Genomic DNA, 53,385 nt, shown 5'->3' on the forward strand with positions numbered 1-53,385 from the left:
GCTGAAGGAGCTCGGTTTCCGCTGGGCCACCCGCAGCGGTGTCACGGTGTCCATCTCCGACGTCCAGACCCCGGCCAACAAGCCGGAGATCCTGGCCGGTTACGAGGAGCGCTCCACCAAGATCGACAAGCAGTGGGAGCGCGGTCTGATCACCGAGGACGAGCGGCGCCAGGAACTCATCGAGATCTGGACCGACGCGACCGCGGTGCTGACCAAGGAGATGGAGGAGAACTTCACCGAGACCAACCCCATCTACATGATGGTGCACTCGGGTGCTCGCGGAAACATGACGCAGATGCGTCAGATCGCCGCGATGCGTGGCCTGGTGGCCAACCCGAAGGGCGACATCATCCCGCGGCCGATCAAGTCCAACTTCCGTGAGGGCCTGACCGTGTTGGAGTACTTCATCTCCACCCACGGTGGCCGTAAGGGCCAGGCCGACACCGCGCTGCGGACCGCCGACTCGGGTTACCTGACCCGTCGTCTGGTGGACGTGTCGCAGGACGTGATCATCCGCGAGGAGGACTGCGGGACCGAGCGCGGCCTGAACAAGGTGATCGCCGAGTGGACCAAGCCCGGTACCGACGCCAACGGTCGTCCGACCCGCGTCCCGGCCGAGCCCTTCGAGGAGGGCGCGACCGTCGCGGCGGCGGAGAACGTCGAGACCGCGGTGTACGCCCGGACGCTGGCCGTCGATGTCACCGACCCGAAGACCGGCGAGGTGCTGGTACCGGCCGGGGTCGACCTGGGCGATGTCAACATCGCGCTGCTGGTCAACTCCGGGGTGACCTCGGTCAAGGTGCGCTCGGTGCTCACCTGCGAGGCGGTCACCGGGACCTGCGCGGCCTGCTACGGCCGGTCGCTGGCCTCCGGCAAGCTCGTCGACGTGGGCGAGGCCGTCGGTATCGTCGCGGCCCAGTCCATCGGCGAGCCCGGTACCCAGCTGACGATGCGTACCTTCCACACCGGTGGTGTGGCCGGTGACGACATCACCCAGGGTCTGCCCCGTGTGGTCGAGCTCTTCGAGGCCCGTACCCCGAAGGGCAAGGCGCCGATCGCCGAGTTCGCCGGCCGGATCCGGATCGAGGAGGGCGAGCGTTCGCGCAAGGTCTTCCTGGTGCCGGACAACGGCGAGGAGGAGCTCGAGGTGCCGGTGGGCCGCCGGGCACGGCTCGAGGTCACCGACGGCGAGCGGGTGACGGTGGGTCAGCAGCTCACGGCCGGTACGCCGGATCCGCAGGACGTGCTGCGCATCCTCGGTGTCCGCAAGGTGCAGGAGCACCTGGTGGCCGAGGTGCAGAAGGTGTACGGCACCCAGGGTGCCGCCATCCACGAGAAGCACATCGAGATCATCATCCGCCAGATGCTGCGGCGGATCACGGTGATCGAGTCCGGTGACACCAACCTGCTGCCGGGCGACTGGGCCGATCGTGGGGCGTACGAGGCGGAGAACCGCAAGGTGGTCGCCGAGGGCGGCCAGCCGGCCTCCGGCCGTCCGGTCCTGATGGGTATCACCAAGGCGTCGCTGGCGACCGAGTCGTGGCTCTCGGCGGCCTCCTTCCAGGAGACCACCAAGGTGCTCACCGACGCGGCCATCCACGGCAAGTCCGACTCCCTGGTCGGTCTGAAGGAGAACGTCATCCTCGGCAAGCTGATCCCGGCCGGTACCGGTCTGGAGCGCTACCGCAACATCCGGGTGGAGCCGACCGCGGAGGCCAAGGCGGCGTCGTACTCGATGAGCTACGACCCGTACGACTACGCCTTCGGTTCGGGTTCGGGTGCCTCGGTGCCGCTGGACGACTTCGATCTCGGCGAATACCGCTGATCGAGTCTCCTACGCCGGCTGAGCGAGTCGAAGCCATCGGTTGAGACAGGGGGAGGGCCCCGGGACTTCGGTCCCGGGGCCCTTTCGCGTCCTCCGGGGGTACGCCAGCTTCACGCACGCTCGTCAGCCTGATGTACGGACGACCCGAACCGGCCGACATGCAACAGGGCCCCGGAACCGGAGTTCCGGGGCCCTGCTCTGTGCCTGGGGATCGGGTAGGGATCAGACGCCGGTGTTGGCCAGGCCGCCGGTGCTCGGCTTCTCGGTCGGCTTCTTGGTGGGCTTCTTCGTCGGGGGCGGGGTCCCCGGCAGCGAACCGCCGATGGTGTAATCGACCGGACCGCCGAGCTCCTCGACACCCTTGGGGGTCTGCAGCGTCACGGTCCCGTTCACCGGGAACCGGTTGATCGTGCAGGTGAAGCTGGTGGTCTTCGACGCCGGCTTCCCGTTCAGGCCGGAGAAGGTCACCGTGGTGGACCCGCTGCCCTGGCAGGTGGCGCCGGTGACCTTGCTGTAGTTCACCACGTAGGCACCGTCGGTGTTGGTGGTGACCTCGACGGTCAGCGTGTAGTTCTCCCCGGCGGCGTAGGACGGCTTGTCCGAGGTCATGTCCGAGATGCCCGCCTCTCCACCGGCGCGCTTGGCCCCGATCCTGTCCTTCGAGATCGGGAGGTTCTGATCCGGGGTCGAGGCGGCGGAGGGCTTCGGCGTGGGCGTCGGGGCGGCCTGGGCGCTGAGGGCGTACGCCCCGGAGAACGCGAGACCGCCGGCCAGGCTGGCGGCGAGAAGTTTGCTGCGGAGCATGGGTGATCCTTCCGGAATGCAGATGATGATGGGAAGAGTGCGATTCCGAGGCCGAACGTAGGCCGGGCCCCCGCCCGCCCGACCTGGCCACTCCGGCAGGAGTTCCAAGCGTGACCGAATCGTTGCAATTGACACTCGGTAGGTCGTGGACACCGGCTTCACCCACCCCGGGGCCGAGTGCCATGGTGGCGGGTGGTGCACATCGACGAGGGAGAAGCAGATGAGCGTGATCGAGGATGCCCGGAGCCAGCAGGACGAACTGCGGCGCTTCCGGCGGGAGCTGCACGGTGAACCCGAACTCGGGCTGGAGCTCCCGCGGACCCAGGAGCGGGTGCTCGCCGAGCTCGACGGCCTGGCCCTGGAGACCACCCTGGGCAGGGAGGTCAGCAGTATCGGCGCGGTGCTCCGCGGCGGAGCCGGTGCTGGTACGCCGGCCGACCGGCGGCCGACGGTGCTGCTGCGCGCCGACATGGACGCGCTCCCGGTCCAGGAGGAGACCGGGGTCGACTACAGCTCGCGCGTCGCGGGCACGATGCACGCCTGCGGGCACGACCTGCACACCGCGATGCTGGTCGGTGCCGCGCGGATCCTCGACGACCGCAGGGATCGGCTGCCCGGTGACGTGGTGCTGATGTTCCAACCGGGCGAGGAGGGCTACGACGGCGCGGCGTACATGGTGCGCGAGGGCATCCTCGACCTGGCCGGTCGCCGCGTGGACGCGGCGTACGGGCTGCACGTGATGTCGGCGATGATGCCGCCAGCGCTGTTCGCCAGCAGGCCCGGCCCGCTGATGTCGGCCTCCGACGTGCTGCACGTGACGGTGCACGGTGCCGGCGGGCACGGTTCGGCCCCGCACCGCGCCAAGGATCCGGTGGTGGTGGCCGCCGAGATCACCACCGCGTTGCAGACCGTGGTCACCCGGCACTTCGACATGTTCGACCCCGTGGTGGTGACGGTCGGCCGACTGGTCGCCGGCACCAAGGCCAACGTGATCCCTGCCAGTGCGGAGATCGAGGCGACCGTGCGCTCCTTCTCCACCGAGAACCAGGAACGGCTGCGGGAGGATCTGCCGCGGCTGGTCACCGGGATCGCGCGGGCGCACGGCTTGGACGCCGAGGTGGAGTACCAGTTTCAGTACCCGCTGACGATCAACGACCGGGCCGAGACCGACTTCCTGGCCCGCACCACCACCGAACTGTTCGGTGAGCAGCGGTTCGTGCCGATGGTGAATCCGGTCGCCGGTTCCGAGGACTTCTCCCGGGTGCTGGACGAGGTGCCGGGGGCCTTCGCCTTCCTTTCCGCGGTCGGTCCGGGCGTGGATCCGGCGACCGCGGCGTACAACCACTCACCGTTCGCGACCTTCGACGACCAGGTGCTCGTCGACGGTGCCGCCCTCTATGCCCAGCTCGCCATCGACCGGCTGGAATCCCTGTCGACGCAGGAAAAGCAATGAGCAGCGCGGCGGTCACGCCGCCGTCCGCACCGCGCCAATCGATCCGCAAGACGCTGCTCGGCACCGGTCTGGGCAACGCCCTGGAGTGGTACGACTGGAACGTCTACACCGCGATGAGCGCCTTCCTGGCCGCGCATCTGTTCGACAGGTCCGATCCCACCTCGGCGGTGCTCAGCACCCTGGCCGTCTTCGCCGTCGGCTTCCTCGCCCGTCCCCTCGGTGGGTTCCTGTTCGGCTGGGTGGGGGACCGCAAGGGGCGCAAATTCTCTTTGATGCTGAGCGTTGCGGCCGCCTCGGTCGGTTCGCTGCTGATCGGTCTGGCGCCGGAGTTCGACACCGTCGGCGTCGTCGCCTCGATCTGGCTGCTCTGTGCCCGCCTGCTGCAGGGTCTCGCGCACGGTGGCGAACTGCCCTCGGCGCAGACCTATCTGGTCGAGGAGGCGCCGCGGGAACGGCGCGGTCTCTGGTCGTCGTGGATCTATGTCTCCGGCACCGCGGGCAACATGATCGCGCTCGCGGTCGGTGCGCTGCTGGCCACCGTGCTCAGCAGGGACCAGATGTCCGGTTTCGGCTGGCGGATCCCGTTCCTGCTCGGCGCGGCATTCGGGTTGTACGCCCTCTACATGCGCAAGGGAATGATCGAATCGGAGACCTTCGTCGCGGACGTGGCGCAGACCGACGAGCCGAAGATCCCACTGCTCAAAGACATTGCGGCGCACTGGCGGCAGGCGCTGCAGGTCATCCTGATGACCAGCGGCGGTACCGTCGCCTACTACGCCTGGGCGGTCAACGCCCCGGCGTACGCCCAGAACCAGCTCAAGATCCCGGCCGCACCGGCACTCTGGGTCGGCGTCGCGGCCAACCTGATCTTCGTCGCGCTGCTGCCGGTCTATGGCTGGCTGTCGGACCGGATCGGGCGCAAGAAGGTGGCGCTGTTCTCGGTGCTCGGTTCCGCGGCGCTGTTCATCCCGATGAATGCGGTGCTGTCCAACACCCCGCTGTCGCTGTTCATCGCGATGGGCACGATGATGATCACGCTGTCGGCCTATTCGGCGATCGCGCCGGCGATGTACGCCGAGATGTTCCCGACCCGGGTCCGGACCGCCGGGGTCGGTGTCCCGTATTCGATCTGCATCGCACTCTTCGGCGGCACCGCCCCGCTGATCCAGCAGGCCCTCGTCGGGCGCTACCCGGACCAGAAGCTGCTCTTCCCGATCTATGCCATCGCGCTGCTGCTGGTCTCGGCCGGCACCATCCTCTCGCTGCGGGAGACCCGCGGCATCGACCTCTCGTCTGACGTCGGCTCGCGCGCGGCGCGCGATGACCCCGCTCTTCGGCCCAGTCGTCGAAGCCCCTCGCGGTGATTCGGTGGATGGTCGGGTGGGGTGACGCGGGGGTCTTCTCCTTGGTGGGCCTGCATCGCGGGGGCGCGCCGCTGGACGCTCGCCTCCCGTGACGTCGGCTCGCGCGCGGCGCGCGATGACCCCGCTCTTCGGCCCAGTCGTCGAAGCCCCTCGCGGTGATTCGGTGGATGGTCGGGTGGGGTGACGCGGGGTCTCAGCCGGGGTTGGCGTCGGTGACGTCGGCGACCTGGGCGTCCAGCACCCGGACCAGGTCGTCGGCGGCCACGGTGGCCGCGACACCGGGCGCACCGCCGCCGATCGAGACGGTGCCGCTGATCCGCTTGTCGGCGATCACCGGCAGCTGCCGCAGCGAACCGAACGGGGTGATCGTGCCACGCACGTAACCGGTCACCTCCCGGGCGGCATCCGCATCGGGCATGGAGATCCGGGACACCCCGAGCAGGTCGCGCAGCTTCGGCCAGGAGATCTGCCGATCACCCGGCACCAGCACGAACAGATGGTCCTCCGCGCCGCGGCGGACCACCATCGTCTTGATGATCTGCCCCGGTTCGACCCCACGCGCCACCGCGGCCTCCGCCAGCGACCGCACCGGCCCGTGCCGGGTGACCGAGTGGTCGATCCCGGCGGCCTCGAGGGCCCGCTTCGCCCGTTCGGCACCGTCCTGGGTGGCTGCGTCCATGGTGGGCATTCTGGCACCGGTTGATTCGCCCCTGAGTGGGGGATAGCCTGATCGACCCGCGTCCACTGTTCGAGACGACCCGAAGGAGGGCCGCCTCATGCCGGCATCCGTTCCTGGTGACCATCTGCGCGACCTGAACCCTGACCCGAACCGGGGAGCGGAGGTCGACCACCGCTCACCCGGCGAGCAGCAGCCTGCCCTCGGCAGCCGCGAGTTCCGGATCCGGATGATCGGTCTGGCGGCCGGCGTACTGCTCGGCCTGGCGGTCTTCTTCCTGATGCCCGGCGAGGTCCCGCGCCCCGCCCGGATCACCGCCGCCACCGCCGTGCTGATGGGCATCTGGTGGATGACCGAGGCGCTCCCGATCCCGGCCACCGCACTGGTTCCGCTGATCGTCTTCCCGACCATCGGCGGCGCGAAGTTCGACACCGTCGGCGGGTCCTACGGCAACAACGTGATCTTCCTGTTCATGGGCGGATTCCTGCTGGCGCTGGCGATGCAGCGCTGGAACCTGCATCGCCGGCTCGCGCTGCTCACCGTGCGCGCGATGGGTACCAGGCCGTCGGCGGTGGTCGCCGGATTCATGATCGCCACCGCCTTCCTCTCGATGTGGGTCTCCAACACCGCCACCGCGGTGATGATGCTGCCGATCGGCGTCTCGGTGCTGATGCTGGTCACCCGCCTCGGTGAGCGGGTCGAGGGCGCCGACCCCGAGTCCGCCGAGGTCAAGGAGGCGGTCGTCCGGTCCAACTTCGGCACCGCGCTGATGCTCGGCATCGCGTACGCCGCCTCGCTCGGTTCGCTCGGCACGATCATCGGTACGCCACCGAACACCCTGCTGGTCGGTTACCTGGCCCGCGAGCACGACATCACCATCGGCTTCGGCCAGTGGATGCTGGTCGGGGTGCCGCTGTCGGTGGTCTTCCTGGTGATCTGCTGGTTCCTGCTCACCAAGGTGCTGTTCAAGGCCGAGATCTCCGAGATCCCCGGCGGACGCAGGCTGATGGACGACGAGCTGGAGAAGCTCGGCAAGGTCTCCTCCGGTGAGATCCGGGTGCTGGTGATGTTCGTGCTGGCCGCGGTCGCCTGGATCGCGGTCCCGCTGATCTTCGGTGACAGCGTGCCGATCAGCGACGCCGGGATCGCGATGACGGTCGGGTTGCTGCTCTTCCTGCTGCCGGCCGGCACCAAGCGGGGCGTACGCCTGCTCGACTGGGAGTCGGCGGTCAAGCTGCCCTGGGGCGTACTGCTGCTGTTCGGCGGCGGCCTCGCGCTGTCGGCGCAATTCTCCTCCTCCGGGCTGACCAAGTGGATCGGTGAGCAGGCCGCCGGGCTCGGCGGCGTACCGGTCGTGCTGCTGGTCGCGATCGCCTCCGCCGGGGTGCTCTTCCTCACCGAGATCACCTCAAACACCGCCACCGCCGCCACCTTCCTGCCGGTCGCCGGCGGGGTGGCGATGGGGATCGGCGCCGATCCGCTGCTGCTCACCATCCCGGTGGCGCTGGCCGCGACCTGTGCGTTCATGCTGCCGGTGGCCACCCCGCCGAACGCGATCGCCTACGGCTCGGGCTATGTGACCATCGGGCAGATGGTCAAGGGCGGCATCTGGCTCAACCTGATCGGCATCGTGCTGATCACCCTGGTCACCATGACCCTGGCGGTGCAGGTCTTCCAGATCACCCTCGGCTGAACCGTCGGCCGATCACCGGGGCCAACTAGGCTGGCCCAATGGCGAATGAGCTGCTGGTCTTCCTGCACGGCCTGGGGCAGACCCCGCAGTCCTGGCAGGAGCAGGTGCAACAGCTGCCCGCCGATCTGCCGGCCGCCGCGCCCTGGCTGCGCGGTACCCGGCCCGGTGGGCAGCAGGACTTCTCCCTCGACGACGCGGTCTCGGAGGTGTCCTCGGTGCTGTTGCAGCACGGCGCGGACCGCGCCTACCTGTGTGGGCACGGACTGGGCGCGCTGGTCGCGCTGCACGCCACCATCGGCGACGACCGGATCGCCGGGTTGGTGCTCAGCGCCCCGCAGGTGAACCCGCCGCGCTGGGCGGTCACCGCGCAACGGCTCGCGGTGCGGGCGATGTCCCGCCGCCGGCTCGCGGCCCGCGGGGTGGACAAGGACGCGATGCTGCGGATGCTGGATCAGCTGGCCGGCAGCGAGGCCGGGCCGCCGCTGCAGCAGATCGGCGTACCCACCCTGGTCGTGGTCGGCAACCGGGACCGCGCCGGTACCGCCGGTGGCCGGTTGGTCGCCGCCGGGGTCGGCGGGGCCCGGTTCGAGCAGGTGGACGCCGCGGGGGAGGCGCCCAGCGATGCCCCGGCCGCGTTCAACGAGCTGCTCTACGGCTTCGTCGGCGGGATCCGCGAACGCCTGCCCTGAGCCCCGCGCCGAGACACCCCTTGAAAGTTACTCGCCGGTAGGCAATGCTGTCCCTCATGCGGTACACACCGACGACCCTCAAGTGGGGGATGCGGATCTGGCCCCCGTTCCTGGGCGCCGGGATCGTGGTGAAGGAGATCGCGCCGGACTGGACCTCGGCCACCGTCGAGCTGCACCCCCGGCGGCTGAACAGCAATATCCACGGCACCGCCTTCGGTGGCTCGCTGCAGTCGATGACCGACGCCTTCCACGCGCTGCTGCTGATCCACCGGCTGGGGCGCGGCTACAACGTCTGGGACGCCGCGGCCGAGACCCGGTTCATCAGGCCGGGCAGGGGAGTCGTCACCGCCCGGATGGAGCTCAGTGACGAGGAACTGGAACGGGTCCGCACGGAGACCGCCGATGGCGGAAAATCCCTGCCCTGGTTCGAATTCCCGATCACCGACCGGCACGGCGAGGTGGTCGCGCAGGTTCGCCGGCAGGTCTATGTGCGCCGCCACCGCGGGGCCTCGGTCCCGGCCGCCGGCTGAGTCGGGCACTCCGGACCCTCGGCGTTGAGGCGCTGCAGCAGCTGGGTCAAGGTGGTGCGTTCGGCCGGCTCGAGCACCGCGAAGTACGCCGCTGTGGCGGCCCCGCGCTCGGCCTCGATCGCCGTCAGTGCCCGCCGACCGGCCGCGGTGCAGTGCAGCAGGCTCGCCCGACGGTCCTCGGGATGCGGGGTCCGCTCCACCAGGCCACTGCCGACCAGCTGATCGATCACATCGGTGGCCGAGCGGGCCTGGATGTGCAACCGCTCCGCCACATCGGAGGGCCGCGGCCGATCGGCCTCGGCGATCACCCGCAGGGCGCGCAGCTGGTGCGGGCTCAGCCCGTACGGCTCGGCGGCGGCCACGGTGATCCGGCGCAGCGCACGCGAGGTCCGGCGTACCAGATCACCCAGCTCACCGGCATCCGACCCATCGTCCATGGGAACAAACCTAGCGGATGCGGTGTTAGCCTCATTGTGAGGTTGCCTCATTAAATGGGAGCGACGCCACGCCCGAATCCCCTGACGAGAGGAGAGCCGGTGAGTCAGCTCGACTCCTCCGGCGGCCGCCGCCGCGGTTCCGAGCGGGAAGAAGCCGCCGACCGCGCCCAGCTCGCCGAATCCCCGGTCAGTGCGCGCCGCGTGCTGGCCCTCTTCCGTGGCCGCTGGCCGGCGGTCACCGCGGTGATGGCGCTGATCATCGCCTCCTCGGTGATCTCGCTCGCGCAGCCATTCCTGGTCCGCTCGGTGATCGACGACGCGCTGCCGCACGGCAACACCCGGCTGCTGCTCTGGCTGGTCGCCGGCATGATCGGCATCGCCGTCGCCACCTCGGTGCTCGGGGTGCTGCAGACCTGGCTGTCCACCAGCATCGGCCAGCAGATCATGCACACCCTGCGTACCCGGGTCTTCGCGCACCTGCAGCGCCAGTCGATGTCCTTCTTCACCCGGGAACGCTCCGGTGAGGTGCAGTCCCGGTTGACCAACGACATCTCCGGGATGCAGAACGTGGTCACCACCACCGCCACCTCGATCGCCTCCAATGTGACCACCGCCGTCGGCACCGCGATCGCGATGGCCGCGCTCAGCTGGCGGCTCTCGCTGCTGTCGCTGGTGGTGCTGCCACCGGCCATCTGGGTGAGCCGCCGGGTCGCGCAGCTGCGCCGCGACAAGACCTCCGCACTCGCCCGCCAGCGAGCCCGGATGCAGTCCCAGATCGAGGAGCGGCTCTCGGTCTCCGGTGCCCTGTTGATCAAGACCCTCGGTGCCACCGACCGCACCGGCTCGGATTTCGACCGGGCCTCCGGCGACATCGCCCGCCTGGAGGTCGCCTCCCAGCTCTCCGGTCGCTGGCGGATGTCGACGATGACCATCGTCTTCGCCACCATCCCGGCGCTCATCTATCTGGCCGCCGGCTTCCCGATCACCTCCGGCGGGATGACCATCGGCACCCTGGTCGCGTTCAGCGCCCTGCAGGCGACGATCTTCCGCCCGGTGCTCGGGCTGTTGTCGGTGGGCGTGCAGTGGGTGAGTTCGATGGCGGTGTTCAGCCGGATCTTCGGCTATCTCGACCTGCCGATCGATGTCGCCGAACCCGAGCGCCCGGTGGCGGTCGACCATGATCGAATCCGCGGCGAGGTGCGCTTCTCCGATGTCTGGTTCCGCTATCCGGACGCCGACTCCGATGCCCTGGCCGGGGTGGACCTGACGGTGCCCGCCGGCAGTGCGCTGGCCCTGGTCGGGGAGACCGGCTCGGGCAAGAGCACCCTCGCCGCGCTGGTCTCCCGGCTGCACGATCCGAGCGCGGGGCGGGTCACCATCGACGGCATCGACCTGCGGGACCTGGCCTTCGCCGACCTCGCCCGGATCGTCGGCGTGGTCAGCCAGGACCCCTATCTGGTGCATGCCAGCATCCGGGAGAACCTGCTGCTCGCCGCCCCGGACGCCGACGAGGACGTCCTCTGGCGGGCGCTGGCCGCCGCCCAGATCGATGAGCTGGTGACCGGTCTGCCCGAGGGGCTGGACACGGTGGTGGGATCCCGCGGCTACCGGTTCTCCGGCGGGGAGAAGCAGCGGCTGGCCGTCGCCCGCACCCTGCTGCGGGACCCGAAGGTGCTGGTCCTCGACGAGGCGACCAGTGCCCTGGACAACGAGACCGAGCGTGAACTGCAGCGCGCCCTCGACGAACTGGTCCAGGGGCGCACCACGATCACCATCGCGCACCGGCTCTCCACGGTCGCGGCAGCCGACCAGATCGTCGTACTCGATCATGGTCGGGTGGCCGAGATCGGTGACCATGATCAACTCAGTACGCGGGGTGGCCGGTACGCCCGGCTGGCCGGGGTGGCGGCCTGAACCCGCTCGCTCCACGGCGCATGGGAGGGTGAAGCCATGGATGTGGCAGCAGTGGTCTTCGACCTGGACGGCACCTTGATCGACACCGAACACCTCTGGGACGAGGTGCGCCGCGGGCTCGCGGCGGCCGATGGCCGGGACTGGCCCGCGGATGCCACGAGCGCGATGCTCGGCATGTCCACCCCGGAGTGGAGCCGCTACCTGGCCGAGACGGTCGGTGTCCGCGGTACGCCCGAGGAGGTCGCGAAGCGCACCATCGACGGGATGCTCGAGCACTACCACCGCGGGTTGCCGGTGCTCCCGGGCGCCGTCGACGCCGTTCGCCGGATGCATGCCGCCACCGGGCTGCTCGGCGCCGCCACCAGCTCACCCAGGGTGCTGCTGGACGCCGCCCTGGCCGAACTCGGCGTCACCGAGCTGTTCTCGGCCACCGTCTCCACCGAGGAGGTCGCCGCCGGCAAACCCGCGCCCGACGGGTACGCCGAATGCTGCCGCCGGCTCGGGGTGGAGCCGCAGCGGGCGGTCGCGGTGGAGGACTCCGCCAATGGGATCCGCTCCGCACTGAACGCCGGGATGGCGGTGGTGGCGATCCCGCCGCACTTCCACCCGCCGCCCGCCGACGTGCTGGCCCGGGCGAGCGCGGTGCTCGACGATCTCGACGGGCTCACCGGCGGGTTGCTCGCGGAACTGCCGACACCGGGTACCGCGGCGTAGGTCGTCGGTCGTAGGTCTCGCTCCTCGCCATCCATCGAACCCCGGGTGCATCCGTCGAGTGCTGCGGGACGCGATGGATGGACGCAAGGATCGATGGATCGCAGCCCTCGGTTCAGACGGCGCCGCGGAAGCCGAACTGGCGCCACACCTCATAGGCCGCGACGCCGGCGCTGGTCGCGAGATTCAGCGACCGGCGCCCGGCCAGCATCGGGATCCGCAGCTGCTCGGTGATCCGCTCGTCGGCGAGCACCTCGGGCGCCAGCCCGGTCGGCTCCGGGCCGAACAGCAACACATCGCCCTCGGCGTAGGTCACCTCGGCGTGGCCGCGCGTCCCACCGGTGGTGAACGCCCACACCCGGGCCGGCAGCAGCGCCTCGTAGGCGGCCTCGATGTCCTTGTGTACAACGAGATGCGCCAGATCGTGGTAGTCCAGGCCGGCCCGCTTCAACCGGGTGTCGTCCAGCTCGAACCCGAGCGGCCCGGCCAGATGCAGTTCGCAACCGGTGGCCGCCGCCAGCCGGATCGTGGCGCCGGTGTTGCCCGGGATCCGGGGCTCGTGGAAGAGCAGCCGGATCGGGCAGCCGCTGAGTCGTGGTTCGCTGTTCATGATCGAGGACAACTATTCCACCGTCGGCCAGTCCAGTGTGCGCTCGCTGACGAAGCGTCGCGGCCGGCCGTCGACCGGGTCGGTGAACTCCAGTTCGGCGGCCAGCAGTTGCAGCGGGGTCGAGAAGTCGTCGATGTCGACGTCCAGCACCTCGGGATAGAGCGGGTCGCCGAGGATCGGCAGGCCGAGCGAGTTCAGGTGCAGCCGCAGTTGATGGGTGCGCCCGGTGCGCGGGGTGAGCCGATAGCGCGCGTACCGACCGCGCACCTCATCCCGTTCGACCAGGGTCTCCGCGTTCGGCTCGAGACCCGGGATCTCCTGTGCCTGCAGGGATCCGCGGCGTTTCACGATGTGCGAGCGGACGGTCCGCGGCAGCGCCAGCCTCGGGTCGTGGTTGGCCAGGGCCAGGTAGCGCTTGCTCACCAGCCGGTGTTCGAAGACCTGCTGGTACGCCGCCCGCCAGCGCGGTTCGGTGGTCAGCAGCACCAGGCCCGCGGTGAGCCGGTCCAATCGGTGCGCCGGCCCGAGCCCGGGCAGGTCGAGCTGCTGCCGGGCCCGGACCACCACCGACTCGGTGACGTGCCGTCCGCGCGGGATCGTGGACAGGAAGTGCGGCTTGTCCACCACCACGATCCGCTCGTCGGCGTACACCACCCGCAACTCGAACGGCACCCGCGGCTCGGCGCGCAGCTCGCGGTGGAACCAGACGAAGGTGTGCGGGGTGTACGCCTCCGCACCGGTCAGCGGCCGGCCGGCGGCATCCACGAACTCGCCCGCGGCAAGCATCCGATCCACCCCGTCGGCACCCAGCGGCCCCAAACGCGCCACCAGGAAGTCCCGCATCGTCGCCCACGCCCCCGGCGGCTCCTTGCCGCGGTCCGGCGTCCGCAGCCAGGCGGCCTGCAGCCCGTGGCGCGGCGGTAATGGCGAGCGTGGTGGCACCCGCCGAGGCTAGCGTGACCGACCATGGACCTCCCCGATGAGCGCACCGACCCCGGCCTGGTGGCGACGGCCGACGAGCGGACCACGGTGCAGGGCTACCTCGACTACTTCCGCGACACCATCGAATGGAAGACCGCCGGCATGGACGATGCCGCACTGCGCTGGCCGCTGGCGCCGTCGACGATGACCCTGGGTGGGCTGCTCAGCCATCTGGCCTTCGTCGAGGACCACTGGCTCACCCATGTCTGGCTCGGTGGGGCCCCGAGCGAGCCGTGGCGCAGCGCCCCCTGGGCCGAGGACGCCGACTGGGACTGGCACCGGGCCGCCCAACTGCCGGGTGACGAGCTGCGGCGGGACTGGCGGGCCGCCGTCGAGCGGAGCGACCGGATCATCGCCGAGGTCGATTCGTTGGACGCCCTGTCGGCCGGCACCCTGCGCGACGGGGAGACCCGGATCAATCTGCGCTGGCTGCTGCACCTGATCGAGGAGTACGGCCGCCACGCCGGCCATGCCGACCTGCTCGCCGAGGCCGCGGACGGGCGTACCGGGGAATAGTCAGACCCGGGCCTGGTCGAGGTTGCCGAGGATGTCGCCGACGGTCTCCTCGGGGGTCTGGCTGGAGGAGTCCAGCCAGTAGCCGATCCGGGCCGTCTCCTGGCGCAGTGCGGTGTCCATCGCACCGGGGGAGAAATAGACCGAGCCCGCCTTGGCGCGCTGCTCCTGCCGCCACTCCAGCGCCGACAGACTGGGGGAGAGCACCACCAGGTAGCGCGACGGGCTGTCGATCAGGTCGATGAACTGGGACAGTTCGGCGCCGATGATCACGTCCTGGACGATCGCGTCGAAGCCGTGGTCGGCGTAGCGGTCGGCGGTCGCGGCGGCCAACGAATAGCGCAGGTGCAGCTGCCGCAGCGCCTCCGGATCGGGATCCGGGGTCATCTCCGCCCGCCCGTTGATCACCATCCGGCGGAACGCGTCACCGCGGATGTGCACCGAGCGCGGGTGCAGCTGTTCGGCGAGCAGCGCCGCCACCGTGGACTTGCCGGCCGCCATCGCGCCGGTGATCACGATGACGCGGCCCCGCTCGGTCGCGGGCGGCGGGTTGAGGTCCCGCCCGGGCTGCTCTTCCGAAATCACGCAGCCATTGTGTGTGCTGCGGATGAATGGGGGGTAACCGGGGGTGGAAAGCTGGGCGAGGTCGAGGACCGAAGGCGTACGCCCGGCACGGGCGCCGCGGCTGTGGCAGGATCGCCCTCGCCCGCCATCCGAGCCAGCTGGAGAACTCATGAAGATCGCCGTCGGTGCCGACCACGCCGGATTCACCCTGAAGAACGAGCTCGCCGAGCACCTGCGTGGGCTCGGGCATGAGGTGATCGACGCCGGCACGCTGAGCGCCGAGCGCACCGACTATCCGATCTGGGGTTCGCGGGCCGCCCACCTGGTCGTCGGCGGTGAGGCCGAGCGCGGGGTCATCGTCTGCGGCTCCGGGATCGGCATCTCGATCGCGGCGAACAAGGTCCCGGGCGCCCGCTGCGTGGTCTGCACCGAGCCGTTCTCCGCGCAGATGGCCCGCCGGCACAACGACGCCAACATGCTCGCGCTGGGGGAGCGGTTCGTCGGGGTGGACATGGCCAAGGCCATCGTCGACGCCTTCCTCGGCGCCGAGTTCGAGGGCGGTCGGCACGCCGACCGGGTCGCGCTGTTCGAGCAGATCGAGTCCGGCGACGAACTCTGAGCCGGGTACGCCGGTCCGCGGGGCTGAGGCGGGCCCGGCCCGGGGCGCTGGCGACAGAACGGCGACGAGACACCAGAACCTGTAACCGGACACCAGTTGCAGCAGGGGTCTGGTGACACTTTCTGGTGTCTCGCCGGAGGGGCTTCGACTCGCTCGTTCCTCGCTCGCTCAGCCGACCCGACGGGGCTCAGGCGACGGTCGGGTCGACGGGGAGGCGTACGTATTCGGGACGCAGGTCGGCGATCCGGGACACCCCGAGCAGCTGCATGGTGCGGGTGATCTCGGAGCGGAAGATCTCCAGCGCCCGGCGTACCCCCAGATGACCACCGGCCATCAGGCCGTAGAGGTAGGCCCGGCCGACCCACACCGAGTCGGCGCCGTGGGCCAGGGCGGCGACCACGTCCGCACCGCTCATCACCCCACCGTCGACGAACACCTCCCGCTCGCCGCCGACCGCTTCGCGCACCTCCGGCAGCACCCGCAACGGCGGGCGGCCCCGGCCGATCTGCCGGCCGCCGTGCTGGGAGATCAGCACCGCATCGACCCCGAGATCGAAGGCGCGGACCGCGTCCTCGGCGCTCTGGATCCCTTTCAGCACGACCTTTCCGGGCCACATGCCGCGCAGCCAGGCCACGTCGTCCCAGGTCACCGAAGGATCGAACATCTTGTTGATCATCTCCGCGACCGTGCCCTCCCAGTTCGACAGGGAGGCGAACTCCAGCGGTTCGGTGGTCAGCAGATTTCCCCACCAACCCGGGTGGGTGGCCATGTCGAGGAAGGTCTTCGGGGTCAGCTTCGGCGGGATCGTCAGCCCGTTGCGGACATCGCGCAACCGGTTGCCGGCGACCGCGGTGTCCACGGTCACCACCAGCGCCGAATAACCGGACTCCCTGGCCCGTTCGATCAGCTCGATCGAGGCCGGCCGGTCCTGCCACAGATAGAGCTGGAACCAGTGCGGGTTGGGGCCCGACACCTCGGCGACCCGCTCCAACGGGGTGGTGCCCATCGTCGAGAGGGAGTACGCCACCTGGGCGCGTCGGGCCTCGTGGGCGACCGCGGTCTCACCCTCGTGGTTCATCATCCGGGTGAAACCCGTCGGCCCCAGCACCAGCGGCATCGACACCTGTTCACCGAGGATCGTGGTGGACAGATCGACCGCGGCGATGTCGTTCAGGACCTGGCCCGCGAACTCCGCCCGGGCGTACAGCTCCCGGCTGCGGGTCAGGCTCGACTCGTCATCGGCCGCCCCGTCGGTGTAGTCGAACACCGAGCGCGGGGTGTGCCGACGGGCCTGATCGCGCAGGTCGTCGATGGTGGCCGCCCGGGCCAGTCGCGCCCGGGTACCGAGCGCGGGCGCCTGGAAACCGAGCAGCGGGCGCAACTGGGACCAACGCGGCAACTGCCGGCGGACCGCCGGCGGGGCATCCGGAACCCGGGGTGTCGTCATGCCCGGACCCTAGCAACCGCGCTATTTTGACCCTTTCGCGGGCCGCGGGTAGTCTTGGTCCTTGTGTTCGGCCTGCCCGAACCTTCGTGCGTGCCCCAGCGTGCCTTCCGGTGACGGGTGCGGCAAGCACAACGCAATGCGCCCCGCGCACTGCACCCCTGACGGAGTCACACCTTGAGGAACTGCCAGTCGGTTCCGACGGGATCGCCATGACGTACTACGGAAAGAGATAGCAGCCGGTGCCCACCATCCAGCAGCTGGTCCGCAAGGGCCGGACCGACAAGGTCAGCAAGAACAAGACGCCCGCGCTCAAGGGTTCGCCCCAGCGCCGCGGTGTCTGCACCCGCGTCTACACCACCACTCCGAAGAAGCCGAACTCGGCGCTGCGCAAGGTGGCCCGCGTGAAGCTGTCCTCCGGTGTCGAGGTGACCGCCTACATCCCCGGCGTCGGTCACAACCTGCAGGAGCACTCGATGGTGCTCGTTCGCGGTGGCCGTGTGAAGGACCTGCCGGGCGTCCGCTACAAGATCATCCGCGGTTCGCTGGACACCCAGGGTGTCAAGAACCGCAAGCAGGCTCGCAGCCTCTACGGCGCGAAGAAGGAGAAGTAATGCCTCGCAAGGGTCCCGCCCCGAAGCGTCCGATGCTGGTCGACCCGGTCTACGGGTCGCCGCTGGTCTCGCAGCTGGTCAGCAAGATCCTGCTCGACGGCAAGAAGACGGTCGCGCAGAACATCGTCTACACCGCCATGGAGGGCGCCCGGGCCAAGACCGGCGTCGATCCGGTGCAGACCCTGAAGCGCGCGTTGGACAACGTCAAGCCGAGCCTCGAGGTCAAGTCCCGCCGCGTCGGCGGTGCGACCTACCAGGTGCCGGTCGAGGTGAAGCCGGGCCGGCAGACCACCCTGGCGATGCGCTGGCTGGTCGCCTTCTCCCGGCAGCGCCGCGAGAAGACGATGGCCGAGCGTCTGATGAACGAGATCCTGGACGCCTCCAACGGCCTGGGTGCCGCGGTGAAGCGCCGCGAGGACACCCACAAGATGGCCGAGGCCAACAAGGCCTTCGCGCACTACCGCTGGTGATCGCAGGCTCGAGGTACGCCGAGGCGTACCTCGGGCTGCTCGCCTTTCCGGCGTACGCCGACCCGGTCGCGGGAGCGCAGCGCAAGCCGCGCACAGACCCCGCGACACCGGCCCTCCACCATCCACATTTCGATCACCCGACTACAGACAAGAGGGAACGTTTCCGTGGCTGTCGACATCAAGACTGACCTGGGCAAGGTCCGCAATATTGGCATCATGGCCCATATCGACGCGGGCAAGACCACCACGACCGAGCGCATCCTGTTCTACACCGGCATCAACCACAAGATCGGTGAGGTCCACGACGGCGGCGCCACGATGGACTGGATGGAGCAGGAGCAGGAGCGCGGCATCACCATCACTTCCGCGGCAACCACCTGCCACTGGAAGGACCATCAGATCAACATCATCGACACCCCCGGGCACGTCGACTTCACCGTCGAGGTGGAGCGTTCGCTCCGGGTGCTCGACGGTGCCGTCGCCGTCTTCGACGGGGTCGCTGGCGTCGAGCCGCAGTCGATGACCGTGTGGCGGCAGGCCGACAAGTACGGCGTGCCCCGGATCTGCTACGTCAACAAGCTGGACCGCACCGGCGCCTCGTTCGACTACTGCGTGCAGACGATCATCGACCGGCTGAAGGCCACCCCGCTGGTCCTGCAGCTGCCGATCGGTGCCGAGTCCGACTTCATCGGCGTCGTCGATCTGGTCACCATGAGGGCGCTGACCTGGCGCGGTGAGACCAAGATCGGTGAGGACTACGAGGTCGAGGAGATCCCCGCCGATCTCAAGGACAAGGCCGAAGAGGCCCACCAGAAGCTGATCGAGCAGCTCGCCGATTTCGACGACGAGCTGGCCGAGAAGTTCCTGATGGAGGAGGAGATCACCGCCGAGGAGATCCAGCACGCCATCCGCGCCGCCGTGCTCTCCACCAAGGTGACCGCGGTCGTCTGCGGCACCTCCTACAAGAACAAGGGTGTGCAGCCGCTGCTGGACGCCGTCATCGCCTACCTCCCGGCTCCGGTCGACGTCCCCGACATCGAGGGCTTCAAGCCGGGCAACGAGGACGAGAAGCTGACCCGGAAGGCCTCCGACAGCGAGCCGCTGTCGGCGCTGGCGTTCAAGATCGCCACCGACCCGCACCTGGGCAAGCTGACCTTCGTCCGCGTCTACTCCGGCAAGCTGGAGGCGGGTTCGCAGGTGCTGAACTCGATCACCGGCCGCAAGGAGCGGATCGGCAAGGTGTATCAGATGCACGCCAACAAGCGTGAGGAGATCGCCTCGGTCGGCGCCGGCCAGATCGTCGCGGTGATGGGCCTGAAGCAGACCACCACCGGTGAGACCCTGTGCGATCCGGCCAACCCGATCGTGCTCGAGTCGATGACCTTCCCGGACCCGGTGATCGAGCAGGCCATCGAGCCGAAGACCAAGTCCGACCAGGAGAAGCTCTCGGTCGCGATCCAGCGGCTCGCCGAGGAGGACCCGACCTTCCGGGTGCACACCGACGAGGAGACCGGCCAGACCATCATCGGTGGCATGGGCGAGCTCCAGCTCGAGGTGATGATCGACCGGATGAAGCGCGAGTTCAAGGTCGAGGCCAACATCGGCAAGCCGCAGGTGGCCTACCGCGAGACCCTGCGTCGCCCGGTCGACAAGGTCGAGTACATCCACAAGAAGCAGTCCGGTGGCTCCGGTCAGTACGCGAAGGTCATCATCGCGATGGAGCCGCAGGAGACCGGTGCGGGTTACGAGTTCGTGAACGCCGTCACCGGTGGCCGCATCCCCAAGGAGTACATCCCCTCGGTGGACCAGGGCATCCAGGAGGCCATGACCACCGGTGTGCTCGCCGGCTACCCGGTCGAGGACATCAAGGTCACCCTGCTGGACGGCGCGTACCACGACGTCGACTCCTCCGAGCTGGCGTTCAAGATCGCTGGTCTGAACGTCTTCAAGGAGGCCGCTCGGCGGGCCGACCCGGCGCTGCTGGAGCCGATGATGAAGGTCGAGGTGACCACGCCCAACGACTACCTGGGCACCGTCATCGGCGACATCAACTCCCGGCGCGGCCAGATGCAGGGCACCCGCGAGGAGCACGGCAACCAGGTCGTGGATGCGCTGGTGCCGCTGTCGGAGATGTTCGGCTACGTCGGTGACCTGCGGTCGAAGACCTCGGGCCAGGCGTCCTACTCGATGGAGTTCGACTCCTACGCCGAGACCCCCCGCAACGTCTCCGAGGAGATCATCCAGAAGGCCCGCGGCGAGTGATCGCCGGGTGCACCCTGGCGGCGGACCAACTGGTTTGACTCCGCCGCCAAGGTGCACAAGACTGGGTCGGGTGGCCACGCGCCCGGCGCGCGCGTACGCCCTCCCGGTCTGGTTGAAAGACTGACGCAAGACCACAAGACGAATCGTGTAAACCATCGATGCCACGCAACCGGCGCGGCATCAACATAGAAGGAGCCCATCAAGTGGCAAAGGCCAAGTTCGAGCGGACCAAGCCGCACGTCAACATCGGCACCATCGGGCATATTGACCACGGCAAGACCACTTTGACCGCGGCGATCTCGAAGGTGCTCCACGACAAGTACCCCGACCTCAACGAGGCGTCGCCGTTCGACTCGATCGACAAGGCTCCCGAGGAGCGTCAGCGCGGTATCACCATCTCCATCGCGCACATCGAGTACCAGACCGAGAAGCGCCACTACGCCCACGTGGACTGCCCGGGCCACGCCGACTACGTGAAGAACATGATCACGGGTGCGGCGCAGATGGACGGCGCGATCCTGGTCGTGGCCGCCACCGACGGCCCGATGCCGCAGACCCGCGAACACGTGCTGCTGGCTCGCCAGGTGGGTGTGCCGGCCATGGTCGTCGCGCTGAACAAGTGCGACATGGTCGACGACGAGGAGCTCATCGAGCTCGTCGAGATGGAAGTCCGCGAGCTGCTCGCTTCGCAGGAGTTCGACGAGGACGCCCCGGTCGTTCGCGTTGCCGCCTTCCCGGCGCTGCAGGGCGATGAGAAGTGGGCCGACTCGATCCTCGAGCTGATGAACGCTGTGGACGACTACATCCCGCAGCCGGAGCGCGAGACCGACAAGCCGTTCCTGATGCCGGTGGAGGATGTCTTCACCATCACCGGTCGTGGCACCGTGATCACCGGCCGGATCGAGCGCGGCATCGTCAAGACCGGCGAGACCGTCGACATCATCGGCATCCGCGAGGCCAAGCAGACCACCACCATCACCGGTGTGGAGATGTTCCGCAAGATCCTCGACGAGGGTCAGGCGGGCGAGAACGTCGGCCTGCTGCTCCGCGGCACCAAGAAGGAGGACGTGGAGCGCGGCATGTGCGTCATCAAGCCGGGTTCGACCACTCCGCACACCGACTTCGAGGCCCGCGTCTACATCCTGAACAAGGACGAGGGTGGCCGGCACAAGCCGTTCTTCTCGAACTACTCGCCGCAGTTCTACTTCCGCACCACCGATGTCACCGGCACCATCCAGCTGCCCGAGGGCACCGAGATGGTCATGCCGGGCGACAACACCGACATGACGGTGCACCTGATCCAGCCGATCGCGATGGAGGAAGAGCTCAAGTTCGCCATCCGTGAGGGCGGCCGCACCGTCGGTGCCGGTCGTGTCACCAAGATCCTCAAGTGAGTCTTCGACTCAACGATCCTCAAGTGATCTGATCTGAACCGAACGAGGCCCCCGGACCGCCAGGTCCGGGGGCCTCGTCGTTCTCCGGTCGGCCTCGCGATCCATCGAATCCTGGTTGTAACCATCGAGTGCTGTGGGGCTCGATGGATCGCCTCAGGATTCGATGGATCGCCCAGGTCGGCCGGTATCGTTGAGGTATGAGCACCCGTGGTCCCGTTGCCTTCTACGACGCCGACTGCGGATTCTGTACGCGCAGCGTCGGCGTCGTCTCCCGGTTGCGGTTGGGGACCCGCTTCGAGGAACTGCAGACCGCCGATCTGGCGGCGTACGGGATCACCATGGATGAGGCGCTCGAGTCGATGGCCTTCGTCGACGCGGCTGGCCGGGTCAGCTTCGGCCACCACGCCTGGGCCGGCATCCTGAAGACCGGCAATCCGCTGCTGCGCACCCTCGGCGTCGTGCTCGACTCCCAGGCGCTGGAACGCCCGGCGGGGTTCATCTACCGCTGGATCGCCGACAATCGCGAACGAATGCCCGGTGGCACCCCCGCCTGCTCCCTCGCCGACCGCATCCCGCACCCCCGCTGACCTCTCCCCGGGTCCCCCCAGATCAATAGGGGTTTGATCCCTGTCGGGCATCAAGGTTTTTCTTGATGCCTACCGAGCATCAAGGTTTTTCTTGATCCCTACAGAGCATCAAGGATTTTCTTGATCCCTCTCGGGCATCAAAGATTTCTTTGATGCTTCGTGGGCATCAGAGCCGCATCAATTTTCGGGCGGCAGGGGAGGGGTGAGCAGATAGGCGCCGCTGGCCACCCCCTCGCGTACCGCGGCAAGCGTCTCGTCCGGGGTCTGGGTGGTGGTGTCGAGCGCGTGGGGCTCCAGCACTCCCAGGTCGGCGAACTGATCCCACAGGGACAGCACGGGGCCCTCGTCGACCAGCGCATCGGGTGCGGTACGCGCCTGGGCCCGCCGCAGGGTCTCGGCTCGGGAGGGGCGCAGCACCAGATAGTGCAACCGCAGACCACCCGGCCCGCCGAGCGGGCGGAAGTGGTCGAGCATCCAGGGGCCGATGATGCCGTCCACCACGGTCGTGAAACCACCACCGGCATAGCCAGCTGCAGCACCCGCGAGCACCGCCAACACGGTCTGGTTCTGCGCATCCGACTCGGGCAGATACGGCGGGATCGCTCCGGCGACGATCCAGTGCCAGAAGTCATCGGTGTGCAGGTGCACGGCCCGCGGGAAACCGGCGGCGAGGGCCCGCGCGGTCGTCGACTTGCCCGACCCGGGCGGCCCGGTCAGCAGGACGACGTCAGCCACCGAAGAAGCCGCGCAGGTAGGCCGCCGCACCGAGGTGCTGGATCACGTCATCGATGAGCGAGACCAGGCGTACGCCGGCGGTCACCGGCGGATCCCAGTTCTCATCGATCACCTTCGCCAACTCGGCGTCGGTCACGCGGGAGCAGTAGTCGACCAGGTCATCGGTCACCACGCGCAGGTACGCCGCCAACTCACCGACCGGTGCGGCCACCTTGGCGGCGTCGGCGGGGGACTGTCCATAACCCATCTCGCCCGACCCGAGCTGGTCGTCGGCCAGCGGGATCCCCAACCGCGGCTTCCATTCGCCCCACCGCTGATCGTCACCGGTCAGCCCGCGCAACTGCAGGTCGATGCCGCGCGCGCTGTGCCACAGCAGCCAGCAGATGGTGTTGCTGCCCTCTGCCGGCACCCGTTCGGCGGTGTCCTGGTCCAGCCCGTCGACGACACCGTCGAGGGTGTCGGTGATCCGGCCGGCCAGGTCGGTGAGCACGGAGTTCAACTCGGTCATGGCCTCATCCTCGCAAGCAGACCCCGCGACCATGAATGGGCCCCCCGGTCGGGTGGGAAACAACCCCAGAGGATCCACGATCCGTTCGACTCCGAGAGGGATGAACCGTGAAAGCAGTCACCTGGCAGGGCAAACACAACGTCGAGGTCACCGAAGTGCCCGACCCGGTCCTCCTCGAGCCCACCGACGCGATCGTGCGGGTCACCTCGACCGCGATCTGCGGCTCCGACCTCCACCTCTACGGGCCGCTGGCGCCCTTCCTGGACCGCGGCGACATCCTCGGCCACGAGGCCCTCGGCATCGTCGAGGAGGTCGGCCCGCAGGCCGGCAACCTGCAGGTCGGCGACCGCGTGGTGGTGCCCTTCACCATCTCCTGCGGCCACTGCTGGATGTGCCAGCGCGGGCTGCAGTCGCAGTGCGAGACCACCCAGGTCACCCAGCAGGACAGCGGCGCCGCCCTGTTCGGCTACACCCGACTCTACGGCTCCGTACCGGGCGGGCAGGCCGAGTACGTCCGCGTCCCGCAGGCCCAGTACGGCCCGGTGGTGCTGCCCACCGACGGCCCGGACGAGCGCTACCTCTACCTCTCCGACATCCTGCCGACCGCCTGGCAGGGAGTGCGGTACGCCGGCGTGGGCGAGGGTGACACGCTGGTCGTCGTCGGGCTCGGCCCGGTCGGCCAGCTCGCCACCCGCTGTGCCCAGGTGCTCGGGGTGGACCGGGTGATCGGGCTGGACCTGGTGCCCGAGCGGTTGGAGACGGCCCGTGCGCACGGCGTCGAGGCGGTCGACATCCGGACCCTGTCCGACCCGGCCGCGGCGATCAAGGACCTCACCCAGGGCCGCGGTGCCGACGGGGTGGTCGACGCCGTCGGGATGGAGGCGCACGGCAGCCCGGTCGCCGAGGGCGTGGTCAAGGCGGTCAGCAGCCTGCCCGGCCCGATCGCCCGCGCAGCCACCGAAAAGGCAGGCATCGACCGGCTCGCCGCCCTGCACCTGGCCCTCGGCGCGGCCCGCCGCGGCGGCACGGTGTCGTTGTCCGGCGTCTACGGCGGCGCGGCCGACCCGATGCCGATGATGCAGATGTTCGACCGGCAGCTGACCATCCGGATGGGACAGGCCAACGTCCGCCGCTGGACCGATGAGCTGATGGAACTGGTCCGGGACGGCAACGCCACCCTCGACGTCGAGACGCTGGCGACCCACCGGCTGCCGCTGGACCAGGCCGCCGAGGCGTACCGGATGTTCCAGACCAAGTCCGACGGCTGCCTCAAGGTCGTGCTGCAACCCTGACCGGCCCGACCGGTCGGCCCGGGTCAACGTTGTCGCCGGGCGTTCATGTCGATGTCACCACCGTTGCATCTGGCCGTGGCAGAACACTGGCGTGGAGCGGCGGCGCACGATCTGGACACTCGGCTGGCTGGGCAGCGCGGCCGGGTTGCTGCTGGTCGGGCATCTCGGCAGCCGGGAACTGCTGCGCCGGCAGGCGGCGATCGCCCGACGGATCATCGGCGACCCCTTCGGCGAGATCGCGCCGGATGCCGACAAGGTCTACAAGAGGAAGCTGCCCGGCGAGCCGATCGAGCTGCTGCTGGTCGGCGACTCGATGGCCGCTGGGCTGGGCGCCGAACGGCCCAAGGACACCCTCGGCGCCCGGCTCGCCAAGGGGCTCGCCAAGCGGGCCCAGCGACCGGTCCGGTTGCGTACCATCGCCCGGATCGGTGCCGAGTCAGGGATGTTGGCCACTCAGCTGGACCGGCTCACCCCCGCCGACCGACCGGACCTGGCGGTGATCGTCGTCGGCGGCAACGACGTCACCCACCGGATCCCGATCGGCGAATCGGTGGCGCACCTGGCGGAGGCGATCGAACGGTTGCAGGCCCGCGGCGCTCAGGTGGTCGTCGGCACCTGCCCCGATCTGGGGACGCTGCGCCCGGTGCCGCAGCCGCTGCGCAGCCTCGGTTCCCGCAAGAGCCGCCAACTCGCCGCCGCCCAGCGCCGGGTCGCGCTGGCCCACGGTGCCCGGGCGGTGTCCCTGGCCCGCGCCGTCGGGCCGTTCTTCATCACCAACCCCGACGAGATGTTCAGCCTGGACCGCTTCCACCCCTCCTCGGCCGGCTACCGGCGTACCGCCAAGGCGATGCTGCCCTCCCTGCTCGCCGCCCTCGGCCTCACCGAACGCGTCCCGCTCGGGCATCACGGCCCGGGGCCGGGTTAGCGGTCAGCCGGCTTCGCGTGCCGAGGTACGCCCCCGCTCGGCCTGCTCGACCCGGGCGGCGTGATCGGGTACCTCGTGCTGGAGATCGCGCTCCAACCGCTGGTACCCGGTCGAGGGCGGCCGCTTCGGCAGCGTCAGCTCGGGCTGTTCGAACGTGGTCCACGGGATCGAATCGAGCAGGTGGGCGATCATGTTGATCCGGGCCCGGCGCTTGTCCTCGGACTCGACCACGTTCCACGGCGCCTCGGCGATGTCGGTGTGCACCAGCATCTCGTCCTTGGCCCGCGAATAGTCCTCCCACCGGGTCAGCGACTCCAGGTCGGTGGGGGAGAGCTTCCAGCGGCGCATCGGATCCTCCAGCCGGGAGCGGAATCGCTTCTCCTGCTCCGAATCCGAGACCGAGAACCAGTACTTGCGCAGCAGGATCCCGTCCTCGACCAGCAGCCGCTCGAAGATCGGGCACTGGTGCAGGAACCGCCGGTACTCCTCGGGTGTGCAGTAACCCATCACCCGCTCCACCCCGGCGCGGTTGTACCAGGAGCGGTCGAACAGCACGATCTCGCCGGCGGCCGGCAGATTCTCCACATAGCGCTGGAAATACCACTGACTGCGCTGCCGCTCCGTCGGCGCCGGCAGGGCGACGATCGAGGCGACCCGTGGGTTGAGATATTCGGTGACCCGTTTGATCGCGCCACCCTTGCCGGCGGCATCACGGCCCTCGAAGACGATCACCACCCGTTGCCCGGTGGCCTTCACCCACTCCTGGAGTTTGACCAGCTCACCCTGCAGCCGGAACAGCTCGGCCTCGTAGAGCGACTTGTCCATCCGCTTGCGACGCCCGGACTTCGACTTACCTGCCATGGGCCGACCCTAGCGACGAATCCGATGGTGGATGAGCCGATCGGCCACTGGGTAACACCCCGGGACGAACTCAACACATGGCGATGGCCGAGAACGAGGAGGGTCGGTGACCGGGATCGACGCGATGGTCGTGGTCGTGCCCGCACACAACGAGGCCGATTGGCTCGCCACCTGTCTGGCCTCGGTGCAGCGGGCCGTCCGCCGGGTCCGGATCCCGGTGCGGGTCCGGGTGGTGCTGGACGCCTGCCAGGACGCGACCGCCGCCCAGGTGCCGCGCTGGGTGCACTCTCTGGAGGTGCAGTACCGCAACGTCGGCGCCGCGCGGGCCGTCGGTTTCGCCGACCTGCTCGAGGCCCCCGAGGTCGAGTCGCCGGGGCGGCGTACTTGGTTGTCCTGCACCGACGCCGACTCGGAGGTACCGGCCGACTGGCTGGTCGCGCAGCTGGACAGCGCCGCCGCCGGGCACGATCTGTTCGTCGGCACGGTCCGGGTGGACGACTGGTCGGGCCGCGCGCCCGGACTGCTCGCCCAGCACGATCTCGGTTACGACCTGCAACCCGGGCACCGGCACGTCCACGGTGCGAACCTCGGGGTACGCCTCGGCGCCTACCGCAGCCTGGGCGGGTTCAAGCCGTTGCGGGTGCATGAGGATGTCGAGCTGGTCCGGGCCGCCGTCGACGCCCAGCTGCCCGTCGACTGGTCCGATGCCGCGCCGGTCCTCACCTCCGCTCGCCGCTCCACCCGCGCGCCGGGCGGGTTCGCCGCCGCCCTGGATGCGCTGGAGGAGCAGCTGCGTTTCGAGGAACGCCACCCGCTCTCCACCGAGGGGGGTGGCCGGTGAGCCTCGCCGACCAGGTGCGGAGCGCGCTGGCCGGTCCGCAGTGGCCGCTGCCCGGCCACGGGCACACCGCCGAGCGGTGGCAGCGGCTGGCCGATCTCGCCCGCACCGACATCGTCGTCGGCCGGCTGGTCGAGGCGCACGCCGACGCGACCGCCATCCTCACCGAGCTCGGCCGCACCGACCTGCTCGCACCGGGGCAGTGGTGGGGGGTCTGGGCGGCCGAACCACCCCGGCCGGTGGTGCGCGCCCAGCCCGACCCGGAGGATCCCGACCGGTTGCTGCTCGACGGCGCCAAGCCCTGGTGCTCCGGTGCCGGCCTCTGCGACCACGCGCTGATCACCGTCCGCGACGCCGCCGATCCCGACCGGCGACTGCTGGCCGCGGTCGAACTCACCGGACCGGGCGTCCGCGTCGAGGAGGCCTGGGCCAACCCCGGAATGACCCGCTCGGCCACCCACACCGTGCACCTGGATCAGGTTCCGGCGACCAGGGTCGGCAGCGGTGCCGACTATCTCGACCGGGCCGGGTTCTGGCACGGCGGGGCCGGCGTCGCCGCCTGCTGGGCCGGCGGGGCCGAGGCCGTCGCCGACACCCTGCGCGGCTCCCGCCGCGACGACCCGATCACCCTGGCCCATCTCGGCGCGGTGGACGCGGCGCTGGCCGGGGCCCGCTGGACCCTGGCCGCGGCCGGCGCCGAGGTGGATGCCGCGCCGGAGGATGCGCCGGCGGCCCGGATCCGGGCGTTGCGGGTGCGGGCGATCGTCGAGGCGGCCGCCGCGCTGACCATCGACCGGGTCGGGCGGGCGCTCGGTGCCGGTCCGCTCTGCCAGGACGCCGAGCACGCTCGTGCTGTCGCGGACCTGAGCATCTATCTGCGGCAGAGCCACGCCGAACGTGACCTGGCCGGCCTCGGCGAACTGGTCCGCCGATGACCGCCGAGCAACCGCACTCGCTGGCCGACGTGCCGCCGGTGACCGAAGCCCACCCGGGCACCCCGGCCGAGTGCTGGCGTGGCTGGCGGGAGAGTCTGCCGGAGTTGTCGTACGCCGACTGGCGGCGGGTGGTGGTGGTCGCGCCGCACCCCGATGACGAGATCCTGGGCGTCGGCGGTCTGCTGCACCTGCTGGCCCGCAGCGGCGTACCGGTCACCGTGCTGGCCGTCACCGACGGCACCGCCGCGCCGGCGCCCGCCGGTTGGTCGGCCCAGGAGCTGGGGGTGCGCCGCAGCGCCGAGTCCGAACGGGCCTGCGCCCTGCTCGGCCTGCCGGCCCCGCTGCGGCTCGGTCTGCAGGACGGCGCCGTCACCGCCGACGAGGCGGTGCTCGTCGAACTGATCGCCGGCCACCTCGATGAGCAGACGATCTGCCTGAGCACCTGGCCGCAGGACGGGCATCCCGATCACGACGCCTGCGGCCGAGCCGCCACCAGGGCCGCGACCGGGGTCGGCGCGCGCCTGCTGTCCTACCCGGTCTGGTGGTGGCACTGGGGCCGGCCCGACGATCCGACCGGTCCACGACCGGCCGCCCGTCGGGTAGCGCTGCCCGCCGACCTGCAGCAGCTCAAGGCCGAGGCGGTGGCCGCGTTCACCAGCCAGCTCGAACCACCCGGACCGGGCCGGGATCCGGTGCTGCCGCGACCGGTGCTGGACCGGCTGGTCACCGCCGAGGAGGTGCTCATCGAATGACTGCCGGCTACTTCGAGACCCAGTACGCCCGGGCCGCCGACCCGTGGGGGTTCACCTCCAAGTGGTACGAGCAGCGCAAGCGCGCGCTCACCGTGGCCGCCCTGCCCAGGCGTCGGTACCGCTCCGGTTACGAACCCGGCTGCTCGATCGGTGTCCTCAGCGAGGCGCTCGCCGAACGCTGCGACCGGTTGCTGTCCACCGATCTGATGCCCGCCGCGGTGGAGCGGGCCCGGGACCGGGTGGCCTCGGACCGCGTCCGGTTCGAGCTGGCCGACGTGCGCGAGCACCGGTTGCCCGACGGGCACGACCTGGTGGTGCTCAGCGAGGTGCTCTACTACCTCACCGAGCCCGAGGTGATCGAGATCGTCGAACGCGTCGGCCGCCGACTGCCCGCCGACGGGCACGTGATCGCGGCGCACTGGCGGCACCCGGTCGCCGAGCACACCCTGGCCGGTGACCGAGCCGATCAGCTGCTGCGTGAGCACAGCGGGCTGCACGTGCTCGGCGGTTACTGCGACGCCGATCTCCGGCTGACCGTGCTCGGCCACGACCCGACCTCCGTGGCCGAAGCCGAAGGTCTCGCCTGACGGTCATCGAGTAGCGGCCCATGCGGAGCCTGCGGAGCAATGGGCTGCGTGTCGAGATGACCTCCCCAGCTCGCGCAGCGAGCGTTCCCTTTCACGGTCCTCGAGTAGCTCGCGCAGCGACCGTTCCCTTTCACGGTCCTCGAGTAGCTCGCGCAGCGAGCGTGTCGAGAGGCCGGCTCGGTTGATCCTGCCGCCGACTCGCCGGGGTGTCGACCACGCACCGCAGCCCGCCAGCATCAGCCCCGCCTTCCCTGGCGATCGTTCCCCACTCTGCGGCTCAACTCTCACTCCGCGGACCGCATGCAGGCCGCAGAGTGAGAGTTGAGCCGCGAAGTGGAGCGAGCCACGAATCAGCCCGATCGAGCCTGGTCGCCGAGCGCCCTGCCCACGCACCTCTCGACACGGTCGCTGCGCGACCTACTCGAGGAGCGTGGGGGACGGTCGCTGCGCGACCTACTCGAGGAGCGTGGGGGACGGTCGCTGCGCGACCTACTCGATGAGCGTCAGCAGGGCCACGGGATAGTGGTGGAAGATGTCGCTGACCGGGGTCCGGCCCTCGTACCGGGAGCCGGTCAGCACATCGACGACGGCGCCCGGAAGTTCAACGGTGGTGTCATTCCAGCCGTGGTCGCTGGCGCTCAGCGCGTACGGGAACCGGGTCGCCAGGCTGATCGCGCCACCCCGGTCGAAGCCCAGCAGGTGGCGCGCCGCCGGGCCCTCGGCGGTGATCGGTCCGTAACCGGTGAACAGATCCGGGCGGGAGCGACGCAACCGCAGCGCATGCCGCACCAACCAGAACTTCGCCCGGCCGGTGTCGTCGACCACCGGTGGCTCGGACAGCTCCAGCAACCCCCGCCGTTCGTCGAAATCGACGCGCCGCCGGTTGTCCGGATCGACCAGGGAGTCATCCCACAATTCCGTGCCCTGATAGACATCCGGGACACCGGCCATCGTCAGCTGCACCAGCTTCTGGCCGAGCGCATTGGACCAGCCGGGCTGTTCGATCTGGCTCAGCAACCGGCGCAGCGCATCGTTCAGATCGGGATCGTCATAGACCCGGTCGACGGCCGTGTGCACGGCCGCCTCGAAGTCGGCGTCCTGGTCGGTCCAACTGGTAGCGGTGGATGCCTCCCGCATCGCCTTCTCCGCGTAGGCATGCATCCGGTCCCGCTCGATCGGCCCCACCCCGGCGAAGGTCTGGCCGAGCAGCGAGGCGAACGACCGATCGGGGAGGTCGGCCGCGTCGATGAAGGTGCGCAACCAGTCCCGGGCCAGCTCACCGACCTCGCTGAGCACCGCCAACCGGGCCCGGACATCCTCACCGCGCTTGGTGTCGTGGGTGGACAGCGCCGTCATCGACTCCGGGGCCGACCGTTGCCGCTCTTCCTGTGCTGCATGGAAATCGTCGAGCCGCAGGCCGAAGCGCCCCGGATCGCCACCCACCTCGTTCAACGCGATGAAACGGCTGTACCGGTAGTAGGCGGTGTCCTCGACGCCCTTGGCCATCACGGCACCGGTGAACTGCTGGAATCTCCTGCACAGTTCGGATTCCGGGTCGGACAGGGTCGGCAGCAGGGCATCCAACACCGGTGCCAGGTCCGGGTCGGCGGTGCGGGCCGCGGTGACCGCTGCATCGAGATGGTCCTGCCCGATGGGCAGATAGGACCGGTAGACGGGGAAGTGTGCGGTGAGTGCGACCAGGGCCCGGCGTACCTGATCGCGGCCCACGTCCGATCCGGGGACCAGCGAGACGAGTCGATCCAGCTCGGCGGTGAGCAGCTGGGTCGCCGCTCTTTCCTTGCCCTGCAGGACATGCGCGGCGAAGTCGCGGGCATCACCGACCACCTCGCGATAGAAGTCGGTGAACCCCGCCTCGGCATCGGGATCGACGAAGACCTGGTTCACCTCGGTCATCGCGTCATAACCGGTGGTGCCGGCGATCGGCCACTCGCGCGGCAACCGTTCCCCGGGTTCCAGGATCTTCTCGGCCACGATCCAGGTGTCCGCTCCGGTGGCCGCGCGCAACCGGGTGAGATAACCACCCGGATCGGTGAGTCCGTCCGGGTGGTCGATGCGCAACCCGGCCACCCCGTCCTCGCTGACCCAGCGCAGCACCCGTTCGTGGGTGGCGTCGAAGACCGCCGGATCCTCCTGGCGTACTCCGGCCAGCGTGGTCACGGTGAAGAACCGGCGATAGTTGAGCCGGTCGTCACCGGTGCGCCAGTGCGCCAGCCGGTAGTGCTGGCGGCCCAGCACCTCGGCCACCTCGTCACCCTCCTGCCAGCTGCCGGGCGCGAGCGGGAACCGGTGCTCGTGGTAGCGCACCTCACCGTCGCGGATCTCGACCGCATCGAGTCCGTCGTCACCGAGGATCGGGACCAGGATCGGCGCCCGCTCCCAGTCGATGTCGAACCAGTTTGCGTACGCCGAATCGCGGCCACGTCGCAGCACGTCCCACCAGGCCGGATTCTCTGCCGGGGCAGAGATTCCCAGATGGTTCGGCACGATGTCGACGACCACCTGCAACCGGTTGGCCCGGCAGGCGCGGAGCAGTTCCCGCCAGCCCTCCTCACCGCCCCGGGCCGGGTCGATGGTCGTCGGGTCGGTGGTGTCGTATCCGTGATCGGACCCCTGCGTGGCGGTCAGGATCGGGGAGAGATAGACCGCATCCACACCGAGCTCAGTGAGATAGTCGGCGAGCCCGGCGGCATCGGCGAGAGTCAACGACGGCCGGACCTGCAGGCGATAGGTCGAGGTCGGGGTGCTCATTCCCCCAACCTACCCAGCCGACGACCGGTTCATGACCCGAGGACCTCGTCGACGAAGCACCAGCGCCAGGACTCACCCGGTTCCACCGAGCGCATCACCGGATGGCCGGTGTCGTGGTGGTGCCGGCTCGCGTGTCGACCCTCGGAGGAATCACAGCAACCGATCTCACCGCAGGCCAGGCACATCCGCAGGTGCACCGGCACCGTTCCCTCCCGCAGACACATCCGGCATTCGATGCCGTGCTCGGCATGCGCGGGCGCGTGGGTGGTCGGCGCCTCCGCGAGATGCCGGCACGGGGCCTCGGGCAGCGCGGGGGACAGCGGGGCGGAGGTGATCGCCTCATCGCGTTCGTCGATCAGCACCAGCATCGACTCCTCCATGTCGAAACCGGCGAGCACCCGGGCCAGCACCTCCTGATCCATCGCGCCGTCGGCCCGCATCGTGAGCACCGCCTCCCGTTCGGCGTGCAGGGCCGTCATCCGCAACCGCCGGTACGCCTCGGAGGGGGTGTCCACCTCCTCGGTGGAACGACCGAGCTGTTCCCAGGCGGCGTTCACCCGGTGCTGGTAGCTCTCCTCGAGTCGGGCGAGGGTGGCGTCGTCACCGGCCCCGGCAGCTGCCCGCGCGGCCGTCATCCCCGCGCCCATCGCGGTCTGCAGGATCGTCGCCTCCTGCAGGGCGTCCTCCCGCGGATCGGGTCCGTGCACACCGAGCCGGCGCGCCAGCCGGGGCAGGGTGAGGCCCTGCAGCAGCAGGGTGCCGATCGTGGTGGTCAGCGCGACCAGCACCAGGGTGGCGCGGACCGGTGCGTCCAGCGGCAGGGTGAGTGCCGCGGCCAGGGTGACCACCCCGCGCATCCCGGCCCAGGAGACCACCGCCGACTCCTGCCAACTGAGCCGCGGCTCCTTGCCGCGCTTGATGGCCGGCCGCAGCCATAGCCGGCTGCCGAAGACCCAGAGCACCCGCAGCAGCATCACCGTGCCGAGCACCGCCGCGCAGATCCCGGCCAACCGCCAACCCGAGGTCTCGGCCGCCCCTTCGGTGACGATCCGGCGGACCTGCAGGCCGACCAGCAGGAAGACCGAGTTCTCCAGCAGGAACTGCACGGTGGCCCAGTTCAACCGCTGCACCAGCCGGCCCTGTGCGGTCATCGTGCGCTGGCTGTGGTGGCCGATGAACAAGCCGGCGACCACCACCGCGAGTACGCCGGAGGCCTTCAGCTCCTCCGCCGGGGCGTACGCCGCGAAGGGGATCACGAAGCTGAGCACCGTGGTCACCACGGGGCTGGTGATCCGGGAGAACACCATCGAACCGAGCTTGGCCACCACCATCCCGACCAGGATCGCCACCCCGACGGCGAGGGTGAAGTCCAGACCGACCTCGGCCACCGTGATCGGCGCGGCCAGGGCCGCCACCGCGGTCCGCAGCGAGACCAGCGCGGTCGCGTCGTTGACCAGCGATTCGCCCTCGAGGATCGTCACCACCCGCCTGGGCAGACCGATCTGGCGGGCCACCGCGGTCGCCGCCACCGCATCCGGCGGGGCCACCACCGCACCGATCGCGAACGCCGCGGCGAACGGGATGTCCAGGATCTGCCAGACCAGCAGGCCGACCCCGGCGGCGGTGAACAGCACCAGCCCCACCGAGAGCCACCCGATCGCCGAGAGGTTCTCGCGGAAGTCGGCCAGCGAGGTGGTGACCGCTGCGGCGTACAGCAGTGGGGGCAGGATGCCGATCAGCACCAGCTCGGGGGAGAGCGTCGGCACGTGCACGAACGGCAGATAGGAGCCGACGATGCCGATCACCAGCAGCATCAGCGGCGGTTGCAGCCGGACCCGGTTGGCGAGCACGGTGCCGGCGAGCACCGTCACCGCGAACAGGGTGAGCTGGATCAGGACCTCCACAGCCGAAGTGTTGCACCACACCGGAAGGTTCCACTGGCCGGTGAACCCCGGATCCGCTGCACTGGTGGGGGACCGGTCGAATCGCTCGACCGGACAGGGAGGCGGGGATGCGCGCGAAGATCGGTGTGCTCACGGCACTGGTGACGGTGGCCGGCGCCTCGCTGGTCGGCGGTTTCGGGCTGGTCGGCGGTGCGGTCGCCGCCGACAAGCAGGGGGCGTGCGTACCGGCGGAGGATCAGATCCGCGCGGTCACCCTCAACGTGCAGGCGCTCCCGCTGATGCCGCGCGACAAGGTGGTCGCCGATGTCGACAAGGCTGCCGGACTGGGCGCCGATGTGCTGATGTGGCAGGAGATCCAGCCCGACTACTACAAGGACGCGGTCCGCGCCGAGAAGCTCAACGACCCCAAGCGGGGGGAGTGGCGGACCTTCCAGCTCGACCTGGCGGTGCCGATCTCGGTACGCCTGGGCGGCGATTCACCCTGGGAGTACGTCTCCGACGGGCGCAAGCTGATGCACGGCGGCCGGGAGAAGGTCAGCCCGAACCGCTACATCTCGTGGGTGGTGCTGAAGGACCGCAGCAGCGGGCGGAAGACGGTCTTCATGAACACCCACATGGTCTCCGGGGCATGGAACGGCAAGGAGAACACCGCCGATCCGTGGCGCAAGGAGATGTGGCTGAAGCACCGGGCCGAGCAGACCCGGGTCATCGACGACTTCAATGCCAAGGGGATGTCCGTCGTCTACGGCGGCGACTTCAACCGGCAGAACGTCGCGCCGTTCTCCGCGCGGGACAAGCAGGTGGTGGACACCGGCATCGACCACCTCGGGGTGGTGCTGGCCCCGGGCGACTCGCTGCCGGCGGTGCAGACGAAGCAGAGTGTCGGCGGGTTCAACTCCGATCATCCGGCCAAGCTGATGAAGGCCACGGTCAGCGGCTGCCGGTCGGGCGCTGGTACGCCGAAGCCGACGACCAGCAGGCCGACGACCGGCAAGCCGACCACGAAGGCACCCACCACGAAGGCCCCGACCGGGCAGCCCACCACGAAGGCACCCACCAAGGCACCCACGACCAAGACACCCACCAAGATGCCGACGACGCAGGCCCCGCCGACCAAGGCGCCGACCACCCAGGCGCCGACCACCCAGGCGCCGCCGACCAAGGCGCCCACGACTCAGGTCCCCACCACGCAGGCTCCGCCCACCACGAAGGCGACGAGCACGCAGGCGCCGACCACGCAGGCCCCACCGGCCGCGGCTCCGACCACCCGGGCCCCGCAGCCGGCACCCGCCGGGGGACCGGACGCCGAGCCCGCGCCGGGCGTACCCGATGTCCCGGCCGACGGTGCCGGCGTACCTGACGCGAAGACCCCGGAACACACCGGCGGGCTGGCCAGCACCGGCCGCTGAGCCGGGTGATTCCGACCCGCTCGCTCAGCGTGGGTGCTTGACTCGGGTCCCGGATTTGGACTCTGCGCCGACATCTGCCAAGATTGTCGGGTTGCTCCGACGGGGTCGCCGGGGTGTGCCATGGCCCAGAAGGGTCCACGGATCATCGTGAATCCCTTCGCGTGAGCCGGGTGCACCGCACCAGGAGGCCTCCCGTCAGGCCGGGCGTACAGCGCCGGGCACTCCACACAGCAGGAAAACTACCTGCGGTGGTGCGCCCGAAGAGCGCGACACACCCGACCGCGGGGGTCGGAGCAGAGGAACGAGACGGAACGCTCAGCAGAGCACCGGACCAGTTGGTACGAGGAGAAGGACGAACTGTGGCGGGACAAAAGATCCGCATCAGGCTCAAGGCCTATGACCACGAGGTCATCGACAGCTCGGCGCGCAAGATCGTCGACACGGTGACGCGTACGGGTGCCAAGGTCGCCGGCCCGGTGCCGCTGCCGACCGAGAAGAACGTGTTCTGCGTGATCCGTTCGCCGCACAAGTACAAGGACAGCCGCGAGCACTTCGAGATGCGCACCCACAAGCGGCTGATCGACATCATCGATCCCACCCCGAAGACCGTCGACTCGCTGATGCGGCTCGACCTGCCGGCGGGCGTGGACATCGAGATCAAGCTCTGAGGGACGTGACACCAGTGACTGCAACTGCTGAACGCAACGTCAAGGGCATCCTCGGCACCAAGCTCGGGATGACCCAGCTCTGGGACGAGAACAACAAGGTCGTCCCCGTCACCGTGATCCAGGCCGGCCCGTGCGTGGTCACCCAGGTCCGCACCCCCGAGACCGACGGCTACTCCGCCGTCCAGCTCGGCTTCGGACCGGTCAAGGCCAAGAAGGTCACCAAGCCCGCCGCCGGGCACTTCGACAAGGCCGGGGTGACCCCGCGCAAGCACCTGGTCGAGCTGCGTACCGCTGATGCCAGCGAGTACGAGCTGGGCCAGGAGGTCACCGCCGAGACCTTCGACGCCGGCAACATCGTCGACGCCACCGGCGTGAGCCGCGGCAAGGGCACCGCCGGTGTGATGAAGCGGCACGGCTTCCACGGCCTGCGCGCCTCGCACGGTGTGCACCGCAAGCACCGCTCGCCGGGCTCCATCGGTGGCTGCGCCACCCCGGGTCGCGTCTTCAAGGGCCTGCGGATGGCCGGCCGGATGGGCGTGGACAAGGTGACCGTGCAGAACCTGACCGTGCACTCGGTCGACGCCGAGCGCGGCCTGATCCTGGTCAAGGGTGCGATCCCCGGCCCGAAGAACGGCCTGGTCGTGCTGCGTACCGCCGCCAAGAAGAACCAGAAGGAGGCCTGAACATGAGCAGCCTCACCGTTGACGTGGTCGACCTGAACGGCAAGAAGTCCGGCTCCGCCGAGCTTCCCGAAGCCCTGTTCGGTGTCGAGCCCAACATCCCGCTGATCCATCAGGTCGTGGTGGCCCAGCTGGCCGCCGCCCGCCAGGGCACCCACAAGGCCAAGGGCCGTGGCGAGGTCCGTGGCGGCGGCGCCAAGCCGTGGCGCCAGAAGGGCACCGGCCGCGCCCGCCAGGGTTCGCGCCGCGCCCCGCAGTGGACCGGTGGCGGTGTCGTGCACGGTCCCGTGCCGCGCGACTACTCCCAGCGCACCCCGAAGAAGATGGTCGCCGCCGCGCTCCGCGGTGCGCTGTCCGACCGGGCCGCCGAGGGCCGGGTCTTCGTGATCGACCAGCTGGTCGCCGACGAGACCCCCTCGACCAAGAAGGCGCTGGCCGCGATCGCTGCGGTGACCAGGACCGACAAGGTGCTGGTCGCCCTGGCCCGCGACGAGGACGCCGCCTGGCTGTCGCTGCGCAACTCCGCCACCGTGCACGCGCTGGCCGTCGACCAGCTGAACGCCTACGACGTGCTGGTCGCCGACGAGATCGTCTTCACCGCCGCCGCGCTGGAGGCCTTCGTCTCCGGTCCGACGACCGGCAAGGGCGCCAAGTCCGTCGCCAGCTCCGCCGAGACCACCGAGGCGACCACCGCGGTGGCCGACACCGCCGAGGTGAGCGCCGACGAGCAGCCGTTCGGCAAGGGCTCGTACCGCGGTGAGAACCCGCCGGCCGGCTTCGACATCAAGGGCAATGAGGACTCGATGAAGTTCCACACCCCTGAGTCGCAGTGGTACGGCGCGACCGTCGCCGAGGTCTGGTTCGACAGCGAGAAGGCTGCCGAGGCGGCCGGCTTCGTGAACGCCGTCAAGCCCAAGGCAGAGAAGGACGAGGAATCCAAGTGAGTGACGCACTGAAGATCCGCGACCACCGCGACGTCCTGCTCGCGCCGGTCGTGAGCGAGAAGTCCTACGGGCTGCTCGATGAGAACAAGTACACCTTCCTGGTCGCCCCGGATGCCAACAAGACCGAGATCAAGATCGCGGTCCAGCAGGTCTTCGGTGTCACCGTGACCGGTGTCAACACCGCCAACCGGACCGGCAAGAAGCGGCGTACCCGCTTCGGCACCGGCAAGCGCCCCGACACCAAGCGCGCGATCGTCACCATCGCCGACGGCGAGCGCATCGACATCTTCGGAGGTCCGGCCGCCTGAGGCCGGATGACCGCTGAGAGGAAGAACCAATGGGTATTCGTAAGTACAAGCCGACAACGCCGGGCCGCCGTGGCTCGTCGGTTGCCGACTTCGTCGAGCTGACCCGGTCGACCCCGGAGAAGTCGCTGCTCGTCCCGAACAAGAAGACCGGCGGCCGCAACAACTCCGGCCGGATCACCACCCGCCACATCGGCGGCGGCCACAAGCAGGCGTACCGCCTGGTCGACTTCAAGCGCTACGACAAGGACGGCGTGCCGGCCAAGGTCGCGCACATCGAGTACGACCCGAACCGCACCGCGCGGATCGCGCTGCTGCACTACGCCGACGGCGAGAAGCGCTACATCATCGCCCCGGTGAACCTGAAGCAGGGTGCGACGGTCGAGGCCGGTGAGGGTGCCGACATCAAGCCCGGCAACAACCTGGCGCTGCGCAACATCCCGGTCGGTACCACCGTGCACGCGGTGGAGCTCCGCCCCGGTGGTGGCGCGAAGCTCGGCCGTTCGGCCGGTGCCTCGATCCAGCTGGTCGCCCGCGAGGGCAAGATGGCCACCCTGCGCATGCCTTCGGGCGAGATGCGGATGGTGGACGTCCGCTGCCGCGCCACCGTTGGTGAGGTCGGCAACGCCGAGCAGTCCAACATCAACTGGGGCAAGGCCGGCCGCAACCGCTGGAAGGGCAAGCGCCCGACCGTCCGCGGTGTCGTGATGAACCCGGTCGACCACCCGCACGGTGGTGGCGAGGGCAAGACCTCCGGTGGCCGTCACCCGGTCAGCCCGTGGGGCAAGCCCGAGGGCCGTACCCGCGACAAGAACAAGGCGAGCAACCGCCTGATCGTCCGCCGCCGCAAGACCGGCAAGAAGCGCTGAACGGGAGTCTGAAGAAATGCCACGCAGCCTGAAGAAGGGCCCCTTCGTCGACGACCACCTCCTGAAGAAGGTGGAGGCCCAGGCCGACAAGGGCGCCAAGAGCGCTGTCATCAAGACCTGGTCGCGCCGTTCGATGATCATCCCCGACATGATCGGGATGACCATCGCGGTGCACGACGGTCGCAAGCACGTGCCGGTCTTCGTCACCGACTCCATGGTCGGCCACAAGCTCGGCGAGTTCGCCCCGACACGGACCTTCAAGGGTCACGTGAAGGACGACCGCAAGTCCAAGCGCGGGCGCTGAGGGATAGGAACGCAATCTGATGAGCACTGATACCAAGGCACGGCCGAGCCGTCGCGCCGCCCTGCTCGGCGATCGTCCCGGCTCGTACGCCATCGCGCGCCACGTCCGGATGTCGCCCACCAAGGTGCGCCGCGTCGTCGATGTCGTCCGCGGCATGGACGTCACCGAGGCCCTGACCACCCTGCGGTTCGCCCCGCAGGCCGCCGCCGAGCCGGTGGCCAAGGTCGTCGCCTCCGCCGCCTCGAACGCCGAGACCAACGACGACCTGCGCGTCGAGGACCTCTTCATCTCCCAGGTCTTCGTCGACGAGGGCGTCACCATGCGCCGCATCCGGCCGCGGGCCAAGGGCTCCGCGTCGCGGATCCTGAAGCGCGGCAGCCACATCACCGTGGTCGTCGAGCCGAAGTCGGCGCTGGCGCAGACCAAGTCGAAGTCCAAGAAGTCCACCAAGAGCGAGAAGGAGGCCTGAGCATGGGGCAGAAGATCAATCCCAACGGCTTCCGCCTGGGCGTGACCACCGACCACACCACGCGTTGGTTCTCGGACAAGAACTACGCCGAGCTGGTCGGCGAGGACGTCAAGATCCGCGAGTTCCTGACCAAGAACCTGGAGCGCGCCGGCATCTCCTCGGTGGAGATCGAGCGTCGTTCCGAGCGGGTCACGATCTACCTGTACGCCGCCCGCCCGGGCATCGTCATCGGCCGTAACGGCGCCGAGGCGGAGCGCGTCCGCGGCGAGCTGGAGAAGCTCACCGGCAAGCAGATCCAGCTGAACATCCTCGAGGTGAAGAACCCCGAGACCGATGCCCAGCTGGTCGCCCAGGGCGTTGCCGAGCAGCTCGGTCAGCGCGTCGCCTTCCGGCGCGCGATGCGCAAGGCGCAGCAGACCGCGATGCGGTCCGGCGCCAAGGGCATCCGGATCAAGTGCTCGGGTCGTCTCGGCGGCGCCGAGATGAGCCGGTCGGAGTTCTACCGCGAGGGCCAGGTGCCGCTGCACACCCTGCGCGCCGACATCGACTACGGCTTCTACGAGGCCCGCACCACCTTCGGCCGGATCGGTGTGAAGGTGTGGATCTACAAGGGCGACGTGTCCGGCACCCGCGCCGAGCGCGCCGCTCAGAAGGCCGCCCGCAACAGCGCCACCGGCCGGCAGCGTCCGGGCCGTGGCGGCCGCCCGAACCGTGGCGACCGTCCCGAGCGCGGTGGCCGCCGTCGTGACGGCGGTCAGCAGCAGGGTGGTTCGCAGGGAGACAACGCCCCGGCGCAGGCCGAGGCCACCGCTACCGAGACCGCAGGAGCCTGATCATGCTGGTACCTCGTCGAGTGAAGTTCCGCAAGCAGCACCACCCGAAGCGGACCGGGATGGCCAAGGGGGGCACCTCGCTGGCCTTCGGTGACTACGGCATCCAGGCCCTCGAGGCCTCGTACGTGACCAACCGGCAGATCGAGTCGGCGCGTATCGCGATGACCCGTCACATCAAGCGTGGCGGCAAGGTGTGGATCAACATCTACCCCGACCGCCCGCTGACCAAGAAGCCGGCCGAGACCCGGATGGGTTCCGGCAAGGGTTCCCCCGAGTGGTGGGTCGCCAACGTCAAGCCCGGACGCGTGATGTTCGAGCTGTCCGGCGTCCCCGAGGACGTGGCCCGCGAGGCCATGCGCCTGGCCATTCACAAGTTGCCGATGAAGGCGCGCTTCATCAAGCGCGAGGGTGGTGAGAACTGATGGCGAAGACACTTGTTGCCGCCGATCTGCGTGGCCTGAGCCGGGATCAGCTCAACACCAAGGTGACCGAGCTGAAGGAAGAGCTGTTCACGCTGCGTTTCCAGGCGGCCACCGGCCAGCTGGAGTCGCACGGGCGGCTGCGGAGCGTCCGCAAGGACATCGCGCGGATCTACACCGTGCTGCAGGAGCGCAACCTGGGCATCGTCGCCGAGCCGCAGGTCGCGGCCGATGATGCCGAGGCCGAGTCGAGCAAGAAGAAGGCGTGATCATGGCTGAAGAGAACACCACCACGCAGGCGCAGGGCGCCGAGGAGCGGACCGCTCGCAAGGTCCGGACCGGCTACGTCGTCAGCGACAAGATGGACAAGACCATCGTCGTCGCCGTCGAGGACCGGGTGAAGCACCGCCTCTACGGCAAGGTGATGAGCAAGACCACCCGCCTCAAGGCGCACGATGAGAACAACGAGGCCGGCATCGGCGACCGCGTCCGGATCATGGAGACCCGGCCGCTGTCCGCCACCAAGCGCTGGCGTCTGGTCGACATCCGCGAAAAGGCGAAGTGATCGAGCGTTCCTCGTACGCCGGCCGAGCGAGCGAGGAGCGAGTTCCTTCCCACGCTGGCTGAGCGAGCGAGGAACGAGCGAGTCCTTCCCACGCTGGCTGAGCGAGCGAGGAACGAGCGAGTCGAAGCCAAAGGGCCGCATCCCACTCAGGGGTGCGGCCCTTTCGCGCGCCCTGTTGTGCGAGTCGTCACAGGTTGGATTGGCGAAACCGTTGACGACGGGTGCGACGGGCGGATATACCGTCGCGAGATGGAAATGATGACTTTGGGAAACGCCATATCGAGGCGGACATCTCGTTGGCACATGGGAATCGTTCACGGTCCAAACAGCGGATTCTCTGTCACCTACACCGAGCGGGTGGATCCTGCGTCCCTCGATGGACGGCCGGTCGGGGTGATCACCGCATATGAAGTGCACCCTGGGTGCAGGCTGCAGACTGTCCGAGGCGCCTGCCCGTGACCGACACGGATCGCGTAGCTGATGCGTTGAGCACCTATGGCGAAATCGTGACGCGTTTCAGTCGACTGCGGATCGATTCCGCGCGGGCGGTGTCACCAGGCGTTGTGGAGATTGCTGTCACTGTGCCTGACCAACCAGCACTGAGGGTGAAATGGATTCAACATCTCACCACCTCGGCAGACACCGCGATTCCCATCACCACTGCACTGATCAGCGAGGCGCGCGAGACTGGCAGATTTCCCGACACGGGTCACTGGTCCTACGACAGTTCGACGAATCGCTGGACACCGGTCGACGCTGACGCATTTGGGAGCTGACAGGGTTTCGTCGGATTTGAACTCTGTGTACGCCCGGCGAATTTGGACGGGTTCCGCGGGCGCGCTCGGGAGGTTGTCCGATTCACCGGTTGTGTACGCCGGCCGATCCGGACCGGCCCTCAGTGGGACTCGGGCAGCAACGCGACATTGCCGCCGGCGTGGCCCTCGCTGACCAGGCGCAGCGCGGCGACGGCCTCGGTCAGCGGATAGCTACGCGCCATCGGCACCACCAGCTCACCGCGGCCGGCCAGTTCGATCAGCTCGGCTCGTACCCCGTCGCGGAAGCGGGCGCTGTCGGGGTCGTTGCCGGCCAGCGCGTGGAAACCGTCCTGCCTGGCACGCGCCGGGGCGGCGACGGTGACGATCCGGTCCCGGTCGGCGACCAGTGCGAGGGAGGCGTCGACGGCCTCGTCGGTACCGGCGCAGTCGAGCGCCGCGACCACCGGCCCGGGCGCCGCCTCGCGGATCCGGTCCAGCAGGCCGTCGCCGTAGCGCACCGGGATGCCGCCGAACCCGCGGACCAGCTCGTCGCTGCGCTCGCCGCAGGTGCCGATCGCGGTGATCCCGCGCAACCGCGCGAGCTGCAGCACGATCGCCCCGACCGCCCCGGAGGCCGCGTGCACCACGATCACCTCACCGGCGCTCGCGTGCACCCGATCCAGCATCTCCGCCGCGGTCGTCCCGGCGAGCAGCAGATTCGCCGCCTGCTCGACCGGCAGCGACGCCGGCCGGGCGAAGACATCCACAGCCGGTGCGGTGATCGCGGTGGCGTACCCGCCGTAGATCCGGAAGGCGAGCACCGGATCGCCGACCGCGCCACCGCCCGAGGCGATCGTCGTGTCCGGCCCGAGCGCCGCGATCCGCCCCGCGACCTCGTAGCCGATCGGGATCGGCAGCTTCGCGGGATCCCCGCCGCGGGTCACGTGTTTGAGATCGGCGGGGTTCACCCCGGCCGCCTCGATCTGGATCGTCACCTCTCCGGGGCCCGGCTCGCCGAGCTCGGCATCGACGAACGCGAAGTCATCCAGCCCGGAGAATCCCTGCGCCACCCACCGCTTGATCTGCATACCAGCCACGCTAATCCCGATCCGTGGCCGAACCGTCCCTGTCCACCGCGGTGCGCATTCCACGCAGCCCCATCTCCGGTGTTCTTCCGCTACATTGCCCTCGGTAGACGTACGACGGGTCGTGCTCCACGCGGGTGCGGCCCTTTGCATGCCCAGCGCGCGCTGGTGGAACGAGGTTGGACGTGGTCAAGCCGGTTGCGGTGGCCGGGGGAGTGCTGGCGACGACGGTGGTACTGGGCGCGGTCATCGCGCAGAGCGGTGAGCGGGGGACCGCGTCGGATGCGCCGGCGCCGAGCCCGTCGGCGACCCGGCCGACGACGACGGTCACGCGGGTGATCGACGGCGACACCATCCAGGTGGACGATGCCGGGACCCCGCGGCGGATCCGGTTGTTGAACGTGGATACCCCGGAGACGGTCGACCCGAACCAAACCGTGCAGTGCGGCGGTCCGGAGGCGACCGAGTGGCTGAAGCGGCGGCTGCCGGCCGGTGCCGAGGTGTCGCTGCAGTACGACGTCGAGCGCACCGATGGCTACGGGCGCACCCTCGCCAAGGTCATCAGTCGGGGCCAGAACGTGAGCGCCGAGATCGCCCGCGAGGGCCTCGGTCTGGCGATGGTGATTGCACCGAATCGGGCCTTCTATCCCGAGGTGCAGGCGGCCGAGCGGCAGGCCCGGGATGGCCGGCGCGGGCTCTTCGCCGCCGACTCCCGCTGCACCGTCGAGGCGCTGGTCGACCAGCAGACCCAGGCGCTCGACTCGGCGACCCAGCCGCCGGCATCGAATGCGGACGTGGCGGACTACGACCGGCAGCTGTTGCTGCTCGCTGCCGAGCTCGATCGCGGCCGGGCGCTGTTGCGGGATCTGGACTTCCCGCCGGACCGTTTTCCCTGGCGGGGCAGGGAATCCTCCGAACTGCGCGGTTTTCGATCGACACTGCAGAGGTCGCAGGATCGCGCGGAGTCGGTGCACCGGACCTGGCAGGCCGAGCGGGCCAGGCTCGCCGAGCGGCCGACCCCGAGCGCGACCCCGGTGCCGAGCTCGACACCGGCGAGTACGCCGAGTCGCGACTCGGGGCGGGAGACGACCAGGCAACCCACGCGTACCACGAGCACCGCCCCGCGGACGACCAAGCCGCCGGAGGTCAGGCCGCCGACGACGAAGGCGCCGGCCACCAGAGCGCCAGCGACCAAGGCACCGACCAGCCGGGCCCCGGAGCCGGTGAAGCCCGCCCCACAGCCCACCTCCAAGTACACCGGGCCTCGCTGTTACGAGCCCGGCGGCAAAGCGTGGCGCCCCTGCTGAGCGCAGGCGCCTCTCCCGAGTGGGCCGCGCCTTCGAAACTTGCGGCTCGATTGCGGGATCGGGCCGGAAGAGCGCTTTCCTGCGATCGAGCCGCGAATTCCGAAGGCGCCTAAGGGCCCGTGGCTTCGACTCGCTCGTACCTCGCTCGCTCAGCCGACGGGGCAGACTGGCTTCGACTCGCTCGTACCTCGCTCGCTCAGCCGACGGGGCAGACTGGCTTCGACTCGCTCGTACCTCGCTCGCTCAACCAGCGTGCGACTCGCTCGCGCGGGCGGCGTACACCACCCAACTTCGCGCCGATTTCGTTCGCTGGGGCCGTTGGGGTACGCTTGCACGGTTGCCCAGGACTGAGCCCTTGGATCAACACCGCCAGCATAGCTGGGCCGGTGCCGTAGGGGACCTTTCCCGAGCAAACGACACATGTCCGTCCCACCAGGCCCTCATGGGTTTGTCGCGCGTGCGCCACAACCGATGCGGGAACCGGTGCGACATACAGGAGAAATAGATGATCCAGCAGGAGTCGCGACTCAAGGTCGCCGACAACACGGGTGCCAAGGAGATCCTCTGCATCCGCGTTCTCGGTGGCTCTGGTCGACGCTACGCCGGCATTGGCGACACCATCGTCGCCACTGTCAAGGACGCCATCCCCGGCGGCAACGTCAAGAAGGGTGATGTGGTCAAGGCGGTCGTCGTCCGGACCGTGAAGGAGCGTCGGCGTGCCGACGGTTCCTACATCAAGTTCGACGAGAACGCCGCCGTCATCCTTCGTACCGACGGTGAGCCCCGCGGTACCCGCATCTTCGGCCCGGTGGGCCGCGAGCTGCGCGAGAAGAAGTTCATGCGCATCGTGTCGCTCGCCCCGGAGGTGATCTGAATGTCCAACACCCTGCATGTGAAGAAGGGTGACCGCGTCAAGGTCATCTCGGGCAAGGACCGTGGCACCGTCGGTGAGATCCTCGCCGTCGACGTCGAGCGCAACCGCGTGATCGTCCAGGGCGTGAACATCGTCAAGCGTCACGTCCGCGAGACCCCCACCGCCACCGGCAAGACCGAGGGCGGCATCATCAGCCGCGAGGCCCCGATCCACGCCTCCAACGTCCAGCTCGTCGTCAAGGACGGCGGCAAGGAAGTTGTCACCCGGGTCGGTTTCAAGCGCGAGGAAGTCACCAAGCGCCGCCCCGACGGTTCCGAGTACAAGGCCTTCCGCAGCGTCCGCATCGCGCGGCGCACGGGGGAGGAGATCTGAGAATGACCGAGACCGCAACCGCTACCCGCGAGATGCCGCGCCTGCAGCAGCGCTACCGCGAAGAGATCAAGCCGGCCCTGCTGGAAGAGTTCAAGTACGCCAACGTGATGCAGGTCCCCGGCCTGGTCAAGATCGTGGTGAACATGGGTGTCGGCGACGCCGCCCGCGACTCCAAGGTGATCGACGGCGCCATCAAGGACCTGACCGCCATCACCGGCCAGAAGCCGTCGGTGACCAAGGCCCGCAAGTCCATCGCGCAGTTCAAGCTGCGTGAGGGCCAGGCCATCGGCTGCCACGTCACCCTCCGCGGTGACCGGATGTGGGAGTTCGCCGACCGGCTGCTCTCCCTGGCGCTGCCCCGGATCCGCGACTTCCGCGGCCTGAACAGCCACCAGTTCGACGGCCAGGGCAACTACACCTTCGGCCTGACCGAGCAGGTCATGTTCCACGAGATCGACCAGGACAAGATCGATCGGGTGCGCGGCATGGACATCACCTTCGTGACCACCGCGACCAACGACGATGAGGGGCGGGCCCTGCTGAAGCAGCTCGGGTTCCCGTTCAACGACAACCCGAAGCCGGCCAAGGCCAAGGCCAAGGGCCCGGCGTACCAGCGCAGGAAGAAGTGAGTGACCCGTGGCCAAGACAGCACTGAAGGTCAAGCAGTCCCGCAAGCCCAAGTTCGGCGTCCGGGCGTACACCCGCTGCCAGCGGTGTGGCCGACCCAAGGCCGTGTTCCGCAAGTTCGGCCTCTGCCGAGTCTGCCTGCGTGAGCTCGCCCACCGCGGCGAACTGCCCGGCGTGACCAAGTCGTCCTGGTGACGGCCCCGACCTATTCCTGATCCACTCGACCCGCAGCAGGTCCCAGCGCGGAAACCGTTGCGAGAAAGAGGCCGCAAGCCATGACCATGACTGATCCCATCGCAGACATGCTGACGCGTCTGCGCAACGCCAACCAGGCGTTCCACGATTCCACCTCGATGCCGCACTCCAAGATCAAGGTGGGCATCGCCGAGATCCTCAAGTCCGAGGGTTACATCTCCGACTTCGAGGTCGCCGAGGCCGCCGAGGACGAGGTGGGCAAGACCCTCAAGATCACCCTGAAGTACGGCCAGAACCGGGAGCGTTCGATCGCCGGTGTGCGCCGTATCAGCAAGCCCGGCCTGCGCGTGTACGCCAAGTCGAACGCCCTGCCCAAGGTCCTCGGTGGCCTGGGCATCGCGATCATCTCGACCTCGCAGGGCCTGCTCACCGACCGTGATGCCAACTCCAGGAGCGTGGGTGGGGAAGTCCTCGCCTACGTCTGGTGAGCGACGAGAGACGAGAGGAGACGACAGATGTCCCGCATTGGCAAGATGCCGATCGCGATCCCGTCCGGTGTCGATGTCACCCTTGACGGTCAGCAGGTCGAGGTGAAGGGGCCCAAGGGCACCCTGAACCACACCGTACCGAGCCCGATCACGATCATCCGCAACGACGAGGGCCAGCTCGAAGTGAGCCGCCCCAACGATGAGCGCGAATCGCGCTCCCTGCATGGCCTGACCCGGACCCTGGTGGCCAACATGGTCACCGGTGTCACCGACGGCTACGAGAAGAAGCTGGAGATCGTCGGTGTCGGTTACCGCGTGATCTCCAAGGGGCCGCAGCAGCTCGAGTTCAACCTCGGCTTCTCCCACCCGGTCGTGGTGAACGCCCCCGAGGGCATCTCCTTCACCGTGGAGGGCCCCACCAAGTTCACCGTGCTCGGCATCAACAAGCAGACGGTGGGTGAGGTCGCGGCCAACATCCGCAAGATCCGCAAGCCGGAGCCGTACAAGGGCAAGGGTGTCCGCTACGCCGGCGAGCACGTACGCCGCAAGGTCGGAAAGGCTGGTAAGTGACCATGGGCATCTCACTGTCCAACAACAAGGGCATGGCGACGAAGGCCGCGGCGCGGTTCCGCCGCCAGGTGCGCGGTCGCAAGAAGGTCTTCGGTGCCGCCGAGCGTCCGCGCCTGGTGGTGTCGCGTTCGGCCAAGCACGTCTTCGCCCAGGTGATCGACGACACCCAGGGCAAGACCCTGGTCTCGGCGTCCACCATGGAGGCCGACCTGCGTGGCACCTCGGCCGACAAGTCCGAGAAGGCCAAGACCGTCGGCGGTCTGATCGCCGAGCGGGCCAAGGCCGCCGGTATCGAGCGCGTGGTCTTCGACCGCGCTGGCAACAAGTATCACGGCCGCATCGCGGCGCTGGCTGACGGCGCCCGCGAGGGTGGCCTGGACTTCTGAGAACGACGGAAGACAAGGAGAAAGCGATGAGCCAGACTGCTACCCAGTCCTCCCAGCGCGGGGGACAGCGGGGCGAGCGTCGCGGCCGTGACGACCGTCGTGGTGGCCAGCAGCGCGAAGAGAAGAGCCTGTACCTGGAGCGCGTGGTCGAGATCAACCGCGTCGCCAAGGTCGTGAAGGGTGGTCGACGCTTCAGCTTCACCGCCCTGGTCGTCGTCGGTGACGGCGACGGCATGGTCGGTGTCGGCTACGGCAAGGCCAAAGAGGTGCCCGCGGCGATCGCCAAGGGTGTCGAGGAGGCCAAGAAGCACTTCTTCACCGTGCCGCGGATCCAGGGCACCATCCCGCACCCGGTCCAGGGTGAGAAGGCGGCCGGCGTGGTCATGCTGCGCCCGGCCTCCCCGGGTACCGGTGTGATCGCCGGCGGCGCCTGCCGCGCGGTGCTCGAGTGCGCCGGCATCCACGACGTGCTGGCCAAGTCCCTGGGCTCGGCCAACGCGATCAACGTGGTGCACGCCACCGTCGCGGCCCTGCAGATGCTCGAGCAGCCGGAGGAGGTGGCCCGGCGGCGCAGCAAGCCCGTCGAGGACGTCGCCCCCGCCGCCCTGCTGAAGGCCGCCAAGGCCAAGAGCGACGACAGCACCGAGGGGGGTGCCAACTGATGGCACGTCTCAAGGTGACCCAGATCCGTTCCGAGATCGGCTGCAAGCAGAACCAGCGCGACACCCTGCGTACCATCGGGCTGAAGCGCATCGGTGACGTGGCCGTCAAGGAGGATCGTCCCGAGATCCGTGGGATGCTCACCACCGTGACCCACCTGATCAGCGTCGAGGAGGTCGACTGACATGGCACTGAAGGTCCATCACCTTCGCCCGGCCCCGGGCGCCAAGACCGCCAAGACCCGCGTGGGTCGTGGCGAGGCGTCCAAGGGCAAGACCGCCGGCCGTGGCACCAAGGGCACCGGCGCGCGCAAGAACACCCCCGAGAACTTCGAGGGTGGTCAGATGCCGCTGCACATGCGGCTGCCGAAGCTGCGTGGCTTCAAGAACCCGTTCCGCGTCGAGTACCAGACGGTCAACGTCTCGAAGATCGCCGACCTGTTCGCCGACGGCGGCAAGGTCGAGGTCGCTGACCTGGTCGCCAAGGGCGCGGTCCGCGCCGGCCACCCGGTCAAGGTGCTCGGCAACGGTGAGATCGGCGTCGCGGTCCAGGTGACCGCCGACAAGTTCTCGGCCAGCGCCAAGGAGAAGATCGAGAAGGCGGGCGGCTCGGCCACCGAGCTCTGAGCCCGACGTCGCGTTCCCTGAGCGAGCGAGGAACGAGCGAGTCGAAGGGTACGCCACAGGGGCGGCTCCGGTTCCACCGGGGCCGCCCCTGTTCAATTGCGGAGCCTCGCGAGCGGCCCCGGCGATCCATCGATCCCTGGGTGCACCCGTCGATTCCTGCAGCATGCACTGGATGGACCCAGGATTCGATGGATCGCGGGTTTCCAACGGGTCTTCGGGCCGCCGCGCAACGTGGCCCGCGACCGCGTCGTGCTCTCGATCGCCGTCATCGCGATCGACGGGGGCGCCGTGCTCGACCGCCGATCGGGGCGAACTTTTCAGATTCTGCGCCTCGGCTTGGTACGCTGCCACGGTTGCCGTCAGGCGATGTGTGCTTCGGCATGCCCCAGTTGTCCACCACAGGAAGAGGGCTCGGTGCTTTCCGCCTTCGCCAACGCGTTCAAGACGCCGGATCTTCGCCGGAAGATGCTGTTCACGCTGATGATCCTGGTCATCTTCCGGATCGGCTCGACGGTCCCGGTGCCGTATGTGAACGTGCAGCAGGTCGACGTCTGCCGCAAGGCCGCCGAGACCGGCGCGCAGGCCGGCCTGTACTCGCTGATCAATCTGTTCTCCGGCGGCGCCCTGTTGCAGCTGGCGATCTTCGCGCTGGGCATCATGCCCTACATCACCGCGAGCATCATCCTGCAGCTGCTCACCGTCGTCGTACCCCGGCTCGAGGCGCTGAAGAAGGAGGGCGCCGCCGGGCAGAACAAGATCACCCAGTACACCCGCTACCTCACCCTGGTGCTCGCGATCCTCAACTCGACCGCGTTCGTCACCCTGGCCGCCAACGACCAGCTGTTCCCGGGCTGCTCCGGCGTGGTACGCCTCAGCGCCGACTTCCGGATGAGCCCGGTCGGTGAGGACTACCTGATCCTGGCGATGATGGTGCTCACCATGACCGCCGGCACCGGCCTGGTGATGTGGCTCGGCGAGCTGATCACCGAGCGCGGCATCGGCAACGGCATGTCCCTGCTGATCTTCACCCAGATCGCCGCCACCTTCCCGACCGCCATGTGGGGCATCAAGCAGGCCAAGGGCTGGGTGCCGTTCATCCTGGTGCTGATCGTCGGCCTGCTGGTGATGGCCGGGGTGATCTTCATGGAGCTCGGCCAGCGCCGGATCCCGGTCCAGTACGCCAAGCGGATGGTCGGCCGCCGGATGTTCGGCGGCACCACCACCTACATCCCGCTGAAGGTGAACCAGGCCGGTGTGATCCCGGTGATCTTCGCCTCCTCGATGCTCTACATCCCGACGCTGTACTCGCAGTTCCGCCCCGAGGACGAGGTGTCCAAGTGGATCGCCGCGAACTTCGTCACCGGTGACCACCCGATCTACATGGCCACCTTCTTCCTGCTGATCGTCGGGTTCACCTACTTCTACGTCGCGATCACCTTCGACCCGGTCGAGGTCGCGGACAACATGAAGAAGTACGGCGGCTTCATCCCCGGCATCCGGGCCGGCAAGCCCACCGAGAAATACCTCGGCTTCGTGCTCTCCCGGCTGACCCTGCCCGGTTCGCTCTATCTGGGTCTGATCTCGCTGCTGCCCTCGATCGCCTTCATCCTCTTCCAGGCCAACCAGAACTTCCCCTTCGGTGGCACCTCACTGCTCATCATCGTCGGCGTCGGTCTGGACACGGTGAAGCAGATCGAGTCCAAGCTCCAGCAACGCAACTACGAAGGGTTCCTCCGTTGAGACTGTTGATCATGGGTCCCCCCGGGGCCGGCAAGGGCACGCAGGCCAAGGGCATCGCCGAGGCGTACCAGATCCCCGCGGTCTCCACCGGTGACATCTTCCGGGCGATCTCCAAGGCCGACGCCGCCACCGCCTCCGAGCTGGCGCTGCAGGTCAAGGAGATCATGACCTCCGGTGGTTACGTCTCCGACGAGATCACCAACCAGATCGTCGCCGAGCGGCTCGGCCAGGCCGATGCCGCCGAGGGCTTCCTGCTGGACGGCTACCCGCGGACCGCCGGTCAGGTGGAGGCGCTCGACGCGATGCTCGCCGCCAACGGCCAGCGCCTCGACGGCGTCATCTCCCTGGAGGCGGACCAGGACGAGCTCGTCGCCCGGTTGCTGAAGCGCGCCGAGGTGGAGGGCCGCGCCGACGACAACGAGGAGACCATCCGCAAGCGCCAGCAGGTGTACGCCGAGCAGACCGCCGACCTGCTGCGGATCTACTCCGATCGCGGACTGCTGGTGGCCGTCGACGGCCTGGGGGAGATCGACGAGGTCTCCGACCGGATCACCGACGCCCTGGACACGCACCTGAACCGCGAGTGATCTTCTCCCGGCCGGGGGTCGAGCTGAAGACCCCCGAACAGCTCAAGCTGATGCGCCGGGCGGGTCTGGTGGTGGCCCGGGCGCTGTCCGCCACGGTCTCCGAGGTGCGCCCGGGCATCACCACCGGTGAACTGGACGCGATCGCCGCCGAGGTGATCGCCTCCGCCGGTGCCACCCCGTCCTTCCTCGACTATGGCGCGGGCGCCGACGGCTCGGGCGGCTTTCCCGGCGTGGTCTGCCTGTCGGTGAACGAGGAGATCGTGCACGGCATCCCCGGCCAGCGGGTGCTCGCCGAGGGTGATCTCATCTCCATCGACTGCGGTGCGATCGTCGACGGCTGGCACGGCGACTCGGCGCGTACCGTCGCGGTCGGTGAGACCTCCGCCGAGTACGCCCGGTTGAGCGAGGTGACCCGCGGGGCGCTCTGGCACGGGATCGCCGCCGCCCGGCTGGGTGGCCGCGTCTCCGACATCTCCGCGGCCATCGAGGACTTCATCGACGAACAGCCGGAGCAGTACGGCATCGTCGCCGAATACGTCGGCCACGGCATCGGCTCGGCCATGCACCAGCCGCCGGACGTGCCGAACTATCGGCACCACGGCCGCAGCCAGCGGATCGTGCCCGGGTTGGCGCTCGCGGTGGAACCGATGCTCACCCTCGGCAGCCCCGACAACGACACCCTCGCCGACGAGTGGACCGTGGTCACCCGCGACCGCAGCGTCGCCGCGCACTGGGAGCACACCATCACCGTCACCAAGGACGGCCTGTGGGTGCTGACCGCCGAGGACGGCGGCGAGTCGATGCTCGCCGAACTCGGCGTCCCCTTCGGGCCCCTTTTCTGAAGTCGGCTCGCGCGGCGGCGCTGGAGCCCCGGCGTTCGCCGACGTCGGCTGAGCGAGCGCCAGCGAGTCGAAGCCACGTGGCCCTCAGGCGGTGGATGGCTTCGTCTCGCTCGTTCCTCGCTCGCTCAGCCGGCGTGGGGTGGAGCTCCAAGGGCTCTACTGGGTGAGGACTGGGGAGTTCCCCGGGGTGCGGCGTACGCCCGATGTGCCGCATTGCGCTTGCGCGACGGGCGAAGCGAAACCGTTATACAAGTTCCATTGACCCCGGTGACGGTGGACGCTTCGATTCTCAGAAGACCGCTCAACGGTGAGCGGGCCGACCGGGGAGGTCACCATGAAGACATCGATCGGTGCCGTGCTGCGCAGGCTGTGGGTGATTCCGGCGGTCACCGCGGTGCTCGCTGTCAGCGCCTGCGGAGGCGGAAGCCTGGGAGCCAGTACCGGCGGCGGGGGAGGTGCCGCGTCGGGGCCGGTGAAGATCGGGCTGTCGGTGCCGAAGTCGGGGGTGTACGCCTCCCTGGGTCGGGACATGGAGCAGGGTTTCAA

At 69.1% G+C, this 53,385-nt stretch carries 61 protein-coding genes and 1 pseudogene (1 of these 62 cut by a window edge); 49 read left to right on the forward strand and 13 right to left on the reverse strand.

Annotated elements, in window-relative coordinates:
* Positions 1 to 1,825, forward strand: the final stretch of a protein-coding gene (locus tag C8D81_RS16425) for a DNA-directed RNA polymerase subunit beta' (RefSeq protein ID WP_133626425.1). 2,090 nt of this gene lie to the left of the window's left edge; the window shows 1,825 of its 3,915 coding nt (coding positions 2,091–3,915); its start codon lies beyond the left edge, outside the window; the stop codon is at positions 1,823 to 1,825.
* A gap of 222 nt (positions 1,826 to 2,047) precedes the next feature.
* Here the strand turns inward: C8D81_RS16425 and C8D81_RS16430 are convergent, their stop codons facing one another.
* Positions 2,048 to 2,629, reverse strand: coding sequence for a hypothetical protein (locus C8D81_RS16430; protein ID WP_094429949.1), 582 nt, complete (start codon positions 2,627 to 2,629; stop codon positions 2,048 to 2,050).
* 220 nt (positions 2,630 to 2,849) lie between these two features.
* On the opposite strand from C8D81_RS16430, the gene C8D81_RS16435 reads away from it, so the two are divergent.
* Positions 2,850 to 4,082 (forward strand): M20 metallopeptidase family protein, encoded by a 1,233-nt coding sequence (locus C8D81_RS16435; protein WP_094429950.1) that lies wholly within the window; start codon positions 2,850 to 2,852, stop codon positions 4,080 to 4,082.
* Complete coding sequence (locus C8D81_RS16440) at positions 4,079 to 5,446, forward strand: MFS transporter (protein WP_094429951.1); 1,368 nt, start codon at positions 4,079 to 4,081, stop codon at positions 5,444 to 5,446. The genes C8D81_RS16435 and C8D81_RS16440 overlap by 4 nt, the downstream gene beginning before the upstream one ends.
* Positions 5,447 to 5,639: 193 nt before the next feature.
* On the opposite strand, the gene C8D81_RS16445 is transcribed toward C8D81_RS16440, so the two are convergent.
* Positions 5,640 to 6,125 (reverse strand): aminoacyl-tRNA deacylase, encoded by a 486-nt coding sequence (locus C8D81_RS16445; RefSeq protein ID WP_094429952.1) that lies wholly within the window; start codon positions 6,123 to 6,125, stop codon positions 5,640 to 5,642.
* Between the two features lie 97 nt (positions 6,126 to 6,222).
* Between C8D81_RS16445 and C8D81_RS16450 the strand changes: the two genes are divergently transcribed.
* The 3 genes from C8D81_RS16450 to C8D81_RS16460 are packed head-to-tail and all read left to right on the forward strand — an operon-like array spanning position 6,223 to position 9,034.
* A complete protein-coding gene (locus tag C8D81_RS16450; protein WP_094359659.1) occupies positions 6,223 to 7,815 on the forward strand; it encodes an SLC13 family permease in 1,593 nt (530 codons plus the stop codon).
* A gap of 38 nt (positions 7,816 to 7,853) precedes the next feature.
* Positions 7,854 to 8,504: an alpha/beta fold hydrolase gene (locus C8D81_RS16455; RefSeq protein WP_094359661.1), complete on the forward strand. Its 651-nt coding sequence runs from the start codon at positions 7,854 to 7,856 to the stop codon at positions 8,502 to 8,504.
* A gap of 56 nt (positions 8,505 to 8,560) precedes the next feature.
* Positions 8,561 to 9,034 carry a DUF4442 domain-containing protein gene (locus tag C8D81_RS16460; protein WP_094427520.1) on the forward strand — a complete coding sequence of 158 codons (474 nt, stop codon included), beginning with the start codon at positions 8,561 to 8,563 and terminating at the stop codon, positions 9,032 to 9,034.
* On the opposite strand, the gene C8D81_RS16465 is transcribed toward C8D81_RS16460, so the two are convergent.
* Positions 8,989 to 9,471: a MarR family winged helix-turn-helix transcriptional regulator gene (locus tag C8D81_RS16465; protein WP_094429953.1), complete on the reverse strand. Its 483-nt coding sequence runs from the start codon at positions 9,469 to 9,471 to the stop codon at positions 8,989 to 8,991. The two genes, C8D81_RS16460 and C8D81_RS16465, sit on opposite strands and share 46 nt — an antisense overlap.
* Positions 9,472 to 9,570: 99 nt before the next feature.
* Between C8D81_RS16465 and C8D81_RS16470 the strand changes: the two genes are divergently transcribed.
* Both C8D81_RS16470 and C8D81_RS16475 read left to right on the forward strand, forming a co-directional pair.
* Positions 9,571 to 11,385 carry an ABC transporter ATP-binding protein gene (locus C8D81_RS16470; RefSeq protein ID WP_229119472.1) on the forward strand — a complete coding sequence of 605 codons (1,815 nt, stop codon included), beginning with the start codon at positions 9,571 to 9,573 and terminating at the stop codon, positions 11,383 to 11,385.
* Between the two features lie 36 nt (positions 11,386 to 11,421).
* Positions 11,422 to 12,099: an HAD family hydrolase gene (locus tag C8D81_RS16475; RefSeq protein WP_094400092.1), complete on the forward strand. Its 678-nt coding sequence runs from the start codon at positions 11,422 to 11,424 to the stop codon at positions 12,097 to 12,099.
* A gap of 112 nt (positions 12,100 to 12,211) precedes the next feature.
* Here C8D81_RS16475 and C8D81_RS16480 read toward each other — a convergent pair whose 3' ends face one another.
* Positions 12,212 to 12,706: a tRNA (cytidine(34)-2'-O)-methyltransferase gene (locus tag C8D81_RS16480; protein WP_094429992.1), complete on the reverse strand. Its 495-nt coding sequence runs from the start codon at positions 12,704 to 12,706 to the stop codon at positions 12,212 to 12,214.
* Positions 12,707 to 12,718: 12 nt separating this feature from the next.
* A complete protein-coding gene (locus tag C8D81_RS16485) occupies positions 12,719 to 13,549 on the reverse strand; it encodes a pseudouridine synthase (RefSeq protein WP_208109375.1) in 831 nt (276 codons plus the stop codon).
* A gap of 123 nt (positions 13,550 to 13,672) precedes the next feature.
* Between C8D81_RS16485 and C8D81_RS16490 the strand changes: the two genes are divergently transcribed.
* A complete protein-coding gene (locus C8D81_RS16490; RefSeq protein WP_094429956.1) occupies positions 13,673 to 14,203 on the forward strand; it encodes a mycothiol transferase in 531 nt (176 codons plus the stop codon).
* On the opposite strand, the gene C8D81_RS16495 is transcribed toward C8D81_RS16490, so the two are convergent.
* Positions 14,204 to 14,785 (reverse strand): AAA family ATPase, encoded by a 582-nt coding sequence (locus C8D81_RS16495; RefSeq protein ID WP_208109353.1) that lies wholly within the window; start codon positions 14,783 to 14,785, stop codon positions 14,204 to 14,206.
* Between the two features lie 148 nt (positions 14,786 to 14,933).
* On the opposite strand from C8D81_RS16495, the gene rpiB reads away from it, so the two are divergent.
* The gene (gene rpiB / locus C8D81_RS16500) at positions 14,934 to 15,383 is read left to right on the forward strand and encodes a ribose 5-phosphate isomerase B (protein ID WP_094359679.1); all 450 of its coding nucleotides are present in this window, start codon (positions 14,934 to 14,936) and stop codon (positions 15,381 to 15,383) included.
* Between the two features lie 187 nt (positions 15,384 to 15,570).
* Here the strand turns inward: rpiB and C8D81_RS16505 are convergent, their stop codons facing one another.
* Complete coding sequence (locus C8D81_RS16505; protein WP_094359681.1) at positions 15,571 to 16,830, reverse strand: alpha-hydroxy acid oxidase; 1,260 nt, start codon at positions 16,828 to 16,830, stop codon at positions 15,571 to 15,573.
* A 239-nt stretch (positions 16,831 to 17,069) separates the two neighbouring features.
* Between C8D81_RS16505 and rpsL the strand changes: the two genes are divergently transcribed.
* From rpsL to C8D81_RS16530, 5 genes are all read left to right on the forward strand, one after another.
* Entirely contained in the window at positions 17,070 to 17,441 is a 372-nt protein-coding gene (gene rpsL, locus C8D81_RS16510) for a 30S ribosomal protein S12 (protein ID WP_094359683.1), read from the forward strand.
* Positions 17,441 to 17,911 carry a 30S ribosomal protein S7 gene (rpsG, locus tag C8D81_RS16515; RefSeq protein ID WP_133626426.1) on the forward strand — a complete coding sequence of 157 codons (471 nt, stop codon included), beginning with the start codon at positions 17,441 to 17,443 and terminating at the stop codon, positions 17,909 to 17,911. The genes rpsL and rpsG overlap by 1 nt, the downstream gene beginning before the upstream one ends.
* Before the next feature lie 216 nt (positions 17,912 to 18,127).
* A complete protein-coding gene (gene fusA / locus C8D81_RS16520; RefSeq protein WP_229237979.1) occupies positions 18,128 to 20,173 on the forward strand; it encodes an elongation factor G in 2,046 nt (681 codons plus the stop codon).
* Positions 20,174 to 20,376: 203 nt separating this feature from the next.
* The gene (tuf, locus tag C8D81_RS16525; RefSeq protein WP_133626428.1) at positions 20,377 to 21,567 is read left to right on the forward strand and encodes an elongation factor Tu; all 1,191 of its coding nucleotides are present in this window, start codon (positions 20,377 to 20,379) and stop codon (positions 21,565 to 21,567) included.
* Between the two features lie 197 nt (positions 21,568 to 21,764).
* Positions 21,765 to 22,154: a thiol-disulfide oxidoreductase DCC family protein gene (locus C8D81_RS16530; RefSeq protein ID WP_094427367.1), complete on the forward strand. Its 390-nt coding sequence runs from the start codon at positions 21,765 to 21,767 to the stop codon at positions 22,152 to 22,154.
* 177 nt (positions 22,155 to 22,331) lie between these two features.
* Here C8D81_RS16530 and C8D81_RS16535 read toward each other — a convergent pair whose 3' ends face one another.
* A complete protein-coding gene (locus C8D81_RS16535) occupies positions 22,332 to 22,889 on the reverse strand; it encodes an AAA family ATPase (RefSeq protein WP_094405563.1) in 558 nt (185 codons plus the stop codon).
* Positions 22,882 to 23,397 carry a DinB family protein gene (locus C8D81_RS16540; RefSeq protein ID WP_094429959.1) on the reverse strand — a complete coding sequence of 172 codons (516 nt, stop codon included), beginning with the start codon at positions 23,395 to 23,397 and terminating at the stop codon, positions 22,882 to 22,884. Before C8D81_RS16540 ends, C8D81_RS16535 begins: the two co-directional genes overlap by 8 nt.
* 107 nt (positions 23,398 to 23,504) lie before the next feature.
* Between C8D81_RS16540 and C8D81_RS16545 the strand changes: the two genes are divergently transcribed.
* Together C8D81_RS16545 and C8D81_RS16550 are read left to right on the forward strand one after the other, a co-directional pair.
* A complete protein-coding gene (locus tag C8D81_RS16545) occupies positions 23,505 to 24,689 on the forward strand; it encodes a zinc-dependent alcohol dehydrogenase (protein WP_094429960.1) in 1,185 nt (394 codons plus the stop codon).
* Positions 24,690 to 24,780: 91 nt separating this feature from the next.
* Positions 24,781 to 25,614 carry an SGNH/GDSL hydrolase family protein gene (locus tag C8D81_RS16550; RefSeq protein WP_208109354.1) on the forward strand — a complete coding sequence of 278 codons (834 nt, stop codon included), beginning with the start codon at positions 24,781 to 24,783 and terminating at the stop codon, positions 25,612 to 25,614.
* A gap of 3 nt (positions 25,615 to 25,617) precedes the next feature.
* Here C8D81_RS16550 and ppk2 read toward each other — a convergent pair whose 3' ends face one another.
* Entirely contained in the window at positions 25,618 to 26,475 is an 858-nt protein-coding gene (ppk2, locus tag C8D81_RS16555; protein WP_208109355.1) for a polyphosphate kinase 2, read from the reverse strand.
* 106 nt (positions 26,476 to 26,581) lie between these two features.
* On the opposite strand from ppk2, the gene C8D81_RS16560 reads away from it, so the two are divergent.
* Genes C8D81_RS16560 through C8D81_RS16575 form a run of 4 tightly spaced genes read left to right on the forward strand, consistent with a single transcriptional unit; the run spans position 26,582 to position 29,587 of the window.
* Positions 26,582 to 27,316 (forward strand): glycosyltransferase, encoded by a 735-nt coding sequence (locus tag C8D81_RS16560; RefSeq protein WP_208109356.1) that lies wholly within the window; start codon positions 26,582 to 26,584, stop codon positions 27,314 to 27,316.
* Positions 27,313 to 28,248 (forward strand): acyl-CoA dehydrogenase family protein, encoded by a 936-nt coding sequence (locus C8D81_RS16565; protein WP_208109357.1) that lies wholly within the window; start codon positions 27,313 to 27,315, stop codon positions 28,246 to 28,248. The genes C8D81_RS16560 and C8D81_RS16565 overlap by 4 nt, the downstream gene beginning before the upstream one ends.
* On the forward strand, positions 28,245 to 29,000 hold the full coding sequence (locus C8D81_RS16570; protein WP_094429962.1) for a PIG-L deacetylase family protein: 756 nt from the start codon (positions 28,245 to 28,247) through the stop codon (positions 28,998 to 29,000). Before C8D81_RS16565 ends, C8D81_RS16570 begins: the two co-directional genes overlap by 4 nt.
* Positions 28,997 to 29,587: a class I SAM-dependent methyltransferase gene (locus C8D81_RS16575; RefSeq protein WP_094400074.1), complete on the forward strand. Its 591-nt coding sequence runs from the start codon at positions 28,997 to 28,999 to the stop codon at positions 29,585 to 29,587. The genes C8D81_RS16570 and C8D81_RS16575 overlap by 4 nt, the downstream gene beginning before the upstream one ends.
* 489 nt (positions 29,588 to 30,076) lie before the next feature.
* Here C8D81_RS16575 and treY read toward each other — a convergent pair whose 3' ends face one another.
* Both treY and C8D81_RS16585 read right to left on the reverse strand, forming a co-directional pair.
* Positions 30,077 to 32,356 (reverse strand): malto-oligosyltrehalose synthase, encoded by a 2,280-nt coding sequence (gene treY, locus C8D81_RS16580; protein ID WP_094429963.1) that lies wholly within the window; start codon positions 32,354 to 32,356, stop codon positions 30,077 to 30,079.
* 29 nt (positions 32,357 to 32,385) lie between these two features.
* Entirely contained in the window at positions 32,386 to 34,260 is a 1,875-nt protein-coding gene (locus C8D81_RS16585) for a Na+/H+ antiporter (protein WP_094429964.1), read from the reverse strand.
* Positions 34,261 to 34,367: 107 nt separating this feature from the next.
* Here C8D81_RS16585 and C8D81_RS16590 point away from each other — a divergent pair, with 107 nt between their 5' ends.
* From C8D81_RS16590 to C8D81_RS16650, 13 genes are all read left to right on the forward strand, one after another.
* A complete protein-coding gene (locus C8D81_RS16590; RefSeq protein WP_094429965.1) occupies positions 34,368 to 35,669 on the forward strand; it encodes a hypothetical protein in 1,302 nt (433 codons plus the stop codon).
* A gap of 359 nt (positions 35,670 to 36,028) precedes the next feature.
* Positions 36,029 to 36,337 carry a 30S ribosomal protein S10 gene (gene rpsJ / locus C8D81_RS16595; protein ID WP_012923688.1) on the forward strand — a complete coding sequence of 103 codons (309 nt, stop codon included), beginning with the start codon at positions 36,029 to 36,031 and terminating at the stop codon, positions 36,335 to 36,337.
* Between the two features lie 14 nt (positions 36,338 to 36,351).
* Entirely contained in the window at positions 36,352 to 37,020 is a 669-nt protein-coding gene (gene rplC, locus C8D81_RS16600) for a 50S ribosomal protein L3 (protein WP_166646858.1), read from the forward strand.
* 2 nt (positions 37,021 to 37,022) lie between these two features.
* Positions 37,023 to 37,961, forward strand: coding sequence for a 50S ribosomal protein L4, sunset domain variant (gene rplD, locus C8D81_RS16605; protein WP_094359713.1), 939 nt, complete (start codon positions 37,023 to 37,025; stop codon positions 37,959 to 37,961).
* The gene (gene rplW / locus C8D81_RS16610; protein ID WP_208109358.1) at positions 37,958 to 38,269 is read left to right on the forward strand and encodes a 50S ribosomal protein L23; all 312 of its coding nucleotides are present in this window, start codon (positions 37,958 to 37,960) and stop codon (positions 38,267 to 38,269) included. Before rplD ends, rplW begins: the two co-directional genes overlap by 4 nt.
* Positions 38,270 to 38,298: 29 nt before the next feature.
* Positions 38,299 to 39,135, forward strand: coding sequence for a 50S ribosomal protein L2 (gene rplB / locus C8D81_RS16615; protein WP_094359715.1), 837 nt, complete (start codon positions 38,299 to 38,301; stop codon positions 39,133 to 39,135).
* Positions 39,136 to 39,151: 16 nt separating this feature from the next.
* Complete coding sequence (gene rpsS, locus C8D81_RS16620; protein WP_094359717.1) at positions 39,152 to 39,439, forward strand: 30S ribosomal protein S19; 288 nt, start codon at positions 39,152 to 39,154, stop codon at positions 39,437 to 39,439.
* 19 nt (positions 39,440 to 39,458) lie between these two features.
* The gene (gene rplV, locus C8D81_RS16625) at positions 39,459 to 39,908 is read left to right on the forward strand and encodes a 50S ribosomal protein L22 (protein WP_094359719.1); all 450 of its coding nucleotides are present in this window, start codon (positions 39,459 to 39,461) and stop codon (positions 39,906 to 39,908) included.
* Positions 39,909 to 39,910: 2 nt separating this feature from the next.
* Positions 39,911 to 40,741, forward strand: coding sequence for a 30S ribosomal protein S3 (rpsC, locus tag C8D81_RS16630; RefSeq protein ID WP_094429966.1), 831 nt, complete (start codon positions 39,911 to 39,913; stop codon positions 40,739 to 40,741).
* Positions 40,742 to 40,743: 2 nt separating this feature from the next.
* Positions 40,744 to 41,163: a 50S ribosomal protein L16 gene (gene rplP, locus C8D81_RS16635; protein WP_094359722.1), complete on the forward strand. Its 420-nt coding sequence runs from the start codon at positions 40,744 to 40,746 to the stop codon at positions 41,161 to 41,163.
* Positions 41,163 to 41,429 carry a 50S ribosomal protein L29 gene (rpmC, locus tag C8D81_RS16640; RefSeq protein ID WP_094359724.1) on the forward strand — a complete coding sequence of 89 codons (267 nt, stop codon included), beginning with the start codon at positions 41,163 to 41,165 and terminating at the stop codon, positions 41,427 to 41,429. Before rplP ends, rpmC begins: the two co-directional genes overlap by 1 nt.
* Positions 41,430 to 41,431: 2 nt before the next feature.
* Entirely contained in the window at positions 41,432 to 41,725 is a 294-nt protein-coding gene (rpsQ, locus tag C8D81_RS16645) for a 30S ribosomal protein S17 (RefSeq protein WP_094360095.1), read from the forward strand.
* Between the two features lie 455 nt (positions 41,726 to 42,180).
* A complete protein-coding gene (locus C8D81_RS16650) occupies positions 42,181 to 42,501 on the forward strand; it encodes a hypothetical protein (protein ID WP_133626429.1) in 321 nt (106 codons plus the stop codon).
* A 119-nt stretch (positions 42,502 to 42,620) separates the two neighbouring features.
* Here the strand turns inward: C8D81_RS16650 and C8D81_RS16655 are convergent, their stop codons facing one another.
* A complete protein-coding gene (locus tag C8D81_RS16655; RefSeq protein WP_133626430.1) occupies positions 42,621 to 43,568 on the reverse strand; it encodes an NADP-dependent oxidoreductase in 948 nt (315 codons plus the stop codon).
* 182 nt (positions 43,569 to 43,750) lie between these two features.
* Between C8D81_RS16655 and C8D81_RS16660 the strand changes: the two genes are divergently transcribed.
* The 15 genes and pseudogenes from C8D81_RS16660 to C8D81_RS21035 all read left to right on the forward strand — a co-directional run.
* Complete coding sequence (locus C8D81_RS16660; protein WP_166646859.1) at positions 43,751 to 44,872, forward strand: thermonuclease family protein; 1,122 nt, start codon at positions 43,751 to 43,753, stop codon at positions 44,870 to 44,872.
* A 505-nt stretch (positions 44,873 to 45,377) separates the two neighbouring features.
* Complete coding sequence (gene rplN / locus C8D81_RS16665; RefSeq protein WP_094359736.1) at positions 45,378 to 45,746, forward strand: 50S ribosomal protein L14; 369 nt, start codon at positions 45,378 to 45,380, stop codon at positions 45,744 to 45,746.
* A complete protein-coding gene (rplX, locus tag C8D81_RS16670) occupies positions 45,747 to 46,118 on the forward strand; it encodes a 50S ribosomal protein L24 (protein ID WP_094359738.1) in 372 nt (123 codons plus the stop codon). It begins immediately after the preceding gene.
* 2 nt (positions 46,119 to 46,120) lie between these two features.
* Positions 46,121 to 46,747: a 50S ribosomal protein L5 gene (gene rplE, locus C8D81_RS16675; protein WP_094359740.1), complete on the forward strand. Its 627-nt coding sequence runs from the start codon at positions 46,121 to 46,123 to the stop codon at positions 46,745 to 46,747.
* A gap of 7 nt (positions 46,748 to 46,754) precedes the next feature.
* A complete protein-coding gene (locus C8D81_RS16680; protein ID WP_094359742.1) occupies positions 46,755 to 46,940 on the forward strand; it encodes a type Z 30S ribosomal protein S14 in 186 nt (61 codons plus the stop codon).
* 80 nt (positions 46,941 to 47,020) lie between these two features.
* Positions 47,021 to 47,428 carry a 30S ribosomal protein S8 gene (gene rpsH, locus C8D81_RS16685; RefSeq protein WP_094359744.1) on the forward strand — a complete coding sequence of 136 codons (408 nt, stop codon included), beginning with the start codon at positions 47,021 to 47,023 and terminating at the stop codon, positions 47,426 to 47,428.
* 27 nt (positions 47,429 to 47,455) lie between these two features.
* A complete protein-coding gene (gene rplF, locus C8D81_RS16690) occupies positions 47,456 to 47,998 on the forward strand; it encodes a 50S ribosomal protein L6 (RefSeq protein WP_094359745.1) in 543 nt (180 codons plus the stop codon).
* Between the two features lie 2 nt (positions 47,999 to 48,000).
* Entirely contained in the window at positions 48,001 to 48,384 is a 384-nt protein-coding gene (gene rplR, locus C8D81_RS16695; protein WP_133626488.1) for a 50S ribosomal protein L18, read from the forward strand.
* 26 nt (positions 48,385 to 48,410) lie between these two features.
* Positions 48,411 to 49,046, forward strand: coding sequence for a 30S ribosomal protein S5 (rpsE, locus tag C8D81_RS16700; RefSeq protein ID WP_094359749.1), 636 nt, complete (start codon positions 48,411 to 48,413; stop codon positions 49,044 to 49,046).
* Positions 49,046 to 49,228 carry a 50S ribosomal protein L30 gene (rpmD, locus tag C8D81_RS16705; protein ID WP_094359751.1) on the forward strand — a complete coding sequence of 61 codons (183 nt, stop codon included), beginning with the start codon at positions 49,046 to 49,048 and terminating at the stop codon, positions 49,226 to 49,228. Before rpsE ends, rpmD begins: the two co-directional genes overlap by 1 nt.
* 1 nt (position 49,229) lies before the next feature.
* Positions 49,230 to 49,670, forward strand: a complete 441-nt coding sequence (gene rplO, locus C8D81_RS16710) for a 50S ribosomal protein L15 (RefSeq protein ID WP_094359753.1) — start codon at positions 49,230 to 49,232, stop codon at positions 49,668 to 49,670.
* A gap of 414 nt (positions 49,671 to 50,084) precedes the next feature.
* Positions 50,085 to 51,410 (forward strand): preprotein translocase subunit SecY, encoded by a 1,326-nt coding sequence (secY, locus tag C8D81_RS16715; RefSeq protein ID WP_094359755.1) that lies wholly within the window; start codon positions 50,085 to 50,087, stop codon positions 51,408 to 51,410.
* The gene (locus C8D81_RS16720) at positions 51,407 to 51,997 is read left to right on the forward strand and encodes an adenylate kinase (protein WP_208109359.1); all 591 of its coding nucleotides are present in this window, start codon (positions 51,407 to 51,409) and stop codon (positions 51,995 to 51,997) included. Before secY ends, C8D81_RS16720 begins: the two co-directional genes overlap by 4 nt.
* Positions 51,994 to 52,839 (forward strand): type I methionyl aminopeptidase, encoded by an 846-nt coding sequence (map, locus tag C8D81_RS16725; protein WP_094400058.1) that lies wholly within the window; start codon positions 51,994 to 51,996, stop codon positions 52,837 to 52,839. The genes C8D81_RS16720 and map overlap by 4 nt, the downstream gene beginning before the upstream one ends.
* A gap of 334 nt (positions 52,840 to 53,173) precedes the next feature.
* Positions 53,174 to 53,385, forward strand: a pseudogene (locus C8D81_RS21035) (hypothetical protein); the annotation flags it as partial.

The organism is Enemella evansiae, assembly GCF_004362375.1.
Lineage (GTDB): Bacteria > Actinomycetota > Actinomycetes > Propionibacteriales > Propionibacteriaceae > Enemella > Enemella evansiae.

What these genes read in the sequence shown, in the direction of transcription:
- C8D81_RS16430 (WP_094429949.1), bottom strand. Translation starts at nt 2,629, where the DNA reads ATGCTCCGCAGCAAACTTCTCGCCGCCAGCCTGGCCGGCGGTCTCGCG.
- C8D81_RS16435 (WP_094429950.1), top strand. Translation starts at nt 2,850, where the DNA reads ATGAGCGTGATCGAGGATGCCCGGAGCCAGCAGGACGAACTGCGGCGC.
- C8D81_RS16440 (WP_094429951.1), top strand. Translation starts at nt 4,079, where the DNA reads ATGAGCAGCGCGGCGGTCACGCCGCCGTCCGCACCGCGCCAATCGATC.
- C8D81_RS16445 (WP_094429952.1), bottom strand. Translation starts at nt 6,125, where the DNA reads ATGGACGCAGCCACCCAGGACGGTGCCGAACGGGCGAAGCGGGCCCTC.
- C8D81_RS16450 (WP_094359659.1), top strand. Translation starts at nt 6,223, where the DNA reads ATGCCGGCATCCGTTCCTGGTGACCATCTGCGCGACCTGAACCCTGAC.
- C8D81_RS16455 (WP_094359661.1), top strand. Translation starts at nt 7,854, where the DNA reads ATGGCGAATGAGCTGCTGGTCTTCCTGCACGGCCTGGGGCAGACCCCG.
- C8D81_RS16460 (WP_094427520.1), top strand. Translation starts at nt 8,561, where the DNA reads ATGCGGTACACACCGACGACCCTCAAGTGGGGGATGCGGATCTGGCCC.
- C8D81_RS16465 (WP_094429953.1), bottom strand. Translation starts at nt 9,471, where the DNA reads ATGGACGATGGGTCGGATGCCGGTGAGCTGGGTGATCTGGTACGCCGG.
- C8D81_RS16475 (WP_094400092.1), top strand. Translation starts at nt 11,422, where the DNA reads ATGGATGTGGCAGCAGTGGTCTTCGACCTGGACGGCACCTTGATCGAC.
- C8D81_RS16480 (WP_094429992.1), bottom strand. Translation starts at nt 12,706, where the DNA reads ATGAACAGCGAACCACGACTCAGCGGCTGCCCGATCCGGCTGCTCTTC.
- C8D81_RS16485 (WP_208109375.1), bottom strand. Translation starts at nt 13,549, where the DNA reads ATGCGGGACTTCCTGGTGGCGCGTTTGGGGCCGCTGGGTGCCGACGGG.
- C8D81_RS16490 (WP_094429956.1), top strand. Translation starts at nt 13,673, where the DNA reads ATGGACCTCCCCGATGAGCGCACCGACCCCGGCCTGGTGGCGACGGCC.
- rpiB (WP_094359679.1), top strand. Translation starts at nt 14,934, where the DNA reads ATGAAGATCGCCGTCGGTGCCGACCACGCCGGATTCACCCTGAAGAAC.
- C8D81_RS16505 (WP_094359681.1), bottom strand. Translation starts at nt 16,830, where the DNA reads ATGACGACACCCCGGGTTCCGGATGCCCCGCCGGCGGTCCGCCGGCAG.
- rpsG (WP_133626426.1), top strand. Translation starts at nt 17,441, where the DNA reads ATGCCTCGCAAGGGTCCCGCCCCGAAGCGTCCGATGCTGGTCGACCCG.
- fusA (WP_229237979.1), top strand. Translation starts at nt 18,128, where the DNA reads ATGGCCCATATCGACGCGGGCAAGACCACCACGACCGAGCGCATCCTG.
- C8D81_RS16530 (WP_094427367.1), top strand. Translation starts at nt 21,765, where the DNA reads ATGAGCACCCGTGGTCCCGTTGCCTTCTACGACGCCGACTGCGGATTC.
- C8D81_RS16540 (WP_094429959.1), bottom strand. Translation starts at nt 23,397, where the DNA reads ATGACCGAGTTGAACTCCGTGCTCACCGACCTGGCCGGCCGGATCACC.
- ppk2 (WP_208109355.1), bottom strand. Translation starts at nt 26,475, where the DNA reads ATGGCAGGTAAGTCGAAGTCCGGGCGTCGCAAGCGGATGGACAAGTCG.
- C8D81_RS16570 (WP_094429962.1), top strand. Translation starts at nt 28,245, where the DNA reads ATGACCGCCGAGCAACCGCACTCGCTGGCCGACGTGCCGCCGGTGACC.
- C8D81_RS16575 (WP_094400074.1), top strand. Translation starts at nt 28,997, where the DNA reads ATGACTGCCGGCTACTTCGAGACCCAGTACGCCCGGGCCGCCGACCCG.
- treY (WP_094429963.1), bottom strand. Translation starts at nt 32,356, where the DNA reads ATGAGCACCCCGACCTCGACCTATCGCCTGCAGGTCCGGCCGTCGTTG.
- C8D81_RS16590 (WP_094429965.1), top strand. Translation starts at nt 34,368, where the DNA reads ATGCGCGCGAAGATCGGTGTGCTCACGGCACTGGTGACGGTGGCCGGC.
- rplD (WP_094359713.1), top strand. Translation starts at nt 37,023, where the DNA reads ATGAGCAGCCTCACCGTTGACGTGGTCGACCTGAACGGCAAGAAGTCC.
- rplB (WP_094359715.1), top strand. Translation starts at nt 38,299, where the DNA reads ATGGGTATTCGTAAGTACAAGCCGACAACGCCGGGCCGCCGTGGCTCG.
- rpsS (WP_094359717.1), top strand. Translation starts at nt 39,152, where the DNA reads ATGCCACGCAGCCTGAAGAAGGGCCCCTTCGTCGACGACCACCTCCTG.
- rplV (WP_094359719.1), top strand. Translation starts at nt 39,459, where the DNA reads ATGAGCACTGATACCAAGGCACGGCCGAGCCGTCGCGCCGCCCTGCTC.
- rpsC (WP_094429966.1), top strand. Translation starts at nt 39,911, where the DNA reads ATGGGGCAGAAGATCAATCCCAACGGCTTCCGCCTGGGCGTGACCACC.
- rplP (WP_094359722.1), top strand. Translation starts at nt 40,744, where the DNA reads ATGCTGGTACCTCGTCGAGTGAAGTTCCGCAAGCAGCACCACCCGAAG.
- rpmC (WP_094359724.1), top strand. Translation starts at nt 41,163, where the DNA reads ATGGCGAAGACACTTGTTGCCGCCGATCTGCGTGGCCTGAGCCGGGAT.
- rpsQ (WP_094360095.1), top strand. Translation starts at nt 41,432, where the DNA reads ATGGCTGAAGAGAACACCACCACGCAGGCGCAGGGCGCCGAGGAGCGG.
- C8D81_RS16655 (WP_133626430.1), bottom strand. Translation starts at nt 43,568, where the DNA reads ATGCAGATCAAGCGGTGGGTGGCGCAGGGATTCTCCGGGCTGGATGAC.
- rplN (WP_094359736.1), top strand. Translation starts at nt 45,378, where the DNA reads ATGATCCAGCAGGAGTCGCGACTCAAGGTCGCCGACAACACGGGTGCC.
- rplX (WP_094359738.1), top strand. Translation starts at nt 45,747, where the DNA reads ATGTCCAACACCCTGCATGTGAAGAAGGGTGACCGCGTCAAGGTCATC.
- rplE (WP_094359740.1), top strand. Translation starts at nt 46,121, where the DNA reads ATGACCGAGACCGCAACCGCTACCCGCGAGATGCCGCGCCTGCAGCAG.
- rpsH (WP_094359744.1), top strand. Translation starts at nt 47,021, where the DNA reads ATGACCATGACTGATCCCATCGCAGACATGCTGACGCGTCTGCGCAAC.
- rplF (WP_094359745.1), top strand. Translation starts at nt 47,456, where the DNA reads ATGTCCCGCATTGGCAAGATGCCGATCGCGATCCCGTCCGGTGTCGAT.
- rplR (WP_133626488.1), top strand. Translation starts at nt 48,001, where the DNA reads ATGGGCATCTCACTGTCCAACAACAAGGGCATGGCGACGAAGGCCGCG.
- rpsE (WP_094359749.1), top strand. Translation starts at nt 48,411, where the DNA reads ATGAGCCAGACTGCTACCCAGTCCTCCCAGCGCGGGGGACAGCGGGGC.
- rpmD (WP_094359751.1), top strand. Translation starts at nt 49,046, where the DNA reads ATGGCACGTCTCAAGGTGACCCAGATCCGTTCCGAGATCGGCTGCAAG.
- rplO (WP_094359753.1), top strand. Translation starts at nt 49,230, where the DNA reads ATGGCACTGAAGGTCCATCACCTTCGCCCGGCCCCGGGCGCCAAGACC.